The sequence below is a fragment of the Rhodomicrobium udaipurense JA643 genome (assembly GCF_000636015.1).
In the GTDB taxonomy this organism is placed as follows: Bacteria; Pseudomonadota; Alphaproteobacteria; order Rhizobiales; family Rhodomicrobiaceae; genus Rhodomicrobium; species Rhodomicrobium udaipurense.
The window spans coordinates 1-54,723 of the sequence record NZ_JFZJ01000009.1 but is presented as its reverse complement, the minus strand read 5'-3'; the positions used below and the strand labels follow the sequence as shown (position 1 = coordinate 54,723).

The window sequence follows — 54,723 nt, the reverse complement described above, 5'->3', positions numbered from 1 at the left end:
GTGCTGTTCGGGCCGGACAGCGCCGGCGTTTCGGAGTGGCGCGACATCCCGAAGGCGGGCTTCAACCTCGTGCTTTCGCCCTGGCTGAACCTTTCGACCGCGAAGCTGCTCAAAGAGAAGTACGATCAGCCACTCCTGCACATCCCGGTGCTGCCCATCGGGGCGCGGCAGAGCGCGGCCTTCCTGCGTGAAGTCGCGGCCTTCGCCAAGCTGCCGGAAAAGCACGTGGAAAGCTTCATCGAAGCCGAGGAGCAACGCTATTACACCTACATCGACGGCTTCACCGATTTCTATTCCGAATACTGGTGGGGCCTTCCCGCGAAATTCGCGGTTGCGGCCGACAGCGCCTATAATCTTGCGCTGACGAAATTCCTCGTGACGCAGCTTGGTCTGATCCCGGCGAAGCAGATCGTGACCGAAGACCCGCCGCTCGAATACCGAGATGCGATCCGCGACGAGTTCCGCCGCATCGATCACGATGTTTCGGTTGAGGTCGAGTTTCTGGAAGACAGCTACCGGATTCACGAGGCGATCCGCGGTGCCAACTTCGGGCAGAAGCCGCCCATCATTTTCGGCACGACGTGGGAGCGCGACCTTGTGAAGGAGATGAAGGGCTCGATCGTCGAGGTCGGCTTCCCGACGTCCTACGAGGTGGTGCTGTCGCGCAGCTATGTCGGCTATCGCGGGGCGCTCACACTGCTCGAACGCATCTATAGCACGGTGGTCAGCCACAGCGCTTAGAGCGATCCCAGAGCGGCGAATTTGAAATCAGCCTCATTTCTGTGCCGAGTGCGTCGCCGATTTCAGATCATATGCCGCTCTGAAAGCTTCACGCGCGATGGGTGACTTGCCACCCGAGGATCGAACCGATGTCCGAAGCTCCGTTTGTCCTGTGGCCGATAATGAAGGCGTCGTCACGCTGACAGAATCGTAACGCCAGAAGAGCTTTAGCAACGCTTTCGGGCGTATTCGATCGTGAGAAGGCTGGCATCGCGTTGTCGCGCTGATGGATCGCTGTTGGTTCGCCGCGTGAACAGCGCGCAATGGCTCGGCTATGCCACCCGCATCATAGCATCACGCCCCAATTAAAATTTCGGGCGAGCCCGGAAATTCGGGTTCTTAAACGTTCATTTCCGCGCCGTTTCAAGGGGAATGCGGCTTGAACGGGGGCAGCGCGGCTGGACGGGCGAATTGCGCAACCTCGCTACAACGCGTTGATTCTACAGTACTTGGCGCGAGGGCGGCGTGCAAATCTGCATGCAAGCGCGCAGTGGATCGCCAGACCCTTCACAACACACGGCGCCCCGAGACATGAGCGATTGACAGTTCGCAGGGCGCATGAAGACTCATGGCATCAGTATCCGCGCATCGCGATAGAAGCGCCCCGCCGAGGAAGAAGCCCATGCCGCCGCGTTTCAGTATCGACGACATCCTCGCGAAGCCCTCTGGAGCCTCGTTCTTCGACGGCTTCATCGCGCAAAGTCACGAGAAGGGCGGCCTCATCAGCGCGGGGCTGCCGGATCGCGACGGCGTCCTCGTGGTGATGAGCGGCAAGCTGCGCGTTTATCTGATCGGCGAGGACAGGGAAATGACGCTGTTCTACCTCGTCCCCGGCGACATGTTCTGCACGCACTCCGGCTGCCTGATCGAGGCGGTCGAAAGGACCGATATTCGTTACACCGACATCGGGACTTTCGCGAAGAAGCTGGAGGAAAACCCGTCGCTGGCCTTCGGCCTCATAGGTATCCTCGGCCGGGCAATGATGGGCTGCATGCGGACGATCGAGGATCTCGTCTTCCGGGATATCAAGCAGCGGCTCGCGCACTTCTTCCTCGACCGCGCGAGGGCGGCGCAGGGAGACGCCGGCGCCGAAGTTCGGCTTTTCATCGAGCTGACCGTGGAGGAGATCGCCAATCTCGTCGGCTCCTCGCGCCAGACCACGTCCGCCGCGCTGAACGCCCTCATGCGGGAGGGCCTCATCAGCCGGAAGGGCCGCTCGAACTATACGATAGCGGATGTCGGCCAGCTCGCCGCTGCGGCCGGGACCGCGTTTCCCCCGCCCGATGGGACGGTCCGTCCCGCCCGCGAGGCGGATGGCGGCAGATAGGCGCGGCGCCCGGCGTGGTGCCCGAAAACCGCCATCCACGCTCCCCGCTTTGGTCGAATGGCCTGCGTTTGGGCTTGCTGACGGTACCCGCTCGGCGTCATCATGGACGCGGGAGCAAACGTCAGCCCGAAATGGAGGCGACATGAATTTGGGCTACATGAGCCACATGGAACTGGGGCATTTCATCGGCGGAAGCCGCGTCGCGGGAACGTCCGGTCGTTTCTCGGACGTTTTCAATCCTGCAACAGGTCGGCCCGAGAAGACGGTGGCGCTCGCGAACCGGGCGGAAATCCGCGCGGCGGTCGAGAATGCGAAGGCAGCGCAACCCGCATGGGCCGCGACCAATCCGCAGAAGCGCGGCCGCGTCATGATGGCGCTGGTGCAACTCCTTCATCGCGATATGGACAAGCTCGCGGAGGCGCTTTCGCGCGAGCATGGCAAGACGCTGCCCGACGCGAAAGGCGATGTGATCCGCGGCCTCGAAGTGATCGAGTTCTGCATCGGCGCGCCAAACTTCATGAAGGGCGAGTTCTCCGAAGGCGCGGGCCCCGGCATCGACATTTATTCCATGCGCCAGCCGCTCGGCGTCGTCGCGGGCATCACGCCGTTCAACTTCCCGGCGATGATTCCGATGTGGAAGTTCGGCCCGGCGATCGCGGCGGGCAACGCGTTCATCCTGAAGCCGTCCGAGCGCGCGCCATCCGTGCCGTTGATGCTCGCCGAGCTGATGCAGGAGGCCGGGCTGCCGGACGGCGTTCTGAACGTCGTCAACGGCGACAAGGAAGCCGTGGATGCGATCCTCGACGATCCCGACATTCAGGCCATCGGCTTCGTCGGCTCCACACAAATCGCCGAATATATCTACACGCGCGGCTGCGCGGCGGGCAAACGCGTGCAGTGTTTCGGCGGCGCGAAGAATCACATGCTGATCGCGCCCGACGCCGACCTCGATCAGGCGGCGGATGCGCTCATAGGCGCGGGTTATGGCGCGGCGGGCGAGCGTTGCATGGCGATCTCGGTGGCGGTGCCGTTCGGCGAGGGGACGGCGGATCGCCTGATGGAGCGGCTCATCCCGCGTGTCGAGGCGCTGAAGGTCGGCCCCTACACCAGCGACGACGCCGATTTCGGGCCGCTCGTCACGGCGGAGGCGAAGCGCCGTGTGCTCGGGCTGATCGGCAAGGGCGTCGAGGAAGGCGCTGCGCTCGCGGTCGATGGGCGCGGCTTCTCGCTACAGGGCTACGAGGACGGGTTTTTCGTCGGCCCGTGCCTGTTCGACCGCGTAACGCCGGACATGACGATCTACAAGGAGGAGATCTTCGGTCCCGTGCTATCGGTCGTGCGCGCCGAAACCTACGGCGACGCGCTTCGCCTGCCGATGGAAAACCTATACGGCAACGGCGTCTCCATCTTCACCCGCGACGGCGACACCGCGCGCGACTTCGCGGCCCGCGTGAATGTCGGCATGGTCGGCATCAACGTGCCGATCCCGGTGCCGCTCGCCTATTACACATTCGGCGGCTGGAAGCGCTCGGGCTTCGGCGACCTGAACCAGTTCGGCGCGGACGGGTTCCGCTTCTACACAAAGACGAAGACCGTCACATCGCGCTGGCCGTCGGGCGTGAAGGAAGGCGCGAGCTTCGTAATTCCCACCATGTCGTGACATCCGCCTGCCTGAAAAATCGAAAACAAGAACAGGGGAAACGGCCATGAAACGGATCGCATTCATCGGGCTCGGCAATATGGGTTTGCCCATGGCGGTGAACCTCGCGAAGGCGGGGTTCGAGGTGAAGGGCTTCGACACGACGCTATGGGCGGCGGAGCGCGCGGCTGCTGCGGGCATCGCATTGGCGGCAAGTTGCGCGGATGCGGCAACGGACGCGGACGCGGTGGTGACGATGCTGCCGAATGGAGCGATTCTAGCCGCCGTCTACGACGAGGTGATCGCGGCGGCGCGGCCCGGCGCCCTTCTGATTGACTGCTCCACGGTGGACGTCGAGAACGCGCGCGCGGCGCATGAAGCGGCGGCGAATGCCGGGCTGAAGTCGCTCGACGCGCCGGTGTCCGGCGGTGTGGCGGGTGCGGCGGCGGGCACGCTCACTTTCATGGTCGGCGGCAGCGAAGTCGCGTTCGAGGCGGCGCGGCCGTTACTGTCGGCGATGGGCCGGACGCTCGTTCACTGCGGCGATTGGGGAGCGGGGCAGGCGGCGAAAATCTGCAACAACATGGTGCTGGCGGTGTCCATGATCGGCGTGTGCGAGGCATTCTCGCTGGCTGACAAGCTCGGTCTCGACCGAAAGGCCATGTTCGACGTGGTGTCCACATCGTCCGGGCGCTGCTGGTCCATCGACACCTATTGTCCTGTGCCGGGCATCGGGCTGCAATCGCCCGCTGACAATGATTACAAGCCGGGATTTTCCGCGCCGCTCATGCTGAAAGACCTGAAGCTGAGTCAGCGCGCGGCGGAAAGCGTGGGCGCGGAGACGCCGCTTGGACGGCACGCCGCCGACCTCTACGCGGCGTTCGTGGCGGAAGGCGGCGCGGACAAGGATTTCTCGGGCATCATGCCGTGGCTTGCCCAGAAGTCGCGCGAAGGCTGAGCCACGCGAAGACGCGCGATCTGGCGGGCGCGAATGGGTGGACGCCCGCCCTTGATTCGCGTAAAAGCAGCTCAAAGACCGAGGGCAAGCATGGGCTGGTTCAGCGATATTTTTACTTGGTGGAACGGCGCGACGTTGTCGACGAAGCTCTACACGAACGCGCGCGGCATCTTCGTCGGCGAAGACGAAGAGGGCAATCGTTACTATCAGGACGCGAGCGGAACCGGCACGGCAGGCAAGCCGCGCCGCTGGGTCATCTACAAGGGCTATGCGGAGCCGAGCAAGGTTCCGCCCGACTGGTTCGGCTGGCTGCACTACATCGTGGACACGCCGCCGACCGAGGAAACCTATCACGCGCGCCCGTGGCAGAAGCCGCATCAGCCGAACCTGACCGGCACCCCGGCGGCTTATCGCCCACAGGGTAGCCTCGTCGGCGAGATGCGTCGTCCGAAGGGCGATGGCGATTACCAGCCGTGGAATGCCGAGTAAGACACCAAGCCATGCGCGCGCGGCCTCAGGCGAGCAGAGCTGGAGCGCAGCGGGCTATGAAAAAAACGCGCGCTTTGTCTCCGACCTCGGTGCGGACATCCTGTCATGGCTCGACCCCAAGCCGGGCGAGCGCGTGCTCGACATCGGCTGCGGCGACGGCGCGCTGACAGCGAAAATTGCGGCACGCGGTGCATCGGTTCTCGGCATCGACACGAGCGCGGCGCTTCTTGCCGCCGCTACGGCGCGCGGCCTCGACGTCCGCGCCATGAGCGGCGAGGCTATCGATCTGCCGCGTGAATTCGACGCTGTGTTCTCGAACGCGGCGCTGCATTGGATGACGCGCGCCGAGGATGTTATCAAGGGCGTTACCCGCGTGTTGAAGCCGGGCGGGCGCTTCGTCGCCGAGTTCGGCGGCTTCGGCAATGTCGCCGCCATCGTTACCGCGCTTCGCTCGGCGGCCCGCCTGTATCAGGGCAACGCCGCGCTCGCGCACCCGTGGTATTTTCCAAGCCCGCGCGCCTATGAGGGACTTCTCTACAAGAACGGCCTCATGTGCGAGCGCATCGAACTCATGCCGCGCCCCACGCCGCTGCCGACCGGCATCGAGGGCTGGCTCGCCACCTTCCGCAAGCCGTTCTTCGACCAGTTCGAGGGCAAGGTTCGCGACGCCGCTCTCGCGCACGCGGTCGAACTGTTGCGGCCGAGCTTGTGCGATGAAGATGGGCGCTGGTGGGCGGATTATGTGCGCCTGCGCGTCGCCGCCAGACTTTTGCCGCGATAGGGCGCTTGTGTCGCTCAGCGATCTTCGGCGTCGGGGCTTCGCTTTCGCGCGTTTGCGCCGCCGGAGCGCTCGCCGTTGTGGGGATCGCTTCGAAAATCTTTCTTGATGGTGGTGCTCTTTCGCTTCTCCATGCTCGGAAGCGTGCTGCAATCGGACGCTGCCTCATGCGCAGGGCGCGATTACGATCGGTCTTCAAGCGTCAAATCGATTTCGATTTAACGCGGGCTGATCTATTGGTGAAAAGCGGCTGTATTTGCTCTGGCCGCGCGGAAGATCGACCGGCGCTCACAAAGCGGACGCGTCGGTCGGCAACAAGAACTTCGGGCGTCGGCGCGAGCGCGCGGCGCTTCAACGGTCCAGGCTTTCCGGTATGATCATGAATGCGCGGCAGATAGCTCTTTCGACGGTCCTCGCCGGTCTTGCGCTTGTGGCACCCGGCACCCCGGCATCTGCCGACAGGATCGCCAATTCAACGGCCGTGTTCGCCGCGCTCGACAAGGTGACGGGCCGCGTCCAACCGCTCGAAATACCGATGGGGCGCACGGTCACGTTCGGCGCGCTGACAATTACGCCGCGCGCCTGCTACACGCGGCCGTCGACCGAGACGCCGCTGACAAGCGCCTTCATCGAGGTGGACGAGGTCGTGCTCGACGGCTCGTCGCACCGCATCTTCACGGGCTGGACCTTCGCGGAAAGCCCGGGGCTTCACGCGGTGGAGCATCCCACCTTCGATGTGTGGCTGACGAGTTGCAAGACGCCCTCGGCGGACATATCGGCCGGGAGACGGTCGAACGCGCCGAAACCCTGAAGCGCCTGCTCCAGCCGCCGGTGGAACGCCGCGCGGCTTATCTCCTGAGCGCCGAATTGTCGCAGGTGCTCGGTGACGAATTGCGTGTCGAGCAGACAGAAATCGCCATAGCGGAGCCTCGCCGCGAGGTAGACGAGCGCCACCTTCGACGCGTCGGTTTCGTAGGAGAACATGCTCTCGCCGAAGAAGGACCGCCCGAGCGCCACGCCGTACAGTCCGCCGACAAGTTTGCCGTCACGCCACGTTTCGACGGTATGGCAGTAGCCCATGTCAAAGAGATCGGCGTAAAGCTCGCGGATGCGCCTGTTGATCCAAGTGGTGCGGCGGCCCGCGCGCGAGGACGCGCAGCCTTCGATCACGCCGTAATAGTCGCTGTCGACACGGACCTCGAACTTGCCCTGCTTGATGACGCGGGCAAGCCGGCGGGGCACGTGCAACCCTTCAAGGGCGAGGATACCGCGTCGTTCCGGTTCGATCCAGTAGAGCGTCGTGTCTTCGGCGCTTTCGGCCATCGGAAAGATGCCGCAGGCATATGCTTTGAGCAGAACCTGCGGCGTGATTTCAATGCTGAGATTGGAGGGCGATCCCATGGTCCGCGAACCTGCCTTTTTGTCGCGAAAGAACCCGTTCCTCTAATCTAATGCTTTTGGAGATAATTTTCGAGCCAGTGAATGTCGTAAACGCCGTCGACAATGTCCGATTGCTGAATCAACGTTGAAAACAGCGGGATCGTCGTCTCGATGCCGTCGATCACGAACTCCCCGAGAGCCCGGCGCAACCGCATGAGGCATTCATTGCGGTTCTTGCCGTGCACGATCAGCTTGCCGATGAGGCTGTCGTAATAGGCCGGGATGGTGTAGCCCGCATACACGCCGGAATCGACGCGCACGCCGAGGCCGCCCGGCGGGTGGAAGTAGGAGATCTTGCCGGGCGACGGCCGGAAGGTGGTCGGGTTTTCCGCATTGATGCGGCATTCGATGGCGTGGCCGTCGAAGCGGACTTCCTCCTGCGTGAAGGAAAGGCCAGCACCGGCCGCGATCTGGATCTGCTCGATCACCAGATCGATGCCCGTGACCATTTCCGTCACCGGATGCTCCACCTGAAGGCGGGTGTTCATCTCGATGAAGAAGAACTCTCCGTCTTCATAAAGGAACTCGACCGTACCGGCGTTCCGGTATTTCAGCTTGCGCATCGCGCGCGCAACCGTCTCGCCGATTTCCTTGCGCTGCGCCTCGTTGAGCGCGGGCGAAGGGGTTTCTTCGAGGATCTTCTGGTGGCGACGCTGGAGGGAGCAGTCGCGTTCGCCGAGATAGACCGCGTTGCCCTTGCCGTCGCCGATCACCTGGATTTCGATGTGACGCGGCTTCGATAGATAGCGTTCGAGATAAAGCGCGTCGTCGCCGAAAGCGGCCTTGGATTCCGCGCGCGCCGTCGAGAGGGCAATCGGCAGTTCGGCTTCTGTGCGCGCGACCTTCATGCCGCGTCCACCGCCGCCCGCAGCGGCCTTCACGAGCACCGGAAAGCCGATCTCGCGTGCGATGGCGATGGCTTCCTCGTTCGTCGTTACGGCGCCGCCGGAGCCGGGCACGACGGGAATGCCGAGCGCTTTCGCGGTTTCCTTCGCGCGGATCTTGTCGCCCATGAGCCGCATATGCTCGGGCGTGGGGCCGATGAACGTGACGCCGTGCTCTTCGAGGATCTCGGCGAAGCGCGCGTTCTCGGAAAGGAAGCCGTAGCCTGGATGAAGCGCGTCGGCACCGGTGATCTCACAGGCAGCGACAAGCCGGGGAATGTTGAGATAGCTTTCGCTCGCCGCCGGCGGGCCGATGCACACGCTTTCGTCGGCGAGGCGCACATGCATCGCATCGGCGTCGGCCGTGGAATGCACGGCGACCGTCTTGATGCCGAGTTCCTTGCAGGCGCGCTCGATGCGAAGTGCGATCTCTCCGCGATTGGCGATCAGGATCTTGTCGAACATGAGCCTGCCGCCTTATTCGATAATCATGAGCGGTTCGCCGTATTCGACGGGCTGCCCGTTCTCCACAAGGATGCGCTTGACGGTGCCGGACCGAGGGGCCGCGATCTGGTTCATCGTCTTCATGGCCTCGACGATGAGCAGCGTATCGCCCTCGCGCACCTGTGAGCCGACCTCGACGAAGGTCGATGCGCCCGGTTCCGGCGAGCGGTAGGCGGTGCCGACCATCGGGGACGTCACGACGCCCGGATGATTTTCGAGATTGGACGCTGGCGCGGATCCGCCCCCGGGGCCGACGCCGGCAGTGGCGGGAGGCGCGTAGCCGGTAGGGGCCAGATGCGTCTGGACGCTGAGCGTGCGCGCCACGCGAACACGAAGGTTGTTTTCCTCGATCTCGATTTCGGTCAGGCCCGTTTCGTTGAGAAGCAGGGCGAGATTACGGATCAGATCTTCATTCGGATATTTGTTGGCCGTCTCAGGCATGGGGACTCCGGTTGATTGGAGCGGAAGCCTTCAGGATTTCCGCCACCGCGTCGAGCGCGAGCCCGTACCCTTGCGCGCCAAGTCCGCAGATAACCCCGATTGCGGCCGGGGAAACATAGGAGTGATGGCGAAAGGCTTCGCGCTTGTAAATGTTGCTCAGGTGCACTTCGATAATCGGGAGCGAAAGCGCACGCAAAGCATCATGAATTGCGACCGATGTATGCGTGTATGCGCCCGCGTTCAGAATGAGGCCAGACGCCGCATGGCGTGCCTCCTGAATTTGGTCGACCAGCACGCCCTCGTGATTTGTCTGCCGAAAATCGATGGAAACGCCGAGAGCGGCGGCACGGTTACGCAAGGCGTCATCGATGGTCGCAAGCGTATTGCCACCATAAATCTCCGGCTCGCGTTCGCCGAGGAGATTGAGGTTCGGGCCGTTGAGGATGAAGATTGGCTTCAAGGCAACAGGTCCATGGCTTTCGGAAAAGACAAGCGACAGGGCCGGGCGAACCCGGCCGTGCTCTTGTTAACAGCTTTCGTATCTCAGCGCAAAAGCGTCAGGATTTTTTCTCGTCTTTTGCACCGGGCGCGGATGCGGCTTCGGCGCATGCCTTGCAGCCGTCCTTGCGCGTATCTTCGACGACCTTTTTCAACGCGTCGTAATCTGCGGCGCCGGGAGTGACCTTGTCGCCGACGACGAAGGTAGGCGTTCCGTCAACGAACATGCGCTTGCCGATCTCGCCGATTTTCGCCACGAGCGCTTCCGTCTCGGGTGAAGCGCTATCGGCCTTCACCTTCTCCATGTCGAGGCCGATCTGTTCGGCGACCTTGAGAGCGCTTTCCTTGTTAGCGCGGCCGGCGGCGAACATCGCCTTGTGGAACTCGAAATATTTGCCCTGTTTCGCGGCGGCGAGGGCGACCTTCGAGGCATCGGCCGAGCCTTGCGATAAGATCGGGTATTCCATGAACACCACCTTGACCTTCTTGTCGGCGTCGAGAAGCTTCACGACCTCCGGCAGAGCGTGGCGACAGTAGCCGCAATTATAGTCGAAGAACTCGACGAGCGTGACGTCGCCTTGACCAATCGTCAGCGGCGCGAGCTCGGCTTTCAGGCCCGAAAGGCTCTTGTAGAACTCAGGCATGCGCGAACGCGTGGCTTCGCCGCGCTTGGCTTCGGCCTTCTTCTCGAAGGCGTCCTGAACTTCCAGCAGGATTTCCGGGTGAGAGACGAGGTAATCCTTCACGATCTTCTCGATGGACCGCGTCTGTCCCTCGGTGAAAGTGTCCGACTGCGCGCGTGCCGCGATGGGGGCAGCGATGGAAAGGGACAGGGCCATCGCCGCCGGCACGGCAAGCGCGACGGCTCTCTTCATTATCGTTTTCATCAGTCTCTCCGGGATTTCCGTTTCTGGTGGCTAGCGCAACGCGGCTAACCACGCACTTTTTCCATCTTGAAGTTTACGATGTCGTCAGCCTTGACCCAGCCGGGCGAACCGGCGGCAAGACCGTTCTTTGCGCGCTCCGCCATCATCTTGGCCACCTTCACGTCGCCTTTGTGGAAGGCTGCCAGCGCCGAGGCGAGGTCGGCTTCGGGGAAGCGTCTCAGCTTGCCGTAAGCCTGTGCCTGGAGGCGATAGCCGAGATAGGACTGCTCTTCTTCCACCATTCCCACGCGCAGCAACTGAAGCGCCTCCTCCGCGCTGCCGCCGCCACTTTCGAGGATCGCCTGCGCCAGCTCGATGCGCATGAAACCCGACTTCGAAACGAGTGACACCGCCTTGCGGAATGGCGCGACTGCTTCCTTCGCCCTTCCGCTTTCGAGAAGAAATGTGCCTTTCAACTCGTGAAACCAAGGGTTCTGCGGCTGCTGCGCGATAAGTTCCTCAAGGGCGGGCGCGGCGGACGGATAGCCGCCCATGTGATACTTCATGATGGCGCGCGCGTAGCGGGCTGGCAGGCCGTTGTCATTATACCGGCGTGCGATCGCCTGCGGATTGTTTTTCCATGTGTAGGCCGCGATCTTGGCCCGCACGAGATCGTGGCGAAGCTGAAGTTGCGCCGAATCCTTCTGATCGAAATACGGGCTCTTTTTCGCGATTTCCTCAAGCTGCGCGATACGGTCAGCGGGCACCGGATGCGTCTGGATGTACGGATCGACCCTTGTATTGCCGAGCGACTGGTTCGCGAAATAGCGGAAGGTCTTCAGCATCCCCGCGGGCGACTGCTGCGACTTGTTCAGGTACTCGACCCCGGCCTGGTCGGCGGCGGACTCCTGCGCGCGTCGATAAGAGAGGATCGAGCGCATCAGCACCTGCGAGCCGCCCATCATCATCGCCGAGCCGCCCTGCATCGCTTCGCTGCTGCCGCTGGCCGCGCCGCCGACCATAGTGCCGATGCTCAGAACCTGGAGCATGAGCGCCGCCGTTTGCATCTTTGCGATCTGTTGGCGAAGGCCGGTGATATGGCCGCCCTTGATGTGCCCCGTCTCGTGGGCGATGACGCCGATGATCTGGTTTGGGGTCTCGGACTGGAGGATCGCGCCTGTGTTGATGAACATGTTGCGCCCGTCGACGACGAACGCGTTAAAGCTGCCATCGTTGACGAGATGGACCTTGATATTGTTGCCGGAAACGCCCGCCGCCCGGAAGATGGGCGCGGTGTAATCGGCGATGAGCGCCTCGGTCTCGGCGTCGCGGATAAGGCTGATTTCCTGCGCCGACGCCGGAGCAGTCGTTGCGGTGGCAAAAATTGCGACGCAAGCCGCCAATTTTCTCAAGCGCGAAATCGTTTGTGATAAAGCCATTGGAAACTTCCACCCCGGATGGCGCCGCTTGCCGAAAGTTCATACCGAGCCGACGGAGCATGCATCGAACGGAATTTTTTGAGGAATAATGGCGGTGGAATTCGGGCGTAAGGATGACGCGGGCGCGGCTCGCTGCCTGCGGATCTATGGACCGGACAGGCTCGCGAAAGGATGAATGCCATGGCGGACGAAACCGAGACACCCATCGATACCCCGGCTCGGCGTGAGCTTTCGCCATCGCTTCGCAGCGCGATCGGTGCCTTCGTCGTCATGGACGTGATGCGCGAGGCGAACCGGCTTCAAGCGGCGGGTGGCGACATCATTCACATGGAAGTTGGCCAACCGGGCACGCCCGCGCCGCGTCTCGTGCGCGAGGCGGTGAAGCGCGCGATCGATGACGGCCCGCTCGGCTATACGGATGCGCTCGGTCTTCCGGCGCTGCGCGAACGCATCGCGCGGCATTATGCCGACGCTTACGGCGTTAACGTGTCGCCGTCGCGCATCGTGGTGACGACGGGCTCGTCGGCGGGCTTCGTGCTGGCGTTTCTTGCGCTGCTCAACCCCGGCGAAGGGCTCGCGCTGCCGCGTCCGGGCTACCCATGCTATCGCCAGATCGCGCGCGTGCTCGACCTCGTGCCGGTGCCCGTCGCGGCAGGCGCTGCCACAGGTTACGCGCCGACGCCGGATGCGCTGGCCGCCGCTTTCCGCGACCGAGGCGCGCGCGCCGTGGTGCTGGCCAGCCCCTCGAACCCGACCGGCGCAATGCTATCGCCAGCCGCGCTCGGCCTCCTCGTCGAAACGGCGCGCGAGGCGGGCGCCTGGTTCATCTCGGACGAAATCTACCACGGGCTGACCTACGGCGCTCCGGCCGCGACCGCGCTCGCCTTTTCGGACGACGCCATCGTCATCAACAGCTTCTCGAAATATTACTCGATGACCGGCTGGCGGGTCGGCTGGATGGTCGTGCCCGAGCGCCTTGTGCGTGTGTTCGAGCGTGTCGCGCAGAACCTCTACATCTCGACGCCCGCCGCGTCGCAGGTTGGCGCGCTCGCGGCGTTCGAAGCTGTCGAGGAACTGGAGGCGTACAAGGCCGTGTATGCAAGGAACCGCGACCTGCTTCTGGAGGAACTCCCGCGCGCTGGCTTCGGTCGCCTCGCGCCCGCCGACGGCGCCTTCTACGTGTATGCAGACGCAGGCGGCATCACCGACGATTCCGCCGCTTTCGTGCGCCGCATGCTTGATGAGACGGGCGTCGCGGCGACCCCCGGCGTCGACTTTGACGAGGAAGACGGGCGCCGCTTCATTCGCTTCAGCTATGCAGGGCCGTTCGAACGCATGCGCGAGGCGACGGCGCGGCTGAAGGCGTGGCGCGGCTAAATTTCCACATTGAACGCAACTCGCGAAAGAGGCCGCGTGGGCGTCGGGCGTGACTTCGCGGCCCCTCTCGCTCTCACCGAGCCCAGGCGGGGCCGGTGTTTTCAAGCGCGACCACGCAGGGCTGCGCGAGTTCCGCTTTGTGCTGCATCAGGCAGCGGCGCACCTGTCCTTGCACATGCTCCACCTCCGGGCAGAACTTCGCGATCTCCGTCATGCAGAGGCTCGCCACCGGGCCGGTACCGGGGCCACGATCCACGGCCGTCGATTCGACCGCGGTCAGGCACGGTTCCGAAAGCTCCTTGATCTTGCCCGCGAGGCAATCGCGCTGCTCCGCAGCCGGAACAGTCGCGCAGTGCTTTTCGATATCGGCGGGACACAGCTTCGTGACGATACCCTGCCACATGCCTCTGCCGCCGCCCATTCCACCACCCATGCCACCTTGAGCCGCGGCCCCGGTCGCAAGCGCGAGTCCGAGCGTCGCCGCAAGTCCCATTCCTGCAAGTCTCATGCAATCCTCCTGTGGCTGTAACTCTGGTGGAACGAATTTGACATTCGCGATTGGCTTTCACCCAGATGTCAAAGGCCCGACATTCGCGAGGGTGCCGCACGCCGACGCATAAGCCGAAATCTGAACCGCCAGGAGCTTGCGCCCTGAAACGTGAGGCTTTGCTGATTGCGGATGTCAGCGAGTTGTCAGTTTCGAGCATGGAAGCCTCGCAAATCGGTTGCGTTTCGACCGACAAATTCGAATAAGCCTGCAAAAAATAGAACAAACGCATTTGAACACTGGGCATCACCGTAAGCTGCGGCGTTTCGAAGCGCGGCGAACGAAAGCCGCCGCTTTTCGCCGGAAAGCCCCGCGAGCCGTCCGATGGTCGCGACAGGCGCGCCGAAGCGACGCGCCCTTTCACCCTTTGGGCGCTTCGGCCTTGAACGGATGGGCTTTCCCGCCTTTATGGTGAGCGGCGAGGATCGGCCGACGGCCGTTGCAGCGGGCGCGTGAGCCCCATCGCGAAGCTACGGGTTTCTATTCTGACGCGTTTTCTTCACGCGAACCGGCATTCCTTCGCTCGAAAACGCTCTTTGGAGCACACACGTTGAATTTTCAGGATCGCTTTTCGCGGCAGGGCGCAACCGCCGCCCTGATCGAAAGGCTGAACGCAGACCTTCTTTCCCATCCGAGCGCAACCGACACGCTCGACCGCTGGTGCCGTGCGTCAGGCCGCCTTCCGGGCGCAGCGCTTTCGGCCGAAGTGCACCGCGACGGCACGCGGCGCGACCTGACCGCCGAGGAGTGCGCGCGCCTCGCCATCTCGCCGGACGACGCGCTGCGCTATCGCCTCGTGCGCATCTTCTTCGGCGACAAGTTCCTGTCTGAAGCGGAAAACTGGTATATCCCGGCGCGGCTTCCCGCTGAAATGAACCGCCTCCTTGAAAAGACGGAGACGCCTTTCGGGCGTGTTGTGGAGGATCTCGATTTCCGGCGCGAAACGCTTTCGTCGGACGTGCTCTGGACGCCCGAGGCGAACCCGCGCGCGCCGATCCTTCGCCACCGCGCCATCCTCTCGAACGGCGCGACGCCGATTTCGCTTGTGGTCGAGACGTATCAGCCGGACGTGCTGTTTTTTCACGCGGGGTGAGCCGAATAGCCCGTGCCGTCAGCGGCGCCGCCTGCGCCGTGGTGCCCGGCCGTTCGTCCCATACCAAGCCGTGGAACAGGTCGAGCCGCTCCTTCAGATAGTGGCGCTCGACCTAGGAGCGGTCGTTGCCGAAGACGAACGTCTGTTCATCGCGATCGCGGAAAGCGGGTCAACGTACTTCCCGCGCGCCGTTGGGATTGCCGGTCGTGCGAAATGAGAGCAGTTCGCGCCGCCATTGGCGCGCCCTTGCTTTAAGCTCTGCGATGGCCCGTCGCACGGCGGCGATCGTTAGTTGCGCAAGCCGCTTTCAAGGTGACGCGGGCGCGGGCTTGGCGTAAAAAGACGCCATGAGGATCCTCATCACGAACGACGACGGCATCGAAGCTCCCGGCCTCGACGCCCTTCAAAAAATCGCGAACGACCTTTCGGACGATGTCTGGATCGTCGCGCCGGAAACCGATCAGAGCGGAGCGGCGCATTCGCTCACGCTGCATGAGCCGTTACGCCTGCGCAAACTTTCGGAGCGGACCTTCGCGGTCAAGGGCACGCCGACCGACTGCGTGATCATGGGCGTCCGCCACGTGCTGACCGACAAGGCACCCGACCTCGTCCTGTCCGGCGTCAATCGCGGCTCGAACGTCGCCGACGACGTGACCTATTCCGGCACCATCGCGGGCGCTATCGAGGGGACGCTGCTCGGCATTCCGTCCATCGCGATGAGCCTCGCCGTCGACTGGGAAGACCTCGACCGGATCTATTGGCAGACCCCGATGCAACTCGGAGCCGACCTGGTGCGAAAGATGCTCGATGCGGGCTGGCCGAAGGATGTTTTTTTAAATGTAAATTTTCCCGACAGGGAACCAGAGCGTGTCGAATGTATTAAGATCACCGAGCAAGGTCGTCGTGACCCTGATTACCTCCGCATCGAAGACCGGATGGATACGCGCAACAACCCCTACTACTGGCTGGGGTTCAAGCCGATGTCCATGATAACGGGGGAGGGGACGGACCTTCACGCTGTGAAGTCCGGCGCAATTTCTGTCACGCCGCTTTGCCTCAACCTGACACACAGAGAAACCTGTCGGAAGCTGTCGGCCTTTATCGAATAATAGAGGCTGCCAGCCGCGTCCGGAGGGGAAACCTGATGATGGACGAGCGGCTGGAAAGTCTGATCCACCTTTTGCAGCGAAACGCCATCGCTGACCCGCGCGTGCTCGCGACAATGAAGGACATTCCCCGCAAAGCGTTCATCGAGTCGCCGGAACTGAAACCGCTGGCTTATGCCGACGAAGCGCTTCCCATCGAATGCGGGCAGACGATCTCCCAACCTTACATCGTCGCCTACATGACCGAGCGGCTGAACGTGCAGCGCAAACACGACGTGCTCGAAATCGGCACCGGGTCGGGATATCAGACGGCGATCCTCTCCCGGCTTGCGCGCCATGTCTACACGATCGAAATTCACGAGGAGCTTCACCGGCTCGCGGTCGCGCGGTTCAAGGCGCTTGGCCTCACTAACATCACGGCGCTCTGCGGCGACGGGTCGAGGGGCTGGCCAGTGCCTCGGCTTTTCGACCGGATTCTCGTCACGGCGGGTGTCATCGCCGCGCCGCCCGATCTCATCGGCCAGCTTGGCCCTTGCGGCGCCATGGTGATACCGCTCGGACGGACATCCTCGCAGCGGATCATGCTTGTCGTCCGCAACGGGAGCGGCGTGGAATTCCAAAGCCTGATCCCCGTCCGCTTCGTGCCGCTTCTCTAGTTTCCCGGTGATTGACCGCGCGTCGCCCGGTTCGTTCGATAATCGTCGATCCGTTTAAATCAATATTAAGCACTCGCACGCATAACCTTAGGAAAGTGAGGTGTGCTGCGATGAGTAAAGTAAATGCGGTGGGCAAGCGCGAGCCCTCATATGTACGCGCAGCGTTAAAGATCGGCATCGGTTGCGTCCTGTTGGGCGGGTGCAGCTCCGGTGGAACCGAGCGGTTCAGTTCGTTGTCGTTCGGAAGCGGCTATGAGACCGCGTCCGGTCCTTCCTCCCCTACAGCGCCGTCGCGTGTCGCCGACGCGCCCCAGGCCAGCGGCCCGGCGAGTTACAGCCAGAGCGCCTACAGGCCAAAGGCCAGCCAGTCACAGGCCGCTTATCAGACGCAGGCCAACTATCGCCAGCCGTCGCAGGCTGGCTACGCCCAGACTGCCGCGTATCAGCCTCAGCAGGGCGGCTTCCAGCTTGCGAGCGCAACGCCGGGCCAGCAGGGCGGTTACCTTCAGGCTTCGCGCGTCGATCTTCCGCCGCTTGCGGGGCAGCAGCAGTCGTCCACCTCGACTCGGGTGAAGACGGCGGACGGCTACGGCCGTTACAATCAGGCGCCGCTCCCCGATGGCAGCTATGCGGGGCCGCGCGTCTATACGCCCTACGATGACAGGCCTCGCGATTATGCGCCCCCGCCTCCGCCGCCTCCGGCGGTCTATGAGCCGCGTTACGAGCGCGACGCTCCGCCTCCTCCGCCACCCCCGGCCTATGACGACCGGCGGTCTGACGTCACGCCCCCCTACGATCAGCGCCCGCTGCCGCGTTATGCTGAACCTGCGCCGCGCGACTATACCCCCGCGCCACGGGACTACTCGTCTGCGCCCCCCGCCTATTCCGGCGAGCGCAATTTCTATGAGCGTCGCCGCGAAGGCGCCGTGACGCCGAAGCTCGCGCCGCGCAACGGCGCTGGCGTCGACGGCACCGGGATCATGTCGCCGAACGCGACGGTTGCGTCGGAACGCGGCATCGGCAAGACCGTCACCGTGAAGCCGGGCGACACGCTGTATTCGCTGGCGATCCGCCATGGCGTGACGGTCGACATGATCGCCCGCGCCAACGGCCTCGACCGCCACAACAGCGTGCGGCCGGGTATGGATCTCCTGATCCCCGGCTCCGATCCGGCGAAGATGACCAAGGATGACGCGCCGAAGGCTCAGCCGGTCGGCTGCCAGGGCGACGGTTGCCATGTGGTCAAGAAGGGCGAGACGGTTGCCGCCATCGCGCGCGGTTATGGGCTTAGCGAGAAGCAGATTCTCGAAGCGAACAACATCGCGAACGCTCGGCTCATCAAGGTGGGCCAGACGCTTGCGATCCCCGGCCGCGAAGCGCCGCGTCAGGAAATCGCGTCGAACGGCGTGAAGCCGGAGGCGCCGATTGCCGGGCCGCAGCAGCGGCAGGCCGACGCCCAGCCCGCGCCGGAGCCCGCTCAGCCGCAGATGGCTGACGCGAACAACCCGCTGAAGGCCGCGCCCGCGCCAGACGTCAAGATGACGTCTGGCAAGCAGGAACCGACCTGCGAGGCCGCGCTTGCAAATCCGCTGCCGCGCATGGGCAAGAGCTTCCGCAAGCCGGTGGAAGGCATGATCATCGGTCAGTTCGGTCCGCAGCATGACGGCAGCGTGAACGAGGGCCTCACGATCTCCGTGCCGAAGGGCACACCGATCAAGGCCGCCGAGAATGGCGTCGTGGCCTATGTAGGCGACGAACTGCCTGGCTTCGGCAATCTGATCCTGATCCGCCACGCCGACGAGTTCGTCACGGCTTACGCCCACACGGACGAGATCATGGTCAGGAAGTGCGATGTGGTGAAGCGCGGGCAGGTGGTTGCCAAGGCCGGTTCGACCGGCGACGCGAGCCAGCCGCAGCTCCACTTCGAGATCCGCAAGAACGCGAAGCCCGTCGATCCGGCTCCGCTCCTCGGCTCGTAACTCCCAAATCGCGGGTACCGGCGCAACCGGTATCCGCTCCCCGCCCGCTCTTTGCGTCCCGTCTCCCGATTTCCGATCCGAAATATTTCGCCGCCGTTTTCCCGTGGCAGGGAGATGGCGCGAACGCGAAGGGGCAAGCCCTTCGCCCTGAATCCCGTGACGCGCCCTGTCCCCTTCCAGTACGGCGCGCACGGGATTTTTCTTTTTGCGGGTGCCGCGCGGAGCGGGCGCCGTCAGCGCACAAAAAGATCCTTGTGCGTGTCGCGCAGCACGTTCTTCTGCACCTTCGCCATGGTGTTGCGCGGCAGGTCGTCCACGAAGAACACGCGCTTCGGCAGCTTGTAGTTCGCGAGCCTCACCTTCAGTGCGTCGTGGATCGCCTTCTCGTCGATGGCGGCATCCTTCGTCTTGACGACGACCGCGACCACGCCTTCGCCGAAATCCGGGTGCGGCACGCCGATGACGGCGCTTTCGAACACGCCGGGCAACGCATCGATCTCGCTTTCCACTTCCTTCGGGTAGACGTTGTAGCCGCCCGTAATCACGAGATCCTTGCCGCGCCCGACGATGTGCACATAGCCCGACGCGTCGATCTTGCCGAGATCGCCGGTGATGAACCAGCCGTCGCGGAACTCGGACGCCGTCTTCTCCGGCATGCGCCAATAGCCGATGAACACATTCGGCCCCTGCACCTCGATCATGCCGATTTCGTCCGCGCCGAGAAGCTCGCCCGTCTCCGGGTTCGCGATGCGCACCGCCACGCCCGGTAGCGGGAAGCCGACCGCGCCCGGCACGCGCTCGCCGTCATACGGGTTCGACGTAATCATGTTCGTCTCGGTCATGCCGTAGCGTTCGAGGATGCGGTGGCCGGTCTTTTCCTCGAAGGCGCGATGCGTGTCGGCAAGCAACGGCGCCGAGCCGGAGATGAACAGCCGCATGTCCCTTGTTGTGTCGCGGGACAGGCGCGCGTCGTCGATGAGGCGCGTGTAGAACGTCGGCACGCCCATCATCGTGGTCGCGCGGGGCAGCAGGCGGAACACCTCGTTCGGGTCGAATTTCGGCAGGAACAGCATCGACGCGCCGGAGCGGAAGATGACGTTCGAGGCGACGAACAGGCCATGCGTGTGGAAGATCGGCAGCGCGTGCAGCAGCACGTCCCGGTCGGTGAAGCGCCAGTATTCGGCGAGCGCACGCGCGTTGGAGGCGAGGTTCTCGTGCGTCGTCATCGCGCCCTTGGAGCGGCCCGTGGTGCCCGAGGTGTACAGGATCGCGGCGAGGTCATCCGGGCCGCGCGCGACGTTCTCGAAGGTTTCGGCCCGGCCGGCGGCAAGCTCGATCAGCGTGCCGTCGCCGTCGGCACCGAGCGTATAGCAGCCTGCCACGCCCGTTTTCGTGCACAGCGCGGGCGCGCTGGCGTGCGTCGGGCGGGCGACGAACACGGTCGGCTCAGCATCGCCGAGAAAATACTCAAGCTCGGCATCCGTGTAGGCCGTGTTCAGCGGCAGATAGGCGGCACCGGCTCGGACGCAGGCGAGATAAAGGAACAGCGCCTCGGGTGACTTCTCCACCTGCACGGCCACGCGGTCGCCCGGCTTTACGCCCGCCGCCACGAGGGCGTTCGCGAAACGCGCCGTCAACGCAAGGATCTCGCGATAGCGGAACTGACGACCGTCATTCGTCTCCAGCGCGACCTTGTCGAGATCGGTCCAGTTCGCGCGCAACTCGGAAAAAAGGTGGTTGGTTCCTGACATGGTGTCACGTCCTGCTGCTGGTCTTTTTCATTAGCAACCACGCGGGAGACGCTGAAGACAACCGTCTCGTGAAAAAGCGAGTGAGGCTAATGTGTTAACAACGTCTCTGGAGAATGTATGCAATGATTAATTTAATAGGCAGTGATTGCATGCGATGTGGACAGGTTGTGTAGTCATTGCATGCAATTGGTAGCGCGTCAAAAGCAGCCCACGAGCCAAGTTGCCAGCGCAGGCTGACGTCCCGGCCTGGTTGTGACACTCCTGCGATCGGCGGGGGAAAAAAGTGCGGCCGCGTTTGGGCGGAAGCTCGCCTTCGAGCTTCGTTCCGAACGACAATCCAGGGCTTGCGTCTTCTCGCGAACCGGCATTCACGGTCCAAACGCCGCGCGCCCCAGGCAGACGCGGCACGACGCTAAGGTGTGCGCTCACGTCTGCGCCGGAGCGTCAGGCGCGCGTCATGACCAGCGCCGCGCCGACGAAGATCAGGCCGACGCCGATCCAGCGGGTCCGCGTGACTTCTTCGCGAAGGATGAACCGCGAGAGGATGGTGATGGCGATGAGGTTCAGACTGCATATCGTGAAGGCGACGCTCACATCGAGCAGTTTCAGCGCCTCGGTGTAGATCAGCGCCTCGGCGGCGAGCGCGATCACGCCGGCCGAGATCCACATGAACCAGCGCACTTTCGTCATGGTGGACTTCTTGAGGAACACCTGTCCGATGCCTTCGAGAAGGGCGCAGAGGACGACGAGCAGGATGCCGAGTGTGGTGCCGTTCATGATGCTTCGGGCCGGGATTTGAGTTTCGTCGCGCTTGTGAGCGGCTTTGTCTGGCTGATGAAGAAGACGCCCGCGATGACGCAGATGACGCCCGCCACTTCCACCGCATCGAAGTTTTCATGCAGGAGCAGAACGGACATGATCGGCACCGAAGCGAAACTCAGCGAGGCGATGGGCTTCGCGTATGAGAGATCGGCCTCACCCAGCACCATGAGCCAATTGAAGAATTGCAGCGTCATGATGGCGATGACGCCGAGAAACAGCGGATTTGCAACAAAAGCCGCGAACGACGACGACACGGAGAGGTTCACTTCGGGCGTGTCGACGACCGCGGTCTTCCACACGATCTGAAGCATCGTGTCGAAGGCGATTGCGGCGATGAGCCCGATGAGGAGCTTCCACCTAAGCCTGCCGTTTATGACCATGACGTTCCTCGGATAATGGACGCTTGCCGTCCATTATCTTCGGGGCTTTTTGAGGACGACTCGTTAATTTGTGGACGCCTTGGCTTTTCTCAGGCGGACGAGTTCGAGTTCGTGCACCGCTTCGCCCACGAGATGGTCGAGGCGCGCGTTCGCCGCATCGTCGGTGACGCGGCCGCCTTCGATGGTCTTGTCCGACAAAAAGATGCCGGTGGGCAGCGTTTTGGCGCCGAAGAACCCGAACAGCGGGCGAAGTTCATGCTCGATCACGAGCGCGTGCCGGTCGCTACCACCGACCGCGATGAGGCCGACGGGGGTCTTGAACAGGGCAGGGTAATTGAGAAGGTCGAAGAGATGCTTCAGCATCCCCGTATATGAGCCCTTGTAGACGGGTGTGCCGACGATGAGCAGGTCAGCGCTCTCGATGGCGTCGAGCGCGTGGAGGATCGGCGGTGACGCCTCGTCGCGGCAGCGAATGGCGAGCCAGGGCAGAAGCTCCGCGATATCGATGAGGGTTCGCTCGACGTCGGGCGCATCGCCGATGCGGGCGAGCGTCGCCTCGACGACGGCGCGCGTCCGTGAGGGTGAGGACACGCTTCCCGTTACACCGACGATTCTAAGCACGTCTCATATCTCCGGAGCTGGAAAGGTGTTCGCCGCCAATGGTCTGCGGGCGCATCATCGCGCCTGCATTGTACGCGGTTTTCTGATAACGCGATGCGCGCCAATTTCGCCTCGCCGCCTAGGCCTAGAGGCGCGAGCATGTCACGCGAAGGGCCGCACTCCAACCCCGCGCACGCGGTTCATAAAAAAGTCTCAGAGTCGTGTCCCATAAACTTTAGTCAAAGGAGCATTGATATTGGTCAAGTCTGCACTGCCCGCCCTTGAAGAAAACGCTTCGGGCCGTCGCCTTCTCAAGAGCCGGACCGACCGGCGCAGGGAGGACACGCGTCGCAAACTCATGCGGGCCACATACGAAATCGTCGCGGAGCGCGGCCTCGAAGGCCTTGTCATTCAGGACATCACCGCGCGGGCAGACGTCGGCTACGGCTCCTTTTACAATCATTTTCCCTCCAAGGAAGCCATCGTCAGCGCGGCCATCGAGGCGTTTCGCCTGCATACCAAGGGTATGTATGAAAGCCTCGACGGCCTCACAAGCAATCGCGTCGAAGCGTTCGCCAACGATGTGCGCGTCTGGCTTCGCGTGGCGAGGACCGACCGCATGTGGGGCTGGTTCATGATCCGCGCGGTGCTTGCGGGCAACGACTTCCGGTTCGGTATCGCGGATCTCATCCGGCGGGCCGTGGCGGCGGGCGTCGAAGAGGGCGTGTTCAAGCATGCCGATGTCGATATGGCGCGCGAAACCGTAGCGGGCCTCCTGCTGCTGGCGACGCTGAAGCTCGTTTCGGGTGAGGTGGACGACGATTACGCCGACCGGATCATCAGCACGGCGCTTTCCGTTCTGGGCGTGCCCGAGGCGACCATCCTTGAGGTGATGGCGAAGCCGCTGCCGGATGTGGAATTGCCCTCGTTCCTCGAAGCAGCCTGACGCTAGTGCAGTGAATTTTGCATTTGATTCACGCCCGCTGGTGGCACCGTCATCAAATGTAAAATTTGAAACTGCACTAAAATCAATTGGTTCGCTGTGCTCGTTGAGGCGCATATTTTTGCTGGAGAGCGAGCAACAACGTGGACCAAAAATATGCGCCAGAGCACTAGCGCGACGCATAGAGGAAGTCGGCGGGCAGGCCGAGGCGCTGGCACGATTGCACGGCCGGGCTCGAATGAAGCACGATTCGATCCGCGAGCGCGCCGCCCTGCCGAAGGAGCGCGCGTTCAAAGGGCCGCAGTCCGTATGATGCGCCGAGGCCAAGGCGTTCGCGGATCTCGGGCGGCGTAAGGCTCACCGCCGCGCGCACGAACATCGGCTGCGCCAGATATGCGGCTGGCGTGAGCATGCGTGACACCGGCGGCACGATGCGGGTTGTGCGCATGATATCGAGAAACTCGAAGATGATCGGCGACGGTTCGAGGCGCGGCAGCATGGCCGCGAACGCCGCGTCGAGGTCGGCCTCGGAACGTGGGGACTGTGTCGCTCCGTAGAGGCTCGCGGCGGTTTCGCCCTCGCGGTAATAGCGGTCGCGGTCGGCCTGCGAGAGGGGCGCGGCATAAGCGTGATAGGCTTGCAGGAAGCCATATGCGGCTGTCGCCTGCACCCAGTTCAGAAGCTCCGGGTCGTCGGCGCTGTACGGCTCGCCGTCGGGCGTCGTGCCTTGCACGCGGGCGTGCATGCGGCGAACGCCCGCGATCATCGCCTGCGCGACGCCTGCCGGCCCGTAGACCGTCATCATCGCGGCGAGCCCGGTACGGCGCAGGCGTCGCAGCGGCTGTTTGCGGAAGGATGTGTGCTCCCACACGCCGGTGCGCACGCGCGGTTCCGCGAGTTCGAGGATCACCGCCGCCATGCCGCCGATGAAGACGGTGAGCGGGTTCTTGAAGATGCGCCACGAGACTTGCGTCGGCTGGCCCAGCGCCGCCTCGCCCGCCGGTCGCCGGAAATCCACTGCGCGCCCGTCTTCGGGTTCGAGGAGCGCACGGCTCGCCCGGTCGAGGCGTCTTGCGAGCGCACCGTGGAAAAATGTCTGCGCCGTTGCGGCTTCTGGTCCCGACAAGGATGCTCCCGGCTCTTGAGTTTCAGCTCGAAATCGCCGCCAGACAACACCTTCAGGTCGAAAGAGGTCCGAGCAAGGATGCCTTCGGGCATGTTCAAGTGTGACCGAACGTTGTGGTTTTTTCCACGGGTGATTGATGCAGCCCTTGTGGATTGGGCTGCGATATGCAATTTCACACGTCTAGATGCGGGGCGAATGCGCCCGCGGCAACGATTCCCGTTGCTTCGAAAAACTTCGCCGAACAACGGCCAACGAGATTCCGGACAATGCAAGTTACAGAGACTGTTTCAGACGGGCTGAAACGCCAATTGAAGGTCGTCGTACCCGCCGCCGATCTGAAGGTGAAGGTCGAATCGAAGCTCGCAGACCTGACGACGAAGGTGAAGCTCAACGGCTTCCGCCCCGGCAAGGTACCGATGGCGCATGTGCGTCAGCTTTACGGCAGGTCGGTCCTGGCCGAAGTGCTGGAGGAGACCGTGGGCGAATCGAGCATGAAGGTGCTTGAGGAGCGCAAGGAGCGGCCCGCCTTCCAACCGGACATCAAGCTGCCGGAAGACAAGGACGTCATTGAGCGCATGCTCGATGGCACGGGCGACCTCGAATATACGATGGCGTTCGAGGTGCTGCCGAAGATCGAACTGACGGACCTCAAGGCGATTACGCTGACGAAGGACGTCGCCGATCCCAAGGAAGAGGACGTCAAGGGCGCGATCGATCGCCTTCTCAAGGCAAACGTGGCCTATGAGACGAAGGAAGGCGCGGCCGAAGCTGGCGACCGACTCACCATCGACTTCAAGGGCAGCATCGACGGCGAACCCTTCGAGGGCGGCGCTGCCGAGGATGCATTCCTCGTGCTCGGTTCCGGCCGGTTCATTCCGGGCTTCGAGGATGGCCTGATCGGCGCGAAGAAGGACGATCAGCGCGACGTCAAGGTGACGTTCCCCGAGGACTATCAGGCGCCGCATCTCGCGGGCAAGGACGCGGTCTTCGATGTGACCGTGAAAGACGTCTCGAAGCCTGTTGACGCGAAGGCGGACGACGAATTCGCCAAAACGCTGGGGCTTGAGTCCTTCGCGAAGCTCGAAGACGCGGTGCGTGGCCAGCTTCGCAAGGAGCTTGATGACGCCTCGCGCGCGAAGCTCAAGAAGGCGCTGCTCGACGCGCTTGATGAGCGTCATGCGGTCGAGTTGCCGCCCTCGCTCGTGACGAGCGAGTTCGACGGCATCTGGCGCGGCATCACCCGTCAGCTCGAACAGGCGAAGAAGACCTTCGAGGACGAAGGCTCGACCGAAGAAAAGGCGCGCGCCGAATATCAGAAGCTCGCCGAGCGCCGCGTGCGTCTCGGTCTCGTGCTCTCCGAGATCGGCAATCAGAACGAGATCAAGATTCTCGATGACGAACTTCGCCGCGCCATGATCGACCGCGCGCGCCAGTTCCCCGGACAGGAGCGCGAGGTCATCGAGTTCTATCGCAAGAACCCGCAGGCGCTCAACGAACTGCGTGCGCCGGTCTACGAGGACAAGGTGATCACCTTCGTGCTCGAACTCGTGAAGACGGAAGAGAACAAGGTTTCTCCAGAAGATTTGATGAAGTCGCTGGCGGAGCTTGAGCGCGAGCAATCGCTGTTCGACGGCGGTATCGAAGAGGAACACGAGCACGTGCACGGTCCCGATTGCGATCACGACCATGACCACGATCACGCCGGGCACAAGCACGGCTGAGCAGGGCCGCGCAAGTTTACGCGCGGATGATGCGAGATGGATCGCGTTCGTGTTCACACGGGATCGGCTTCGAATGGACGCTAGCGCTACCGACCGGTTGCGCTAGCGCTCAAATCATCCCATCTATGACGGCGGCGCCTCGTGTGCCGCCTCAAATTCACAAGCCACCGGCTTCGGTCGCGCCCGCGCCACACGTGCTGCGGGCTTTCCTCAGAACGAAGCCTTCCTCGGCTCCTCACGGCCTGGAGTAAGCCCATGCGCGATCCCGTTGAATTCTATACCAGCCAGCTCGTTCCCATGGTCGTAGAGCAGACCAATCGCGGCGAGCGCGCTTTCGACATCTATTCGCGCCTCCTGAAAGAGCGCATCATCTTCCTGACCGGCGTCGTCGAGGACAACATGGCCTCGCTGGTGATCGCGCAGCTTCTGTTTCTCGAATCCGAGAATCCGAAGAAGGAGATCAACATCTACATCAACTCGCCCGGCGGCCACGTGACCTCCGGCCTCGCGATGTACGACACGATGCAATTCATCCGCCCGCCGGTCTCCACGCTTTGCGTCGGTCAGGCGGCTTCGATGGGTTCTCTGCTTCTCGCGGCGGGCGAGCCGGGCATGCGCTGGGCGCTGCCGAACGCTCGCGTGATGGTGCACCAGCCGTCGGCCGGTTTCCAGGGGCAGGCGAGCGACATCGAGCGGCACGCCGAGGACATCCTGAAAACGAAGCGGCGGCTTAATGAAATCTATGTCAAGCACACAGGGCAGCCATACGAAGTTATTGAACGCACCCTGGACCGTGACCACTTCATGTCTCCGGAGCAGGCGAAAGCGTTCGGCATTATCGATGACGTTCTGACGAAGCGGGCGGTTGCCGAAGAGGCAGGAAATCCGGGACGTTCGTGACCGACCTAGAGCTTCACGGGCACGTCAGATCCGGGCAGGATCTTTAACGGACTGGAAAGCATAAGCAGTCCAACGTGCCAGACGGCCTTCGGGCGAGTTGCGAATCGAAGCTATGGACAATCTCCCCAGAAGCCGTAAGACTGTGGGGAAGCATGCAAGGAGGGCGGCGGATTTGGGGGCTTTGCGGGTGCGGAATAAATCGGGAACTCCGGTTGTTCACGTCATCAGTCAGGCACAATCCATCGCCACATTCGGGCATGTGGGTGCTAAGGTAGGTCAATGACGAAAGAAAGCAGGGGTCACGACTCCAAGAATACGCTCTACTGCTCGTTCTGCGGCAAGAGCCAGCACGAAGTCCGCAAGCTTATTGCAGGGCCTACGGTGTTCATTTGCGACGAGTGCGTCGAACTCTGCATGGATATTATTCGCGAGGAGAACAAGAACTCCTACGTGAAGTCCCGTGACGGCGTGCCGACACCTCAGGAAATTTGCACGGTCCTCGACGACTACGTGATTGGGCAGGACTATGCGAAGCGCGTTCTTTCGGTCGCTGTCCATAACCATTACAAGCGCATCAACCACTCCGCGAAGAACAACGACGTGGAGCTGGCGAAGTCGAACATTCTGCTGATCGGTCCGACCGGTTGCGGCAAGACTTTGCTCGCGCAAACGCTCGCGCGCATCCTCGACGTGCCCTTCACGATGGCCGATGCCACGACTCTGACCGAGGCGGGCTATGTCGGCGAGGATGTCGAAAACATCATTTTGAAACTGCTTCAGGCGGCGGATTACAATGTCGACCGGGCGCAGCGCGGCATCGTCTATATCGACGAAGTCGACAAGATCAGTCGCAAGTCGGACAACCCGTCCATCACGCGCGACGTGTCGGGCGAGGGCGTTCAGCAGGCGCTGCTCAAGATCATGGAAGGCACGGTTGCAAGCGTTCCCCCGCAAGGCGGTCGCAAGCACCCGCAGCAGGAGTTCCTGCAAGTCGATACGACGAACATCCTGTTCATCTGCGGCGGCGCGTTCTCCGGCCTCGAAAAGATCATCGCCCAGCGTGGCAAATCGAGTTCGATCGGTTTCGGCGCGAAGGTGACTTCCGAGGACGACCGGCGCACCGGCGAGATTTTGCGCGGCGTGGAGCCGGAAGACCTGCTGAGGTTCGGCCTCATACCGGAATTCATCGGCCGTCTGCCCGTTCTCGCAACGCTCGAAGATCTCGACGAAGTGGCGCTCGTGAAAATCCTTTCCGAGCCCAAGAACGCGCTCGTGAAGCAGTATCAGCGGCTCTTCGACATGGAAGGCGTGCAGCTCACGCTGTCCAACGAAGCGCTCAAATCCGTCGCCCGCAAGGCCATCGAGCGCAAGACTGGCGCCCGCGGCCTCCGGTCGATCATGGAAGCGATCCTGCTCGACAGCATGTTCGAGCTTCCGAGCCTGAAGGGTGTCGAGGAAGTCGTGATCAGCCCGGAAGTGATCGAAGGGAACGCCAAGCCCTTGCGGATCTACGCCGAGCGACTAGATGAATCGACGAGTGCCGGATGACACGGTTTGTTAATCGCAAACCTGTCCCAAAGAATTTTTCATCGGACCCCACCAAGCACAGGCAGCGCCGTCTGCGGCGCTGCCTCAATTGCGGCGATTAACGTCTTGATAACTGCGCTCTGGACTGACGGCTTATGCGGCATGTACTGTCGGATGAGCGGCGGTAAGACGCGGGTGGCGGTCACAAGGCCGGGATACCCGGCTGCTACAGGATGATGACAGCGGGCCTTTGCGCTGTCGGATTGAGGAGAGCGACATGACGAATCCAACTTCGGACCATCCCACGGCGCCGGGCCAGGGCGAGATCTTTCCCGTGCTTCCGCTTCGGGATATCGTCGTTTTCCCATACATGATCGTGCCGTTGTTCGTAGGGCGTGAGAAATCCATCAACGCCCTCGACGAGGTGATGCGGACGGACCGGCAGATCCTGCTTGCCGCGCAGAAGAACGCGGGCGACGACGATCCAGAGCCCGACGCCATCTACACGATGGGCATGCTCGCCACCGTGTTGCAGCTGCTGAAGCTGCCGGATGGAACCGTGAAGGTTCTGGTCGAAGGGACGACGCGCGCCCGCATCAAGGGTTTTGTTCCGAACGACAACTATTTCGAGGCGGAAGTCGAACGCATCGAAGAGACGCTCGGCAACCAGGACGAGATCGAGGCGTTTGCGCGTTCCGCTATCAGCCAGTTCGAGAATTACGTCAAACTCAACAAGAAGATCTCGCCAGAGGTCTTGAGCACGCTCAGCCAGATCGAAGACTATTCGAAGCTCGCCGACACGATTGCCTCGCACCTCGCCATCAAGATTGGCGACAAGCAGGAAATCCTTGAGCTTCTGTCCGTTTCGGAAAGGCTGGAACGCGTCTTCACGCTCATGGAGAGCGAAATCTCCGTGCTTCAGGTCGAGCGCAAGATTCGCAGCCGCGTGAAGCGCCAGATGGAGAAGACCCAGCGCGAGTATTATCTGAATGAGCAGATGAAGGCCATTCAGAAGGAACTCGGCGATTCCGACGAGCGTGACGATATATCCGAGTTCGAGGAGAAGATCGAGAACACCAAGCTGTCGAAGGAAGCCAAGGACAAGGCCATCGCCGAGCTTAAGAAGCTCAAGCAGATGAGCCCGATGTCGGCCGAAGCGACGGTGGTGCGCAACTACCTCGACTGGCTGCTGTCGATCCCGTGGGGCGTGAAGGGCAAGGTCAAGAAAGATCTCGACGAGGCACAAGCCGTGCTAGATGAGGATCATTACGGCCTTGAGCGCGTGAAGGAACGCATCGTCGAATATCTCGCGGTTCAGAAGCGCACGAACATGCTGAAAGGCCCGATCCTGTGCCTCGTCGGCCCTCCGGGCGTCGGCAAGACCTCGCTCGGCAAGTCCATCGCGAAGGCGACTGGCCGCGAATTCGTGCGCATGTCGCTTGGCGGCGTTCGCGATGAGGCGGAGATCCGCGGCCATCGGCGCACCTATATCGGCTCGATGCCCGGCAAGGTCATCCAGTCGATGCGCAAGGCGAAGAAGACCAACCCGCTCTTCCTTCTCGACGAAATCGACAAGATGGGCATGGACTTCCGCGGCGATCCGGCGTCGGCGCTGCTGGAGGTGCTCGACCCGGAGCAGAACCACGAGTTCAACGATCATTACCTCGAAGTCGATTACGACCTGTCGAACGTGATGTTCGTGACGACGGCGAATACGCTCGATATTCCGCCGGCGCTGCGCGACCGTATGGAGATCATCCGGCTCGCGGGCTACACGGAAAGCGAAAAGCTTGAAATCACGAAGCGCCATCTTCTGCGTGGGCAGATGGAGGCTCACGGCCTTCAGCCGGGCGAGTGGTCGGTTGACGACGAAGCCATTGTGGAGATCATCCGCCGCTACACCCGCGAAGCTGGCGTGCGCAGTCTCGAACGCGAGATCGCCAAGCTTGCGCGTAAGGCCGTGAAGCAGATCGAAAGCGGCAAGCAGGTCAAGGTGAATGTCACCCTCGAAAACTTGCGCGACTTTCTTGGTGTGCAGAAATACCGCTATGGCGAGGCCGAGCTGGAGGATCAGGTCGGCGTCGTTACGGGCCTTGCCTGGACGGAAGTCGGCGGCGAATTGCTCACGGTCGAAGGCGTCATGATGCCCGGCAAGGGCCGCATGACCGTCACCGGCAACCTGCGCGACGTGATGAAGGAGTCGATCCAGGCCGCGAACGCGTATGTCCGCAGCCGTTGCATCGCCTTCGGCATCGAGCCGCCGCTTTTCGACAAGCGCGATATCCACGTGCACGTACCGGAAGGCGCAACGCCAAAGGACGGCCCCTCGGCGGGCGTTGCGATGGTCACGGCCATCGTGTCCATCCTGACGAGCGTCCCGGTTCGCCGCGACGTTGCCATGACGGGCGAGATCACGTTGCGCGGTCGCGTGCTGCCCATCGGCGGCCTCAAGGAGAAGCTGCTCGCGGCACTTCGCGGCGGCATCAAGCGCGTCATCATACCGGAGGAAAACGCGAAAGACCTCGCGGAAATCCCCGACAATGTGAAGAACGGGCTTGAAATTATTCCGGTCGCGCGGATGGACGAAGTGCTGGCGATTGCGCTCACCCGCAAGCTCGATCCCATCGAATGGGACGAGGCGGCGGCGCTCGCTGCGGCGAAGATGAAGGAGATCGGCCAGCCGTCGGTGGCGGATGGCAGCGGCCTCCCGCATTAAGCCGGGGCTGGCTAAATAGTTAAAGTGCGAAGGACGAGGCCGCCGCCTCGTCCTTTTCTTTCGTCGAGTCGTCGGTTCATGCCGCGTCCGGCGACCATCCCGGCGATGCGAGTTCGAAGCCTGCGAAGCGGAACGCCGGCGCCACGATGCAACTCACGAGCGTCCACGCGCCGAGGCTGACAGCCTCCTGCCATGCGAATGCCGGCACGACACCCTGAAACGCTTCGCCGCCGCCCGCGTTCGGGCCGAGAGTGAGCGTCTCGCGCCTGCCATCCGCATGAGCAATGCCGAGCGCCAGCGGCGCGCCCGCCTGCCAGATCCAGATCTCCGCCGCATCGACGCGATGCCAGTGCGAGCGCTCGCCCGCCGCCAGCAAAAACAGGATCGCGCTCGCAGCCCCGCGCTCACCATCCAGCGGCGCATCCCGCCACAACTCGCGATAGTGGCCGCCCTCGGGGTGCGGCTTCAGATCCAGCGCCGCGCGAGCTTGATCGGCCGTAAGCGTCGGATCGCGAAAATCGGCTTGAACAGTCTTCATCGGACCCCTCTATCGGAAGCATCTCGACGCCCGGTCACTTTCGCCGCGTGTGCAATCGGGCGCTCAAAGCGCGATTTCGGGCTGCTCCAGCCGTCGCGGCAGCAGCGTCGAGCCCGGAACATAGGCGTCGAACGCGGCCCAGAACTGGTCGCGGAGCTGGTCGCGCTCCATGAGGATCTCGTGGCGCGCGCCGGAAACGACGATGAGGCGGCAGTTCTTCACGCGGCTCGCGAAACGCTCCATTGCAGCGTTGGACACGATTTGATCGTTGCTCGCCGCGACAATCAGGGTCGGCACGCGGATGCTATCCATGAATGCCGTCGAGGCGAGCGTCGCGATGGAGGCGCAGGCTGCCTGTACCCAGCCGATAGTCGGCGCGCCGATGCCGAGACCCGGCGACGCGCGAAGCACGTCCTGCGCGCGCTCGTATCGCAGCCGATCCGAAGTCAGAGGATTGCCGTCGAACGGCGCGCGCTCCCAAAGCTGAGCCTTGCCGCCCGGAATGAAACTGTCGCCAAAGCCAAGCAGCGTCAGCACTTCGGCACCCAGGCCGATGACCCCCTTACGCTTCTCGGTCTGCGCGAAATCGATCATCGGCGCGGTGAGCACGATGCGATCCCACCAGCAAACCTTCGTTTGCGCGAGACGTAGCACGAGATGACCGCCCATCGAGTGCGCGAGGCAGTAATAGGGCGGCGGACAGTCCGGCAACACGATGCCCGACATGAAGCGGCGAACGTCGTCGTCGAATTGCGCGAAGTTCTCGGCGTGGCCCTTGGAGCGATTTTTCAGCATGCGCGAGGAGCCGCCCTGCCCGCGCCAGTCCATGGTCGCGACGGCGAAGCCCCTGCGACGCAGATCGCCGATGGTCTCGAAATATTTCTCGATGAACTCAGTGCGCCCGTGGAAAAGGCAGACCGTCCCGATGCGCCGGGCGGCGGTCGTGTCCCATCGGGCATAGCGAATTTGCAAGCCGTCGCGCGAGGCGAAGGTGCCGCATATGGCGCCGCCCGGCACGGGATTGCGGGTGATGCCGATCAATTCGGCCGCCGGTGAAGCCCCCTGAAAGGCCATATCGAGCTGTCCTCGCTGTCTGTGAAAAACTCTATCGCATACGCATAGCGCTGCTCAAGCACCCCTTGACAGCGAAGATGTCCGAAATAAATTTATGGGTGCAGGCCAGTCGGCTGCAAACATACGCTCCGGCCTTTAAGGCGGAGGAAACTTCTCGCTTGATAAGGAGAACACACATGCGTCGTCTTGATCTCTCTCCCCTGTATAAGTCCGCGATCGGCTTCGATCACCTCGCCAATGTGCTTGACCAGCTCTCTGGCCTCGAAAGCGAAAGCGGCTTCCCGCCCTACAACATCGAACGCCTGGGCGAGAATGTCTATCGCGTTACCATGGCCGTCGCCGGTTTTGGCGAGAATGATCTCTCCATCGACGTGAAGGAGGGCACTCTTACCATACGCGGCGAAAAGAAGGGTGAACCCGCCGCTCGCGCCTACATTCATCAGGGCATCGCCGCGCGTAATTTCGAGCGCCGTTTCCGGCTCGCCGATTACGTAGAGGTGTCCGCCGCCGCGCTTGAGAACGGGCTTCTGCACGTCGATCTGAAGCGCGAACTGCCCGAGGCCATGAAGCCGCGCACGATCCAGATCACGAAGGGCGCTCCCCAGCCGCGCGTGATCGAAGGTGACGCGGCCTCGAAGGTCGAGGCGGCTGCGTAACGCAGCCCCCAGCCTGACACGGCCTCAGCAAAGGGCGGGCGAAAGCCTGCCCTTTTTCGTGCGCGGCCGGCGGAAAAGCGCCGCCACCTCCACATGCGCCGAGTAGCGGAACTGGTCGAAGGCGGCGAGGCGTGTCAGTTCGAACCCCCCCTCCGCAAGAATGGCGGCGTCGCGCGCGAACGTGGCGGGGTTGCACGACAGCATCACGGCGGCGGGAATTTTCGATTGGGCGAGCGCGCGCGCCTGCGCTTCCGCACCCTCGCGCGGCGGATCGACCACGGCGGCGGCGAAGGCGTTCAGTTCCTGAAACCCGAGCGGACTGCGAAACAGGTCGCGGCGGATCGCCTTCACGGGCTTGAGGCCCTTCGTTTCCTTCGCGGCGGCGGACAGTGCTGCGACGGCGGCTGCATTGTCTTCATAGGCCGTCACGGAGGCGCGGGCGGCCACCGGAAAAGTGAACGCGCCGAGCCCCGCGAACAGGTCGCATACCGGCCCCTTGCCCGCGCCTGCCGCGTCGAGCGCCTCGACCGTGAACGCCGCCATGTCGCGCTCGCACGCCTCGACCGCCTGCAGAAATGCGCCTCCGGGCAGCGATACACGCGCGCCGCCGAAGCCGACCCGCGGCACGCCGTTGATGAAGAGCGCCTCGCCGTTCCATGACGCGCGAATCGCATCGGCCGCCTGAAGCTCCGACTCGAGGGCGTGGCGGGCGCTGCTCGCGAGGCGCGGCCCGGCGATGGCGACGTCGAGCCCGTTGTCGGCGGCTGTGACCTGGATTTTCGCTTCGCCGCGATCCGCCATCGCGCCCTTGAGGCCCGCACGAAGGTGCGGGAGCGCGGCGGCGAGCCGTGGCAACAGGATGGGGCACTCCTCGATGTCCACGAGATCGTGGCTGCGCGCGGCGTTGAAGCCGAGACGTAGCGCGCCTTCGTCTTTCCGCGCGGTGAACGCGGCGCGGCGGCGACTCGCAACGGGATATGTCTTCAGCGTCTCGACCGCCGGCGCGCGGACGCGGGCCTGAGCGAGCGCGGCCTCTACGAGACCCGCCTTCCACGCGTCGTAGGGCGTAGCTGCCCAGTGCTGGAGCGCGCAGCCGCCGCATACGCCGAAATGGCGGCATACGGGTTCGACGCGCTCCGGGCTTGACGCATCGACCGCGATGAGACGGCCTTTGGCGCCCGCCACGTCCGCCTGCACGATCTCGCCCGCCAGCGTGAAAGGAATGTGCACCGCGGCATCGCCGACACGCGCGACACCGTCGCCTTGCGCGCCCATGGCATTGATGCCGAGCGTCAGCGTTTCCAGACCTTCCGGCGGGCTATCGCTCGCGCGAGGCTGCGACGAGTGTTTCTTCATTGCCGTCCTGTCCCTTGATCGGCGAGGCGACGGCGCCAATCACGCGCCAACCCTCCGCCTCGATGCATGCCATGACGCGCTCCACCGCCGCGCAACGCAAATTTTCGTCCTTCACGATCCCGCCCTTGCCGACGCCATCGCGCCCGACCTCGAATTGCGGCTTCACCAGCGCCACGAGCCATGCGCCCGGCGCGGCGAGCGGCAGCACGGTGGGCAGCACCTTTTCGAGCGAGATGAAGCTCACGTCGCAGGTCACGGCCTCGATCGGTGCATCGAAGAGCGTCGGGGTCAGCGCGCGCGCGTCCTGCGCTTCCAGCGACACGACTCGGACATTTTGTCGCAGCGACGCGTGAAGCTGATCGCGGCCTACATCCACCGCATAGACGCGGGTTGCACCGCGCTCAAGCAGCACTTCGGTGAAGCCGCCGGTGGAGGCGCCGACATCGAGGCAGGTGCGCGCGTTCGAAGCGAGGCCGAAAGCATCGAGCGCCGCCGCGAGCTTGAGGGCGCTCCGCGCGACATACGGCATCTTTTCAAGCACTTCCACCGGCTCGTCGTCCGAGACTTCGAATCCCGGCTTCACATCGGTGCGCCCGCGCACGCGGATAACGCCGCGGCGGATCATATCCTGCGCCTTCGAGCGCGTTTCGGCCAGCTCACGCTGAACCAGAAGATGGTCGAGTCGGATTTTCACACGCGGTCCCAAGGCCTCGTAAATATCGACATTAAGCTTGTTGCAAATGACAATGTTTGGCGCAATCATCGGCTCCCTGTGTTGTCTTCGGCAACCGGATCAAGCGCTATTTCCAATCCTCTGAAGGATGTTGAAAAAGCACATGTGAGAGAAGACTGCCTCCTTCGCGGCCGAGGTCGCCAGAAGGCCGTGAAGCGCGAAGCATTCAGCGCATAGCCGTTCAGGCTCGATAAGCAACCAACCTCACAAAAATCTTGGGAAATCAAATCATGATGCTTGTCCGCACCTATCTCTCGAACAGTGCGATCGAGGGAGTAGGCATTTATGCTGCCGAACCGATCAAGAAAGGAGACGTGATCTGGCGGCTAGAGCCGAAGTTCGACGTTTTCTTCACCGAGGCCGACATCGAAGAACTGCCGTCGCACATGCAGGACTTCATCCAGCGCTATTCCTACCCGCATATGCAGAAAAAGGGCATCTGGGTTCTTGAATCGGACAATGGCCGTTTCATGAACCACAGCGAAGCGCCCAACACCGATTTCACGGACGCGGAACTGGGCTACGCCATCTGTGACATCGCTGCGGGCGAGGAGATCACCTGCAACTACCACGAATTCGATTCCTCTTTCCAGGGTTGGTTCCCCACCCTGACGAAGGTCAATGGGGACGCTCACTCCCACCCTTGATTGTGCACAGAAGCCCTCCGGACGCGGCGTCGTCAGGAGGGCGGTGCTCAACGTTCTGTTGCGGCGCGGCCATAGGAACGAAATTATCGATTTCCGGCACGTGATATTTACCCAAACCGTGTCTATAGATTCCTGTTGAAATTTAACGCGGGGGCGAAACATGCGGTCGGCTGCAATGAAAAACTGGACGCGGGGTTTTTGCTTCGGGCTCGCCGGTCTGTCGGTGCTGACGGTCGTCGCACCGAACGACGCGGGGGCCGAATGCTATGTGCAGGCGCCTCTGCGGCCCGTGCATCGAACCTTCATCCGCCGGGACGTCGTCGAGCCGGGTGTCTATGAGGTGAGCCGCCGAGCGAGCCAGCACGGGGTGATCCGGCAGCAGGTGGCGGTGGCGGGCAATGTCGTGTGGCGCGAAACGCCGCCCGTTTACAAGACTGTGACGGTGCGTGTTCGCAAACGCGGCGGTTCGATCTGGAGCGAGCGATGCGTGGGCGGGCAGGCCGCCGTCTGCCGCGTGCGTGTCCCGCCGCAGGATATTCTGGTCGAAAAGCAGGTGCTCGTGCGTCCGGGCCGCCGCTGGGCCGAGCAAGTGGCGCCCGACGCGGTTGCGCTGACCGAGCGGCGCGTGCTGTTGCGGCCTTACAAGAACTACGCACATTTCCAGCGGCCCTACATTGCGTTCTCGCGTGAGCGCGTGGCCGTCCAGCCCGAAGGCGCCCGCTGGGTTCCCGCTCCGTCGCAGCCGCAGTGCTGCGAGCCGAAGTGCTGATTGCCTGGCCGCGCCCGGTCGAGATCCCAACGGCGCGGGACTGTTCGCGGAAACTGTGGCAGCGGCGTATGACCGTTACCGCGTTTCGGCTGGGGCTTCAGGCTGCCGATAGTGCGCGCTCGCGGTGACTTCCGCGCGGAGTGTGCGGCGGTATTTCTTTTCGTCGGGTGCGCTTGCTTGGCGCCCGTAGAGCGTGCCTTCGCAGCCGGCGCGCAGATCGCGGGCGTGATGGCAGTCCCTGCTTGGCTGTCCCTCAACGTAGGCTGGGCCTCGCGGCACGATCGAGGGGATGTACGAAAAGCGCAGGACACTCTATGGCGCGCGGACGTTCATGCACTCGATGCCGGACCGCTTGAGCTTCTGGCAGACCGACTTCGCCTGCGCCTCGTTGTCGAAGCGCGCGAACCGGGCGCGGAACATCGTCGCGCCGCTCGACAGCGAGACCGGCATGATGAAATCGGGATGGGATTTGCAGAAGGCCGGGCCGAGCGCCTGACGCACGCTTTCGAGCCGCAGTTGCGCCTGTGAATGGTCGGGGAACGCCCCCACCTGCACATGATATGGGCCGGGCTGATCGACCACCTCGCGTGAAGCGGCGGCTTCAGCCGTGGCGATGGTCCGGGGCTCCGGCGCGTCGGTCGACGCAAGCGTGACGTGAGCACCGGTGAGCCGGGGCGATCCTTCGGTGGCGACCGCTTCGACCGTCTCTCCGTCTGCCTGAACGGCAGCGGCGGCAAGCGGCGCAACCTCGAGAAGCCGGACAGTCTTGTTGTGGACCGACATGTTCTTCGGCTGCGCTTCGCCGGGGCCGGGGACCGTCATGGTGACGGACGATGCGTCGGGCTCGCGGGTCGCGCGCACGGCGAGGCCGTTTTCCAGCGACGAGAACAGGATCGCATTCGACGTTGCGTCGGGTTTGCGCTTGAGATGCAACCCACCGGTGGGCAGGCGCGACACGCGGCGCAGATGAGCCGTGCCGCCCGCCTGCGCTGCCGCTGCCGAAGCGGGCTCCTTTGCGGTGGGTTCGGCGGACGCGACACGCTGCGGTTCTGGGGCGCGGCTCTCGTTCTTGCGATCCGCCGCCGATGGCTTTTCAGGCGCGGCCTGGGCGAATTGCTTTGGCGCGAAAGATGACACGAGCGCGCCCGCTTTCTTCGCGGCGGTGAGCGTCATGGCTTTCGACCATGAGGCGTCGAGTATGTTGCGCATGGCGGCGTTGCGCACACCAGCCGACGATCCGCCAAGCACCACGGCGATCAGCCGCTTCTCGCCGCGCCGCGCCGTGGCGAGCAGGTTGAACCCCGACGCCGAGGTGAAGCCGGTCTTCATGCCCTCCATGCCCTCGTAGGAGAACAGCATGGTGTTGTGGTTGCGGTAGATCTCGCCGTCGTACTGGAAATATTTCGTCGAGAAGACGCGGGAGCGCTCGGGGTGGTCTGTTATCACCGAGCGGGCAAGGATGACGAGATCCTGCGCCGTGGTGCGCTGCTCGGAATTCGGCAGCCCGGACGCGTTTCGGAACGTCGTGTTGAGCATGCCGATGGTGCGCGCCTTCTGCGTCATGCGGCGGGCGAATTCTTCCTCGGAGCCCGCCAGCGCCTCCGCAACCACCACGGCCATGTCGTTCGCCGACTTCGTCACGATGGCGCCGATGGCGTCGGAAACCGTGATCGTGTCGCCAGCATCGAGGCCGAGCTTCGTTGGCGACTGCGCCGCAGCATAGGCCGAAACGCGAAGTTTGGTGTTCATGTTGAGCTTGCCGTCGCGAAGCGCGTCGAAAAGCAGGTAAAGCGTCATTACCTTGGTGACGGATGCGGGAAAGCGCGGATCGGTGGCGTTCCTCGAAATGAGGATGCGGCCGGTGTGGAAGTCGACCACCATGGCGGAATTGGCGGGGGAATAGGACTTCGCATGCGAGGCTCTGCGGCGTGCCTCGGCGGGACTGGAGATGGCGAGCAGGAAGAGCGCGGCCATTGCGCAGAAAAACAACGCCACCGTCGCCGCCGATGCGCGCCGAGCGATGCTTTCCGGAGCGCATGCATTTTCGGCGCTGCCGTTCGCAGCCACGCCTTTCGGTACCCGGCTTTTCGGTGCCAAGTCCCTATTTTGCCACGGAAATTGAAAACGCAAATGTCGGATCACGGCGGTGTAAAACCTCAGAAACGTGTCGTCAGCAAGGCGCCGCGTCAAGGCGTCGCGTGGGCGATCAATCTCAATGCAAGGTTGTCCGCTCAAGCTGCTATACCTGTGCGGGTATTAATTCGGTCTTACCCGTGACCGAGGTAGGACGTAGCATTTCGATCTGGCCGAGTGCATTCTTGGGAGTTTGGAAACACCGCTGCGTGATGGACGTGGCGCAACCCTTTCAATGTGTAAAAGCGCACATATATTCGATGAAGCGCGGCGCTTCGGAGGCCTTGACAGGGGAAACCGATAAACGGGATGATGCAAGGTGATGGCCTCGTTTCCGCGTACGATATGGAGGCGTCAGGCAGAATGGCAGACGCTTGAAACGTTCAGGCTTCCGATAGGGTCTCGAATGGTTGCTGCGATGGCGGGCAATAACGGTTTCAAGGACGATAACGGCCTGAAAACAGGTGCCGTAACAAAAACTCGTCCCAAGACGAAACGTCCCAGCCTCTACAAGGTTCTCCTCCTGAACGACGACTACACGCCGATGGAATTCGTCGTTTACGTGCTTGAGCGGTTTTTCAACAAACCGCATGAGGAGGCAACGCTCATCATGATGCATGTACACCAGAAGGGCGTCGGTATCTGCGGTGTGTACACCTATGAAGTTGCTGAGACGAAAGTCACTCAGGTGATGAATTTCGCGCGCCAGCATCAGCATCCCCTTCAGTGCACTATGGAAAAGGAGTAGGTGCGGCAGTGCCATCATTCTCAAACAGCCTGGAAGAGTCGCTCCATCGCGCTATCGAATACGCCAACGAGCGGCATCACGAATACGCAACGCTGGAACACCTGCTCCTTTCGCTGCTGGATGACCGCGACGCGTCTTCTGTCCTTAGAGCCTGCAACGTCGATGTGGAGCGGCTTCGTGCCAAACTCACGGAATTTCTCGACAAGGAGCTGAACAACCTCGTCCTTGACCAGGATGGCGAGGCGCAGCCAACCGCTAGTTTTCAGCGCGTGATTCACCGCGCTGTGGTGCATGTCCAGTCCTCGGGCCGCGAGGAAGTGACGGGCGCGAACGTGCTCGTCGCGGTCTTCGCCGAGCGCGAGAGCAACGCCGCGTACTTCCTGCAGGAGCAGGACATGACGCGGTTCGACGCCGTGAACTTTATCAGCCACGGCATCTCGAAGCGTGCCGGCATGTCCGAGCCGCGCGGCGTGCGGGGCGTTGAGGACGACGCGACCACGGTCGACGGCGCGGAGGAGAAGAAGCGTTCGACGGATGCGCTCGAAGCTTACTGCGTCAACCTCAACCAGAAGGCGAAGGACGGCCGCATCGATCCGCTGATCGGCCGCGACAAGGAGATCGAGCGCACGATTCAGGTGCTCTGCCGCCGGTCGAAGAACAACCCGCTCTATGTGGGCGATCCGGGCGTCGGCAAGACGGCGATTGCGGAAGGCCTGGCGCGCAAGATCGTGCGCGGCGAGGTGCCGCAGGTGCTCGCCAACGCGACGGTGTTCTCGCTCGACATGGGCACGCTGCTCGCTGGCACGCGCTACCGTGGCGACTTCGAGGAGCGGCTGAAGGCGGTGATGAAGGAGATCGAGGCCTATCCCGGCGCGATCCTGTTCATCGACGAGATCCACACCGTGATCGGTGCGGGCGCGACTTCGGGCGGCGCAATGGACGCGTCGAACCTCTTGAAACCAGCGCTGCAATCCGGCGTGCTGCGCTGCATCGGTTCGACCACCTACAAGGAATACCGCCAGCACTTCGAGAAGGACCGCGCGCTCGTGCGGCGCTTCCAGAAGATCGACGTCGCCGAGCCGACGGTTGAGGATGCGATCGAAATCATGAAGGGGCTGAAGCCCTATTTCGAGGACTTCCACAACATCAAATACACGAACCAGGCGATCAAGGCGGCGGTGGAGCTTTCCGCGAAGTACATCCACGACCGCAAGCTGCCCGACAAGGCGATCGACGTGATCGACGAAACCGGCGCATCGCAGATGTTGCTGCCGCCCTCGAAGCGGAAGCGCACCATCGGCGTGAAGGAAGTCGAGGCGACCGTCGCCACCATGGCGCGCATCCCGCCGAAGACGGTGTCGAAGACCGATACGGAGCTGCTGCGCAACCTCGAAGGCGATCTGAGACGCGTCGTGTTCGGTCAGGATCAGGCGATCCACGCGCTTGCCGCCGCGATCAAGCTCGCCCGCGCGGGCCTTCGCGATGCGGAGAAGCCGATCGGTTCGTACCTGTTCTCCGGCCCGACCGGCGTCGGCAAGACGGAAGTCGCCCGCCAGCTTGCGAGCTTGCTCGGCGTGCAGATCCTGCGCTTCGACATGTCGGAGTATATGGAGCGGCACACCGTCTCGCGGCTCATCGGCGCGCCTCCGGGCTATGTCGGCTTCGATCAGGGCGGCCTGTTGACCGACGGCGTGGACCAGAACCCGCATTGCGTGCTTCTCCTCGACGAGATCGAGAAGGCGCATCCGGACCTGTTCAACGTGCTGCTTCAGGTCATGGACCACGGCAAGCTCACCGACCATAACGGCAAGCAGGTCGATTTCCGCAACGTGGTGCTCATCATGACCACGAACGCGGGCGCGGCCGACATGGCGAAGCCCGCCATCGGCTTCGGTAGCCAGCAGCGCGTCGGCGAAGACGAGGAGGCGATCAAACGCATGTTCTCGCCGGAGTTTCGCAACCGCCTCGACGCCGTGATCCCGTTCGCTCGCCTCTCGCGCGAGATGATCGGCAGGGTGGTCGAGAAGTTCATCTTCCAGCTCGAAGCGCAGCTCGCTGACCGCAATGTGGTCATCGAACTGACGCCGGAAGCGATGGAATGGCTCGCCGATCACGGCTACGACGAAATGTACGGCGCACGGCCGCTCGCCCGCGTCATTCAGGAGAGCATCAAGAAGCCGCTGGCCGAGGAACTGCTGTTCGGCAAGCTCGAAGGCGGCGGAACGGTGCGCGTGGTGGTCGAGGAGAAGGACGGGCAGAAGCAGCTCGCCTTCGAGGTCATTGAGGCGAAGCCGCCGGTGGTCAAGGCGGAAGACGCCGAGGCAGGCGAGGGCGATGGCCCGGCGCTGCTGCCGAAGGGCGCCGCCTGAGTCGCGCGGTAAATTAAAAGGTCGCCGCGGTTTCGCGGCGACCGTAACTCAACGCCGGTGCGCTTGTTCAGCGCCCGGCGTCTTAGTTTGGGCACGATGGCGGGCGTGCGCGCTCGCGGGCCACGGGAGCCGCGCGATGGCAGGACGCCGCCGCGCCCTTCGATCAGCCATCCGCTTAAAATTATTTAATGCGATTGCGTCGAGCATTTGCGATTCAACGAAACACAAGACTCTGCTCCTGATCTGACGCGTATTCTTTGTCGCCCCGGATGTCGAAAACGCATGCCATCGAAGCGATAAAGCTCCACAGTTCGGTTGGCCGCTTACCGGCCGTTTTCTTCGAGGCCATCTTGCTTTTTCTTTCTGAACCCGTCGCGCTCCCCATAGCCGCGACCGCCAGTTTTCCCTCTCATGACACGCACTGAAGCCGGCTTCCGCATGGCTTTTCGCGATGCGGCCCGCGCGCCCGCCGCCGTGCTTTGCCTGTCATTCGTCGGTTTCGGCGTCTTGTGCCACGGCAACGGCGTCAGCCTCGCATTCGCGCTCTACACCACGATCTTCATGTACGCGCTGCCGGGACAGGTGACGCTCGTCGACCAGATCGGGCGCGACATGCCGCTGTGGACGGCTGCGCTGGCGGTTTCACTCACCGGCGTGCGCCTGCTGCCGATGACTATCGCGCTCGTTCCCTATCTGCGCGGCGGACGCGAGACGCGGCCCGTCGATTACCTCGCCTCGCATTTCGTATCGGTGACGCTGTGGATCGAAAGCATGCGGCGGGTGCCGTTCCTCCCGCGCGGGCTGCGGCTGCCGTTCTACTTCGGCCTCACCGCGATGCTCGTAGGCGTGAGCACGCTGGGCACCGTCGCGGGCTATCTCATCGCGGACCGGCTGCCGCCCATCGTGGCTGCGTCGCTGATCTTCCTCACGCCGGTCTATTTCTTCATGGGCCTGTCCGCCAACGCCCGCGCCGCCGCCGACTTCGCGCCGATCCTAATCGGCTTCGGAATGGCGCCGTTTTTCATGTGGCTCACGCCGAGCCTCGACCTCGTGCTGAGCGGTCTTGTCGGCGGAACCGTCTCGTTCCTGCTGTTCCGGCGCAAATCGGCGTCGCGCGCCGAGAAAGCCTGAGGCCGCCGCGATGCACGACAGCGTATGGATATGGCTTTCATTTGCCATCATGGGGACGGCGGCGAGCGACATCTGGCGTTTCGCGGGTGTGCTCCTGTCTCGCGGCGTCGACCCGGAAAGCGCGGTCATCCTGTGGGTGAAGGACGTGTCGACGGCGCTGGTCGCGGCGCTGATCGCGCGCATGCTGCTGTCGCCGACGGGGGCGCTCGCGGGCGTCGGCGATGCCGTGCGTTTTGTCGCGTTCGGCGCCGGGCTCGTCGCCTTCTGGCTGTCCGGGAGCAGGCTCGCGGTCGGGCTTCTCGCCGCCGAGGCCGCCTTTTTCGCCGCGCACGCGCTTATTGAACCGTAGCATGACATGATCCGCAAAAGTGGACGCCGGTTTTGCGATATGATCATGCTCAAACAAAACCATGAAGCGCCTTCTAGCCCGTAAAAGGCGATAACGGTTCATGGAACGCGGGCTCCGCTCAGCCATTGGAAAGGGCCGTGTCGCCGCCGATGTAAGGTGAGCGCGGCGCAGGCAATCGCATCGCCGTCAAGAAATTTGCGAAAAATCAAACTGCGGTCGGCTTCCTGCAAGCCCCGCGCGGTCTGATTTCATGCATGGAGACTTCGATGGCTCAAGAGGCAGACCGGACGGGCGCAGGTTCTTCGGTCCTCGCACGCCCCTATCCAAACGCAACGGCCGATCTGGCCTCCCGCTTCGCCGCGCAGCTTGTGGCTGAATCCGGATGCTCGGATTTCGCGTCGGATCGGGCTGCCGCGTTCACGACACTCGCGGCCGAGGCCTTCGCAAACCTGTGTCGCCGCCATTCGCCCGCGCCGGAGATTTCGATCCATTCCCATACCTCGCATGAGGGAGAGCACATCGTCATCGACATCGCGAACGACGACATGCCGTTCCTGCTCGATTCGGTGCTGGGCGAGTTGCGCGAGCTTGGCCTTATCCCCTTCGTGGTCGCGCATCCGATCTTCGAGGTCGAGCGGGACGGCAACGGCGTGTTGACCGCGCTCGCGCCCGCCGCGCCCGAGCCGAACGGCCACGCCCGCGAAAGCGTCATACACCTGGAGATCCCGAGGCCCGGCATCGCGCCGTCGTTCGAAACCATCGACCGAGCGCTCCGCCGCGTGATCGGCGATACGGCCCTCGTGGTCGGCGACTTCCACGCCATGACGGACCGACTCCACGCCGCGATCGCCGATATCGAGCAGAACCCGCCGCCCGCGTCGCCGCAGACGAACGCCGAGGGGATCGATTTCCTGCGCTGGATCGCCGTGGACAATTTCATCTTTCTCGGCGTCCGCGAGTTCACCTATGACGCGCAGGGCGGCGAACTGATCCCGCAGACGAAGCGAAGCCTCGGCCTCCTGCGAAATCCCGAGCGCATCGTGCTGCGCGTCGAGCCGACCCGCGTGCTGACGCCCGAAAGCCGCACCTATTATCTTAACGCGCCGCCAGTGGTGGTCATCAAGGCGAACGCGCAATCCACCGTGCATCGCCGCGTTCACATGGACGCCATCGCGGTGAAGCTGCATGACGCCGAGCGCCGCGTGACCGGACAGATCGTCTTCGCGGGGCTTTTCACCGCCAGCGCCTACAACCTTCCCGTCAACAACGTCCCCATCCTCCGCCGCACGGTGCGCAAGGTGCTTCAGCGCTCGCGCCATCCGGCCGAGAGCCACTCCGGCCGAGCGCTCATGAACGTCCTTGAGACTTTCCCCCGCGAAGAGCTTTTCCAGATTTCGCCGGAGCGGCTCTCCACCATCTCCGAGGAAATCCTCAAGACCGAGCTTGCGCCGCGCCCGCGCGTGCTGGTGCGCCGCGACGAGTTCCGCCGCTTCGTTACGGTGCTCGTCTACGTGCCGCGCGAGAAGCACAATACGAGCGTCCGCGAGCGCATCGAAGATATGCTCGCTGAAGCCTTCGACGGGCGCTTCGAGCAGACGACGCCGTATTATCCCGAAAGCGCGATGGTGCGACTTCAGGTCGAAATCTGGAAAGCGGGCGGCGACCTTCTCGATCCCGACGAACGCGAACTGGAAGCGAAGGTCGAGGACATCATCACCACCTGGGCGGATCGGTTTTCCGCGCGTGTGCTCGCCGAGCGCGGCGGCGACGGGCAGGCGCTGATCGAGAAATATCGCGACGCGTTTCCGGCGGGCTATCAGGAGCGAAACGACGCCGAGCGCGCCCTGAAGGACATCGAGCGCTTCGAAAAGCTGACCGAAGGGCATCGGACCGGCATCGACCTTTATCGCGCGGGCGACGCTGAACCCGGCGCCGTGCGGGCGACGCTGCAACAGCTCGACGAGCCGCTGACGCTGTCACGGCGCGTGCCGATCCTCGAAAATCTCGGCTTCGACGTGATTTCGGAGCGCACCTATCTGCTCACGCCGAAGGCCAACGGCGGCGCGCGGCGGTTCTATCTGCACGACATCGACCTCCGCCTGCGCGAGGGCAACGCGGCGACGTTTTGCGAGCGGCGCGAGGCGCTGGAGGACGGCTTTCTCGCCGTGTGGGCGGATGCCGTGCCGAACGACCGCTTCAACGGGCTGATTCTTACGGCGGGTCTCGACTGGCGGCAGGCGGCGCTGATCCGAGCCTATGCGGCCTATTACCGCCAGACGGGGACGACCTACAGCGCCGCCTATGTTGCGGAGACGCTTGACAAGCATGGCGCAATCGCCGCCGACCTGTTCCGTCTGTTCGAGACGATGTTCGATCCGGCGAAAGGCGGCGAAGCGGAGCGCGAGGCCGCGCGGCAGGCCATTGCAGAGCGCATCTTCGCCGCGCTCGACGCGATCCCGTCGATGGACGATGACCGCATCCTGAGGCAACTCGCCTCGCTCATCGGCGCCACGCTGCGTACGAATTTCTATCAGCGGAGCGCGGACGGCATGCCGCCCGAGACCATCGCGTTCAAACTCCGAAGCCGCGACATCGAGTGGTTGCCCGCGCCTAAGCCCCATGCCGAGATCTTCGTTTCGTCGCCACGCTTCGAGGGCGTGCATCTTCGCGGCGGACCCATCGCGCGCGGCGGGCTTCGCTGGTCGAACCGCCCGCAGGATTTCCGCACCGAAATTCTCGGCCTCGCCAAGGCGCAGCAGGTCAAGAACGCCGTGATCGTGCCGCAGGGCGCAAAGGGCGGCTTTGTGCCGCGCGCGTCGGCTGGGCTGAACCGCGACGCGACCTATGACGAGGGCGTGGCGGCCTATGAGGGCTTCGTGTCGAGCCTCCTCTCGCTCACCGACAATCTCGTGAAGGGCGAGATCGTGCCGCCCGCCGACACCGTGCGCCGCGATGGCGACGACCCGTATCTTGTGGTCGCGGCCGACAAGGGCACCGCCACGTTTTCAGACTTCGCGAACGAGATCGCGACGAAGCGCGGCTTCTGGCTCGGCGATGCGTTCGCGAGCGGCGGCTCGGCGGGCTACGACCACAAGAAGATGGGCATCACGGCGCGTGGCGCGTGGGAGGCGGTGAAGCGCCATTTCCGCGAGTTGAACGTCGATATCCAGACGACGACGTTCACGGTGGCGGGCGTCGGCGACATGTCGGGCGACGTGTTCGGCAACGGCATGCTGCTATCGCGGAAGATCCGGCTCGTGGCTGCCTTCGATCACCGCGACATCTTCATCGATCCCGACCCGGACACCGAGACGAGCTTCGATGAGCGAAAGCGCCTGTTCGAGCGCCCGCGTTCGAGCTGGCAGGATTACGACAGGGCGAAGATTTCGGCGGGCGGCGGCATATACAGCCGCAAGGAGAAGTCCATCGCGCTTTCAGAGGCCGCGCGGAAGCTGCTTGGCGTCGGCGCGCAGGCGACCCCGCAAGACGTGATGGCTGCGATCCTTCGCGCGGATGTTGATCTGCTCTGGTTCGGCGGCATCGGCACCTATGTGCGCGCCAGCACCGAAACAGACGCGCAAGCCGGCGATAAGGCGAACGACGCGATCCGCGCGGCGGCGAACGAGCTTCGCGCGAGGGTAATAGGCGAGGGCGCGAACCTCGGTGTTACGCAGCGTGGGCGCATCGAATTTGCGCTCGCAGGTGGTCGCATCAACACCGACGCCATCGACAACTCGGCGGGCGTGAACACCTCCGACGTGGAGGTGAACATCAAGATCGCGCTCGGCCGCGCGGTGGCGGAAGGCAAGATCAACACGCCGGAACGCAACGCGATCCTCGCCGCGATGACCGACGATGTCGCCGCAGCCGTGTTGCGCAACAACTATCTGCAAACGCTGGCGCTCAGTGTGGCCGAAAGCGACGGACTGGCCGAACTCGGCTTCCAGCAGCGGCTCATCCAGCGCCTCGTGAAGGAAGGTCGCCTCAACCGCGCCGTGGAAGCCCTGCCGACCGACGCCCACCTTGCCGAGCGCGCGACGCAGGGGAAGCCGCTGACGCGGCCCGAACTCGCCGTGCTGCTCGCCTACGCGAAGATCGTGCTCGAAGACGACCTCGTGAAGACGAAGGCGCTGGACGATCCGTGGCTTGCCCGCGAACTCCCGGCCTATTTCCCGCCCGCCATGCGCGAGCGTTTCGCCGCCGAAATCGACGCGCATCCGCTGCGCCGCGCCATCATCGCGACGAGCCTCGCGAACGACATCGTCAATCGCGGCGGCCCGACCTTCGTCGTGCGGCTGATGGACGAAACCGGACAGCCGCCGGAGGCCGTCGCCTGCGCCTTCGCGGCGGTGAGCGCGATTTACGATCTCCCCGCGATCCACGCCGGGCTCGATGCACTCGACGGCCGGATCGACAGCGCGGAGCAATTGCGGCTGTATCGCTTCGTGCGCGATCTGCTACGGCGGCAGAGTGGCTTTTTCCTCCGCCAACACCGCTTCAGGGACGGGCTGGAGCAGGGCATCGCGCCCTATGCGCAAGGCATCGCAGCCCTTTCAGCCGCGATGGCGACGCTGTTGCCGGAAAAGGCGGTGGCGCGGCTCGGCGAGGCTGAGGAGCGTCTGCGTGAGACCGGCCTATCGCCCGATTTCGCCCGGCGGGTCGCGGCGCTCGAACCGCTGGCGCAGGCGCTCGACATCGTGCGCGTCGCTGGCGACATGGAAACGTCGGTCGAGGACGCTGCACGCGTCGTGTTCGCCATCCGCGACGCGTTCCATCTGGACGACATCGCGGCGGCGTCTGAGGCGCTCGCGGGCGGCGACCATTTCAACCGTCTCGCCGTGGACGCGAGCCTCGCGGGCATCGCTTCGGCGCAGCGGCGGCTCGCCCGCAGCATCCTCGCGCAATCGACGCGACGCCCGGATTTCGCGACATGGCGCGCCCGAAACGAAGCGGCGGTGAGCCGCGTCGCCGAAGGGCTCGCCGAGGTGCTCTCGGGGCGCGGCCTGACGCTCGCAAAGCTCACCGTGGCCGTGGCGCAATTCCGCGATCTTTCGGCGCCGTAAGGCCCCAAATGGCGGCGCGAACGCGCTTCCCCGACGCCGCTGGCTCGTGTATCCCTTGGCCCGAACAGGCGATTTCGGAGGATACCATGACACGTCGCGCCATCATTGATGCACCGGGCCTTGGAAAGGCGCTCGGGCCTTATTCCCGCGCCGTCTGGGCGGGTAACACGCTTTTCCTGTCGGGCCAGCTCGGCACCGACGCGGCGACGAACAAGCTCGTCGAGGGCGGCGCGGGCCCCGAGACGGACCAGATCCTGAAGGGCATCGCCGCCGTGCTGAAAGAGGCGGGCCTGACCCTCGACAATGTCGTGAAGTCGAACGTCTACCTCACCGACATGACCGACTTCGCGGCCATGAACGCCGTCTATGAGACGCACTTCACGGCACCATACCCGTCGCGCACGACCATCGGCATCACGGCGCTTCCGGGTGGCGCGCATGTCGAGATCGAAGTCGTCGCGGTGAAAGACTAATCTTCCGAATACGGTCGCAGTGACCGCGATGCGGCTCCTGTGACCGTTCCGGCCATACGGGAAAGCTAAAGCGCGCCGCGTCTCAAGGTTGTGCTATCGTTAACTTGCCACGTCTGTTTTTACCGCTTAACGTGTGCGAAACATGGGTAGGCGACTGGAGCGCGTTCGCGAAAACGCGCATTCGGCTGCCCCTTTTTCTGTGAGTATGGCGGTCTGTACCAGGGCGTCGCGCGTCGGGCAAGCGGCGGGCCTGAGGGCCTTGGGGCTGGAGAGGGTTGTTATGAAGGTGAGTTTTACGTCGCGGCTGGCGCTGATCGCCTGTCTCTCGGCCGTTGTCCCGCAGGCGATGGCGCAGGATGCGGATAGCCGCCCGCCGCTCGCCGATCTGGATGCGCTGGCGACGGAGCCCCAGACCGAAGCGGCGCCCGAAAACGCCGCACCGGCGCCCGGTTCTCTGGACGATATCAAGGCGGAAGTTTCGCCGCATGCACCCGGCACCGCTGCCACACATGAGGGCAATCCCTCCGTCAGAAATGCCGCCGCGAAGCACGAGACCCCGCCCGCCGCACCGATCGAGTCTACGGTCGAAAATGCAACTCCCGATCCCCTCGCTCCGAAGGACGACGAGGACGGCCCAGCCCTGCTCGCGCCCGGTGCGCCCGCGCATCCGGCGGTTGCCGCTGAAGCGCCCGCTGGCGATCCCGTTGCGCCGCTCGTTGTGGAGCGCGCCGCCAACGCAGGCAGCAAGGCGGATGCGCGCGACGATGTCAGCGCCGTGAAGACCTTCTACACCGCGACCAAGGGCAAGCCCATCTGGACCTCGGCCGAGGGCTTCACGCCCGCCGCAACGAAGGCCATCCGCGAGATCCGCGCCGCCGACAGCTATGGCCTCGAAGCCTCGGCGTTCGAGCTTCCCGCCAGCGCGGGCGAGACGCCAGAAGCGCGCGCCGAAGCCGAGGTGAAGCTTAGCCTCGCAATCCTCAAATATGCGCGCCATGCACGCGGCGGCCGTGTCGATCCTCCTTCCATCAGTCCTGCGATGGACCGCAAGCCGCATGTTTATGAGCCGAAATCCGTGCTTGAAGCCGTCACCGCCGCTGACGATGCCGATGCCTATCTGCGAGGCCTCCATCCGAAATCGGAGCAGTTCAAGCGGCTCCGCCAGGCTCTCATCGCGCTCGACAAGACGACAGACAGCGGCACATCATCCATCCGCATCCCGGCCGGGAAAACATTCAAGCCCGGCGATGACGACGCGCAGATCGCGCTTATCAGGAAGCGCCTCAACGCCGGTCTCGACGCGCCGCGCGACACGATTTACGACGAGGCGCTGCTCGTGGCGGTGAACCGCTTCCAGAAGGAACGTGGCCTCAATGTAAACGGCATCATCGACAAGAAGCTTCGCGCGGCGCTGAACGAGGGCGCGGGCGGCTCGGTCGAAGAAAAGAAGATGCGCCTCATCGTGAACATGGAGCGCTGGCGCTGGATGCCGGACGATCTCGGCGAGTTCAATGTGTGGAATTCGATCCCGGAACAGATCACGCGCGTTTTCGATCGCGGCCGGGTCGCGTTTCAGGAGCGCATCGTCGTCGGCAAGCCCACATCGCAGACGCCATCGTTCTCGGCAAAAATGCAGTTCGTCATCTTCAATCCCGAATGGGGCGTTCCGGACGGCATAAAGGCGAATGAGATTGCACCGAAGCTGAGGCGAGCGGCGCCGAGCGGCCCCTCGGAAGACCTCTTCTCGTTCTTCGGCGGCCGCCCGAGCGGCGGCGGAGGTGGCGGCGCGTCGAGCGTTCTTCAGCGCATGGGCGGCCTTCGCGTGACCTATAACGGGCACGATGTCGATCCCGATTCCGTCGACTGGTCGCGCGTGGACGCGCGTCGCTACAGTTTCATTCAGCCTGCAGGTCCGCGAAATGCGCTCGGCGTGGTGAAATTCCGCTTCCCCAACAAGCACGACGTCTACATGCACGACACGCCGGAAAAGAGCTTGTTCGGCTCGGCGACGCGCGCTTTCAGCCATGGCTGCATGCGCACGCAAAATCCGGTTCGTTTCGCTGAAGTCATTCTCGCGTACGACAACGGGACGACGCCAGAGCAGATCCGCCGCCAGATCGAGAGCGGTCAGACGACCGAGAACAAGCTCACCAAGGCGATCCCGGTTCACATGGTGTATTTCACGGCGGCGCCGGACGAGAAGGGCGAGATTCGCTATTTTTCGGATCTCTACGGCCTCGACGCCCGTGTGGCGAGTGCCCTGAAGGGTGAGAACTACCGGTTTGAGGGCGACCCCGTCGTTGCGGTTGCGCAGGAGTCGGCACCTCCGCAGCGGGAGGCGCAGGATAGCACCCAGCGGCTCGATCAATATGGACGCCCGGTTCGCGGTGCCGACCCCTATGGCCGCGAGCCTCAACGGGGGTCGCGCGGTCGCGAAGGCTGGAGCCCGTTCGACTGGTAGCCACGCGACGAAAGATGTCGTCGCGAACCGCCACCTCGACTGAGTTCGGGGTGGGGTCTCGCCGCCGTCAAATCCCTGTGCGCAAGATCGGGTGACGCGCTGGACATCTTGACGCTTCCGGTCATGCCCTCCTACCTTTCGTGGGACTGAATCAGCGGCGGTTTGGGCCGCGCAACACCAAGAGGCTTTCCATGGCAACCACTGCCGTGTCCGATGCATCTTTCGAACAGGACGTGAAAAATGCCGAGCTTCCCGTGCTCGTCGACTTCTGGGCGGAATGGTGCGGACCGTGCCGCACGGTCGGCCCGATCCTTGAGGAACTTTCCGAAGAGTTCGCTGGCCAGCTCAAGGTCGTGAAGCTCGACGTCGAGAGCAATCCGGGGATCGCGCAGGCCTACAACATTCGCGGCATCCCGGCGCTTCTTCTGTTCAAGAACGGCGAGGTTGCGGGCCAGCAGATCGGCGCGCTGCCGAAGCAGCAGCTTCGCGCATGGATCTCGGGCGCGATTGCGTCCGTCTGATTGAGCTGTTCGCGGCCGTCTCCACAGCGCGCCGCACGCATGAACGAAAAACCGCCTCTCGCAGGCGGTTTTTTTATGCCCATTTCAAAAGGATAACACACGATGAACATCAGCAGCGGTGCCGTATTATTTCTCGGTGTAGCGACTTTTTTTGTCGCTTATTCTCAAATGAAAATCGCGAGTGCGAAAGCGAGACTAGATCTATATAATAGAAGGTTTGCGATTTATATTTGTGCGCTTGAATACTACTTAATTCTGAGCAATGATGCGAGTGAGGCTGAAATAAAAGAAAAATCAATTTCGTTCACAAAGGCATCCAGGGAGTCTATATTTCTATTTGATCCAATAGATGGCATTGGTCAGACAATGCATGATATCATGCAAGACGGCTCTATTATAAGGTCATATATGCGGGCTGATAAAGATTACGATAGTGGGAAGCGACGCGATGACACGTCAGTATTGCACCAAGCTAGCATAAAGGCGCGGGAAGATTTTGAGAAAAAACTTGGTTTGTTAGAACGACAAATTGATAAATACATCGAATTTAGGAACATTGAGGGATGGACGTTCTTGTCCTTTGGCGAGGGGACGCGGCTTCAAACCCGCAGGTCCGCCGGGTGCGCCCGATCCATATGACGTTAAGCTTTCAGATATTTAATCGCAGACGCGACTTCACATTGCGAAGCTTCTTCCCAAATTCGCATCAGTGCAAAGGCGGCCGGTTGGCGAATAACCAAGGTATAGGCCGCGTTCATGCGATCTCGGAGGCATTGATGACGGACTCTTCTCCCGAAGGCCGGACGAACACGGCAAAAAAGCAATCTCAAATTTCTGTAATTCTTTCCCGGTTCGGCAAGAAGGGCACGATTTACGTCTCGGCGGCTGCGCTCGCGCTCGGCGCGTTCGTTGGTGCGGCTTCCTTCGAGCCGAACCCGGCGCGTGCGTTCGCGCAGGGCGAAAACGTTTCTCAGGGCGAGGGCATGCGGCAAAAACTGCCGAGCTTCGCGCCCCTCGTGAAGCAGGTAAAACCCGCCGTGGTTTCGATCCGCGTAAAGTCGGACGCGGCGGCCAAGGCGGCGTTCGGCGATGACGAGGGCGGCCCGAGGGGCAATCCCTTCGAAGGCTCGCCGCTTGAGCGCTACTTCGGCGGCCCAGGCGGCCCGCGCGGCGGCTTCGGTCCGTGGGGCGGCGCGCCGGGTGGCAAGGGCGGCCCGCGTCAGCTCGTGACGGCGCAAGGCTCCGGCTTCTTCATCTCGCCCGATGGCTACCTCGTGACGAACAACCACGTCGCGCAGGACGCGGTGAGCCTCGAAGTCGTGATGGACGACGGCAAGATCTACACCGCGAAGGTGGTCGGCACCGATCCGCGCACGGACCTCGCGCTGCTCAAGGTGGATGGCCGCACCGACTTTCCCTATACGAAGTTTTCGCATTCCGGCGCTGAAATCGGCGATTGGGTCGTCGCCATGGGCAACCCCTTCGGCCTTGGCGGCACTGTGACGGCGGGCATCGTCTCGGCGCGCGGCCGCGACATCGGCGAAGGCCCGTATGACGACTTCATCCAGATCGACGCCTCCGTCAACAAGGGCAACTCCGGCGGGCCCACCTTCAACGAAAGCGGCGAGGTCATCGGCGTCAACACCGCGATCTATTCGCCGTCGGGCGGCTCGGTCGGCATCGCGTTCGCAATCCCCGCGCCGACTGTCGAGCGCGTCGTGGCGGCGCTGAAGGACAAGGGCCACGTCACGCGCGGCTGGCTCGGCGTGCAGATCCAGGGGCTGACGCCCGAACTTGCCGACAGCCTAGGCCTCAAGACCACAGCGGGCGCGCTGGTCGCAGCGCCGCAGAGCGGAAGTCCCGCCGAGCAGGCCGGCATCAAGACGGGCGATGTGATCACCGAAGTCGACGGCACGCAGGTTAAGGATGGGCGCGACCTCGCGAAGAAGATCGCCGACATCGCGCCGGGTGCCAACGCGAAGCTCACCGTGCTTCGGGACGGCGAAACGAAGACCGTCGATCTCAAGATCGGCCAGTTGCCCGAGAAGCCGACGCAGCGCGCGAGCCTCTCGGATGACGGGCGGACCGGGCTTAACGATCTCGGCATCGCGGTCGCTCCGGCGGCCGATGTGAGCCCGAACGACCGTCAGGGCCTCGCGGTTGTCGGCGTCGAGCCGGGCGGCAAGGCTGCTGAGGCCGGGCTCGCCGAGGGCGACATCATCCTGCGCGTCGGCGATCAGACGGTGAATCGGCCGGGCGATCTGAAGCGGGCGCTGACCGAAGCCGGCAAGTCGGGCAAGAAGAACGCGCTCGCCTTGGTCAAGCGAAACGGCGACCAGCGGTTTGTCGCGCTGCCTGCCGTGAGCTAGTGGAGCGAATTTGACATTTGAATCCCGGTTGCAGCGAGCTCTCGTT

General features: G+C 63.3%; 47 protein-coding genes. 30 read left to right on the top strand and 17 right to left on the bottom strand.

Going from position 1 to position 54,723, the window contains the following annotated elements:
* From T281_RS02935 to T281_RS18105, 7 genes are all read left to right on the top strand, one after another.
* A partial coding sequence (locus T281_RS02935; protein WP_037233849.1) for a nitrogenase component 1 occupies nucleotides 1–741 on the top strand: 741 nt, incomplete at its 5' end.
* Nucleotides 742–1,402: 661 nt separating this feature from the next.
* Nucleotides 1,403–2,107, top strand: coding sequence for a Crp/Fnr family transcriptional regulator (locus T281_RS02930; protein ID WP_037233846.1), 705 nt, complete (start codon nucleotides 1,403–1,405; stop codon nucleotides 2,105–2,107).
* Nucleotides 2,108–2,249: 142 nt separating this feature from the next.
* Nucleotides 2,250–3,767 carry a CoA-acylating methylmalonate-semialdehyde dehydrogenase gene (locus T281_RS02925; RefSeq protein ID WP_420834871.1) on the top strand — a complete coding sequence of 506 codons (1,518 nt, stop codon included), beginning with the start codon at nucleotides 2,250–2,252 and terminating at the stop codon, nucleotides 3,765–3,767.
* Between the two features lie 7 nt (nucleotides 3,768–3,774).
* Nucleotides 3,775–4,704: a 3-hydroxyisobutyrate dehydrogenase gene (gene mmsB, locus T281_RS02920; RefSeq protein ID WP_276324611.1), complete on the top strand. Its 930-nt coding sequence runs from the start codon at nucleotides 3,775–3,777 to the stop codon at nucleotides 4,702–4,704.
* Nucleotides 4,705–4,794: 90 nt separating this feature from the next.
* Nucleotides 4,795–5,193, top strand: coding sequence for an NADH:ubiquinone oxidoreductase subunit NDUFA12 (locus T281_RS02915; protein ID WP_037233838.1), 399 nt, complete (start codon nucleotides 4,795–4,797; stop codon nucleotides 5,191–5,193).
* Nucleotides 5,183–5,974, top strand: a complete 792-nt coding sequence (locus T281_RS02910; protein ID WP_037233835.1) for a class I SAM-dependent methyltransferase — start codon at nucleotides 5,183–5,185, stop codon at nucleotides 5,972–5,974. Before T281_RS02915 ends, T281_RS02910 begins: the two co-directional genes overlap by 11 nt.
* A 253-nt stretch (nucleotides 5,975–6,227) precedes the next feature.
* Entirely contained in the window at nucleotides 6,228–6,782 is a 555-nt protein-coding gene (locus T281_RS18105) for a DUF2155 domain-containing protein (RefSeq protein WP_245269137.1), read from the top strand.
* Here the strand turns inward: T281_RS18105 and aat are convergent.
* From aat to T281_RS02880, 6 genes are all read right to left on the bottom strand, one after another.
* Complete coding sequence (gene aat, locus T281_RS02905; protein ID WP_037233831.1) at nucleotides 6,680–7,372, bottom strand: leucyl/phenylalanyl-tRNA--protein transferase; 693 nt, start codon at nucleotides 7,370–7,372, stop codon at nucleotides 6,680–6,682. The two genes, T281_RS18105 and aat, sit on opposite strands and share 103 nt — an antisense overlap.
* 47 nt (nucleotides 7,373–7,419) lie before the next feature.
* On the bottom strand, nucleotides 7,420–8,760 hold the full coding sequence (accC, locus tag T281_RS02900; RefSeq protein WP_037233827.1) for an acetyl-CoA carboxylase biotin carboxylase subunit: 1,341 nt from the start codon (nucleotides 8,758–8,760) through the stop codon (nucleotides 7,420–7,422).
* Between the two features lie 12 nt (nucleotides 8,761–8,772).
* Nucleotides 8,773–9,240 carry an acetyl-CoA carboxylase biotin carboxyl carrier protein gene (accB, locus tag T281_RS02895; protein WP_037233824.1) on the bottom strand — a complete coding sequence of 156 codons (468 nt, stop codon included), beginning with the start codon at nucleotides 9,238–9,240 and terminating at the stop codon, nucleotides 8,773–8,775.
* On the bottom strand, nucleotides 9,233–9,700 hold the full coding sequence (gene aroQ, locus T281_RS02890; RefSeq protein ID WP_037233821.1) for a type II 3-dehydroquinate dehydratase: 468 nt from the start codon (nucleotides 9,698–9,700) through the stop codon (nucleotides 9,233–9,235). The genes accB and aroQ overlap by 8 nt, the downstream gene beginning before the upstream one ends.
* 97 nt (nucleotides 9,701–9,797) lie before the next feature.
* A complete protein-coding gene (locus T281_RS02885; RefSeq protein ID WP_162173097.1) occupies nucleotides 9,798–10,613 on the bottom strand; it encodes a DsbA family protein in 816 nt (271 codons plus the stop codon).
* Between the two features lie 56 nt (nucleotides 10,614–10,669).
* Nucleotides 10,670–12,043: a M48 family metalloprotease gene (locus tag T281_RS02880; protein WP_037233818.1), complete on the bottom strand. Its 1,374-nt coding sequence runs from the start codon at nucleotides 12,041–12,043 to the stop codon at nucleotides 10,670–10,672.
* 180 nt (nucleotides 12,044–12,223) lie between these two features.
* On the opposite strand from T281_RS02880, the gene T281_RS02875 reads away from it, so the two are divergent.
* A complete protein-coding gene (locus T281_RS02875) occupies nucleotides 12,224–13,420 on the top strand; it encodes a pyridoxal phosphate-dependent aminotransferase (protein WP_052036955.1) in 1,197 nt (398 codons plus the stop codon).
* 73 nt (nucleotides 13,421–13,493) lie between these two features.
* Here the strand turns inward: T281_RS02875 and T281_RS02870 are convergent, their stop codons facing one another.
* Complete coding sequence (locus T281_RS02870; protein WP_037233814.1) at nucleotides 13,494–13,928, bottom strand: cysteine rich repeat-containing protein; 435 nt, start codon at nucleotides 13,926–13,928, stop codon at nucleotides 13,494–13,496.
* Between the two features lie 589 nt (nucleotides 13,929–14,517).
* On the opposite strand from T281_RS02870, the gene T281_RS02865 reads away from it, so the two are divergent.
* The 4 genes from T281_RS02865 to T281_RS17355 all read left to right on the top strand — a co-directional run bounded on the left by T281_RS02865 (nucleotide 14,518) and on the right by T281_RS17355 (nucleotide 18,801).
* Entirely contained in the window at nucleotides 14,518–15,060 is a 543-nt protein-coding gene (locus T281_RS02865; RefSeq protein ID WP_052036951.1) for a hypothetical protein, read from the top strand.
* A gap of 347 nt (nucleotides 15,061–15,407) precedes the next feature.
* Nucleotides 15,408–16,169 (top strand): 5'/3'-nucleotidase SurE, encoded by a 762-nt coding sequence (gene surE / locus T281_RS02860; RefSeq protein ID WP_037233811.1) that lies wholly within the window; start codon nucleotides 15,408–15,410, stop codon nucleotides 16,167–16,169.
* A gap of 35 nt (nucleotides 16,170–16,204) precedes the next feature.
* The gene (locus T281_RS02855; RefSeq protein WP_037233809.1) at nucleotides 16,205–16,822 is read left to right on the top strand and encodes a protein-L-isoaspartate(D-aspartate) O-methyltransferase; all 618 of its coding nucleotides are present in this window, start codon (nucleotides 16,205–16,207) and stop codon (nucleotides 16,820–16,822) included.
* A 233-nt stretch (nucleotides 16,823–17,055) separates the two neighbouring features.
* Nucleotides 17,056–18,801, top strand: coding sequence for a peptidoglycan DD-metalloendopeptidase family protein (locus tag T281_RS17355; protein WP_052036950.1), 1,746 nt, complete (start codon nucleotides 17,056–17,058; stop codon nucleotides 18,799–18,801).
* A 233-nt stretch (nucleotides 18,802–19,034) separates the two neighbouring features.
* Here the strand turns inward: T281_RS17355 and T281_RS02845 are convergent, their stop codons facing one another.
* The 4 genes from T281_RS02845 to T281_RS02830 form a co-directional block, all read right to left on the bottom strand.
* Nucleotides 19,035–20,552, bottom strand: coding sequence for a malonate--CoA ligase (locus tag T281_RS02845; protein WP_037233806.1), 1,518 nt, complete (start codon nucleotides 20,550–20,552; stop codon nucleotides 19,035–19,037).
* Between the two features lie 444 nt (nucleotides 20,553–20,996).
* The gene (locus tag T281_RS02840; protein ID WP_037233803.1) at nucleotides 20,997–21,329 is read right to left on the bottom strand and encodes an EamA family transporter; all 333 of its coding nucleotides are present in this window, start codon (nucleotides 21,327–21,329) and stop codon (nucleotides 20,997–20,999) included.
* Nucleotides 21,326–21,754: a DMT family transporter gene (locus T281_RS02835; protein WP_037233792.1), complete on the bottom strand. Its 429-nt coding sequence runs from the start codon at nucleotides 21,752–21,754 to the stop codon at nucleotides 21,326–21,328. The genes T281_RS02840 and T281_RS02835 overlap by 4 nt, the downstream gene beginning before the upstream one ends.
* A gap of 63 nt (nucleotides 21,755–21,817) precedes the next feature.
* Nucleotides 21,818–22,375 (bottom strand): NAD(P)H-dependent oxidoreductase, encoded by a 558-nt coding sequence (locus T281_RS02830; RefSeq protein WP_037233791.1) that lies wholly within the window; start codon nucleotides 22,373–22,375, stop codon nucleotides 21,818–21,820.
* Between the two features lie 235 nt (nucleotides 22,376–22,610).
* Here T281_RS02830 and T281_RS17350 point away from each other — a divergent pair, with 235 nt between their 5' ends.
* The gene (locus T281_RS17350; protein ID WP_052036949.1) at nucleotides 22,611–23,300 is read left to right on the top strand and encodes a TetR/AcrR family transcriptional regulator; all 690 of its coding nucleotides are present in this window, start codon (nucleotides 22,611–22,613) and stop codon (nucleotides 23,298–23,300) included.
* A gap of 166 nt (nucleotides 23,301–23,466) precedes the next feature.
* Here T281_RS17350 and T281_RS02820 read toward each other — a convergent pair whose 3' ends face one another.
* The gene (locus tag T281_RS02820) at nucleotides 23,467–24,423 is read right to left on the bottom strand and encodes an oxygenase MpaB family protein (protein ID WP_081796548.1); all 957 of its coding nucleotides are present in this window, start codon (nucleotides 24,421–24,423) and stop codon (nucleotides 23,467–23,469) included.
* Between the two features lie 266 nt (nucleotides 24,424–24,689).
* On the opposite strand from T281_RS02820, the gene tig reads away from it, so the two are divergent.
* From tig to lon, 4 genes are all read left to right on the top strand, one after another.
* Nucleotides 24,690–26,144, top strand: a complete 1,455-nt coding sequence (gene tig / locus T281_RS02815) for a trigger factor (protein ID WP_037233789.1) — start codon at nucleotides 24,690–24,692, stop codon at nucleotides 26,142–26,144.
* Between the two features lie 255 nt (nucleotides 26,145–26,399).
* Nucleotides 26,400–27,044 (top strand): ATP-dependent Clp protease proteolytic subunit, encoded by a 645-nt coding sequence (locus tag T281_RS02810; RefSeq protein ID WP_037233787.1) that lies wholly within the window; start codon nucleotides 26,400–26,402, stop codon nucleotides 27,042–27,044.
* A gap of 279 nt (nucleotides 27,045–27,323) precedes the next feature.
* Nucleotides 27,324–28,592 (top strand): ATP-dependent Clp protease ATP-binding subunit ClpX, encoded by a 1,269-nt coding sequence (gene clpX, locus T281_RS02805; protein ID WP_013418028.1) that lies wholly within the window; start codon nucleotides 27,324–27,326, stop codon nucleotides 28,590–28,592.
* A 256-nt stretch (nucleotides 28,593–28,848) separates the two neighbouring features.
* A complete protein-coding gene (gene lon, locus T281_RS02800; RefSeq protein WP_037233785.1) occupies nucleotides 28,849–31,287 on the top strand; it encodes an endopeptidase La in 2,439 nt (812 codons plus the stop codon).
* A 76-nt stretch (nucleotides 31,288–31,363) separates the two neighbouring features.
* Here the strand turns inward: lon and T281_RS02795 are convergent, their stop codons facing one another.
* Nucleotides 31,364–31,825 (bottom strand): cupin domain-containing protein, encoded by a 462-nt coding sequence (locus tag T281_RS02795; protein ID WP_037233783.1) that lies wholly within the window; start codon nucleotides 31,823–31,825, stop codon nucleotides 31,364–31,366.
* Between the two features lie 63 nt (nucleotides 31,826–31,888).
* Nucleotides 31,889–32,899: an alpha/beta fold hydrolase gene (locus T281_RS02790; RefSeq protein ID WP_037233780.1), complete on the bottom strand. Its 1,011-nt coding sequence runs from the start codon at nucleotides 32,897–32,899 to the stop codon at nucleotides 31,889–31,891.
* Nucleotides 32,900–33,075: 176 nt separating this feature from the next.
* Here T281_RS02790 and T281_RS02785 point away from each other — a divergent pair, with 176 nt between their 5' ends.
* Nucleotides 33,076–33,555, top strand: a complete 480-nt coding sequence (locus T281_RS02785) for an Hsp20 family protein (protein ID WP_013418033.1) — start codon at nucleotides 33,076–33,078, stop codon at nucleotides 33,553–33,555.
* A gap of 24 nt (nucleotides 33,556–33,579) precedes the next feature.
* Here the strand turns inward: T281_RS02785 and T281_RS02780 are convergent, their stop codons facing one another.
* On the bottom strand, nucleotides 33,580–34,911 hold the full coding sequence (locus T281_RS02780) for a class I SAM-dependent RNA methyltransferase (RefSeq protein ID WP_052036948.1): 1,332 nt from the start codon (nucleotides 34,909–34,911) through the stop codon (nucleotides 33,580–33,582).
* Nucleotides 34,874–35,605: a TlyA family rRNA (cytidine-2'-O)-methyltransferase gene (locus T281_RS02775; RefSeq protein WP_037233865.1), complete on the bottom strand. Its 732-nt coding sequence runs from the start codon at nucleotides 35,603–35,605 to the stop codon at nucleotides 34,874–34,876. The genes T281_RS02780 and T281_RS02775 overlap by 38 nt, the downstream gene beginning before the upstream one ends.
* A 269-nt stretch (nucleotides 35,606–35,874) precedes the next feature.
* Between T281_RS02775 and T281_RS02770 the strand changes: the two genes are divergently transcribed.
* Together T281_RS02770 and T281_RS02765 are read left to right on the top strand one after the other, a co-directional pair.
* Nucleotides 35,875–36,291 carry an SET domain-containing protein gene (locus tag T281_RS02770; RefSeq protein ID WP_037233777.1) on the top strand — a complete coding sequence of 139 codons (417 nt, stop codon included), beginning with the start codon at nucleotides 35,875–35,877 and terminating at the stop codon, nucleotides 36,289–36,291.
* Between the two features lie 160 nt (nucleotides 36,292–36,451).
* Nucleotides 36,452–37,060: a hypothetical protein gene (locus T281_RS02765; protein WP_155955036.1), complete on the top strand. Its 609-nt coding sequence runs from the start codon at nucleotides 36,452–36,454 to the stop codon at nucleotides 37,058–37,060.
* A gap of 312 nt (nucleotides 37,061–37,372) precedes the next feature.
* On the opposite strand, the gene T281_RS02760 is transcribed toward T281_RS02765, so the two are convergent.
* Complete coding sequence (locus T281_RS02760; RefSeq protein ID WP_155955034.1) at nucleotides 37,373–39,055, bottom strand: D-alanyl-D-alanine carboxypeptidase; 1,683 nt, start codon at nucleotides 39,053–39,055, stop codon at nucleotides 37,373–37,375.
* A gap of 544 nt (nucleotides 39,056–39,599) precedes the next feature.
* On the opposite strand from T281_RS02760, the gene clpS reads away from it, so the two are divergent.
* The 10 genes from clpS (at nucleotide 39,600) to T281_RS02710 (ending at nucleotide 54,677) form a co-directional block, all read left to right on the top strand.
* Complete coding sequence (gene clpS, locus T281_RS02755) at nucleotides 39,600–39,941, top strand: ATP-dependent Clp protease adapter ClpS (protein WP_420834870.1); 342 nt, start codon at nucleotides 39,600–39,602, stop codon at nucleotides 39,939–39,941.
* Nucleotides 39,942–39,949: 8 nt separating this feature from the next.
* Nucleotides 39,950–42,310, top strand: a complete 2,361-nt coding sequence (gene clpA, locus T281_RS02750; RefSeq protein WP_037233769.1) for an ATP-dependent Clp protease ATP-binding subunit ClpA — start codon at nucleotides 39,950–39,952, stop codon at nucleotides 42,308–42,310.
* Between the two features lie 438 nt (nucleotides 42,311–42,748).
* Complete coding sequence (locus T281_RS02745; RefSeq protein WP_052036947.1) at nucleotides 42,749–43,441, top strand: AzlC family ABC transporter permease; 693 nt, start codon at nucleotides 42,749–42,751, stop codon at nucleotides 43,439–43,441.
* 10 nt (nucleotides 43,442–43,451) lie between these two features.
* Nucleotides 43,452–43,790, top strand: a complete 339-nt coding sequence (locus tag T281_RS02740; RefSeq protein ID WP_081796545.1) for an AzlD domain-containing protein — start codon at nucleotides 43,452–43,454, stop codon at nucleotides 43,788–43,790.
* Nucleotides 43,791–44,056: 266 nt separating this feature from the next.
* Nucleotides 44,057–48,853, top strand: coding sequence for an NAD-glutamate dehydrogenase (locus tag T281_RS02735; RefSeq protein ID WP_162173096.1), 4,797 nt, complete (start codon nucleotides 44,057–44,059; stop codon nucleotides 48,851–48,853).
* A gap of 86 nt (nucleotides 48,854–48,939) precedes the next feature.
* A complete protein-coding gene (locus T281_RS02730; protein ID WP_052036953.1) occupies nucleotides 48,940–49,326 on the top strand; it encodes a Rid family detoxifying hydrolase in 387 nt (128 codons plus the stop codon).
* Between the two features lie 280 nt (nucleotides 49,327–49,606).
* On the top strand, nucleotides 49,607–51,787 hold the full coding sequence (locus tag T281_RS02725; RefSeq protein WP_052036945.1) for a L,D-transpeptidase scaffold domain-containing protein: 2,181 nt from the start codon (nucleotides 49,607–49,609) through the stop codon (nucleotides 51,785–51,787).
* Nucleotides 51,788–51,978: 191 nt separating this feature from the next.
* Entirely contained in the window at nucleotides 51,979–52,308 is a 330-nt protein-coding gene (trxA, locus tag T281_RS02720) for a thioredoxin (protein ID WP_013418049.1), read from the top strand.
* Between the two features lie 102 nt (nucleotides 52,309–52,410).
* A complete protein-coding gene (locus tag T281_RS02715; RefSeq protein WP_037233762.1) occupies nucleotides 52,411–52,947 on the top strand; it encodes a hypothetical protein in 537 nt (178 codons plus the stop codon).
* A gap of 137 nt (nucleotides 52,948–53,084) precedes the next feature.
* Complete coding sequence (locus T281_RS02710) at nucleotides 53,085–54,677, top strand: Do family serine endopeptidase (protein WP_037233760.1); 1,593 nt, start codon at nucleotides 53,085–53,087, stop codon at nucleotides 54,675–54,677.
* Nucleotides 54,678–54,723 lie beyond the last annotated feature (46 nt).

Excerpts from the sequence above, each read along its gene's own strand:
- T281_RS02870 (WP_037233814.1), bottom strand. The coding sequence starts at position 13,928 with ATGAGACTTGCAGGAATGGGACTTGCGGCGACGCTCGGACTCGCGCTT.
- T281_RS02880 (WP_037233818.1), bottom strand. The coding sequence starts at position 12,043 with ATGGCTTTATCACAAACGATTTCGCGCTTGAGAAAATTGGCGGCTTGC.
- T281_RS02785 (WP_013418033.1), top strand. The coding sequence starts at position 33,076 with ATGCGTCGTCTTGATCTCTCTCCCCTGTATAAGTCCGCGATCGGCTTC.
- aat (WP_037233831.1), bottom strand. The coding sequence starts at position 7,372 with ATGGGATCGCCCTCCAATCTCAGCATTGAAATCACGCCGCAGGTTCTG.
- accC (WP_037233827.1), bottom strand. The coding sequence starts at position 8,760 with ATGTTCGACAAGATCCTGATCGCCAATCGCGGAGAGATCGCACTTCGC.
- T281_RS02745 (WP_052036947.1), top strand. The coding sequence starts at position 42,749 with ATGGCTTTTCGCGATGCGGCCCGCGCGCCCGCCGCCGTGCTTTGCCTG.
- T281_RS02715 (WP_037233762.1), top strand. The coding sequence starts at position 52,411 with ATGAACATCAGCAGCGGTGCCGTATTATTTCTCGGTGTAGCGACTTTT.
- T281_RS02810 (WP_037233787.1), top strand. The coding sequence starts at position 26,400 with ATGCGCGATCCCGTTGAATTCTATACCAGCCAGCTCGTTCCCATGGTC.
- T281_RS02910 (WP_037233835.1), top strand. The coding sequence starts at position 5,183 with ATGCCGAGTAAGACACCAAGCCATGCGCGCGCGGCCTCAGGCGAGCAG.
- lon (WP_037233785.1), top strand. The coding sequence starts at position 28,849 with ATGACGAATCCAACTTCGGACCATCCCACGGCGCCGGGCCAGGGCGAG.
- trxA (WP_013418049.1), top strand. The coding sequence starts at position 51,979 with ATGGCAACCACTGCCGTGTCCGATGCATCTTTCGAACAGGACGTGAAA.
- T281_RS02770 (WP_037233777.1), top strand. The coding sequence starts at position 35,875 with ATGATGCTTGTCCGCACCTATCTCTCGAACAGTGCGATCGAGGGAGTA.
- accB (WP_037233824.1), bottom strand. The coding sequence starts at position 9,240 with ATGCCTGAGACGGCCAACAAATATCCGAATGAAGATCTGATCCGTAAT.
- T281_RS02725 (WP_052036945.1), top strand. The coding sequence starts at position 49,607 with ATGAAGGTGAGTTTTACGTCGCGGCTGGCGCTGATCGCCTGTCTCTCG.
- T281_RS02735 (WP_162173096.1), top strand. The coding sequence starts at position 44,057 with ATGGCTCAAGAGGCAGACCGGACGGGCGCAGGTTCTTCGGTCCTCGCA.
- T281_RS02730 (WP_052036953.1), top strand. The coding sequence starts at position 48,940 with ATGACACGTCGCGCCATCATTGATGCACCGGGCCTTGGAAAGGCGCTC.
- clpS (WP_420834870.1), top strand. The coding sequence starts at position 39,600 with ATGGTTGCTGCGATGGCGGGCAATAACGGTTTCAAGGACGATAACGGC.
- T281_RS02855 (WP_037233809.1), top strand. The coding sequence starts at position 16,205 with ATGATGGACGAGCGGCTGGAAAGTCTGATCCACCTTTTGCAGCGAAAC.
- T281_RS02930 (WP_037233846.1), top strand. The coding sequence starts at position 1,403 with ATGCCGCCGCGTTTCAGTATCGACGACATCCTCGCGAAGCCCTCTGGA.
- T281_RS02925 (WP_420834871.1), top strand. The coding sequence starts at position 2,250 with ATGAATTTGGGCTACATGAGCCACATGGAACTGGGGCATTTCATCGGC.
- clpX (WP_013418028.1), top strand. The coding sequence starts at position 27,324 with ATGACGAAAGAAAGCAGGGGTCACGACTCCAAGAATACGCTCTACTGC.
- T281_RS02790 (WP_037233780.1), bottom strand. The coding sequence starts at position 32,899 with ATGGCCTTTCAGGGGGCTTCACCGGCGGCCGAATTGATCGGCATCACC.
- T281_RS02780 (WP_052036948.1), bottom strand. The coding sequence starts at position 34,911 with ATGAAGAAACACTCGTCGCAGCCTCGCGCGAGCGATAGCCCGCCGGAA.
- T281_RS02795 (WP_037233783.1), bottom strand. The coding sequence starts at position 31,825 with ATGAAGACTGTTCAAGCCGATTTTCGCGATCCGACGCTTACGGCCGAT.
- tig (WP_037233789.1), top strand. The coding sequence starts at position 24,690 with ATGCAAGTTACAGAGACTGTTTCAGACGGGCTGAAACGCCAATTGAAG.
- T281_RS02835 (WP_037233792.1), bottom strand. The coding sequence starts at position 21,754 with ATGGTCATAAACGGCAGGCTTAGGTGGAAGCTCCTCATCGGGCTCATC.
- T281_RS02840 (WP_037233803.1), bottom strand. The coding sequence starts at position 21,329 with ATGAACGGCACCACACTCGGCATCCTGCTCGTCGTCCTCTGCGCCCTT.
- T281_RS02915 (WP_037233838.1), top strand. The coding sequence starts at position 4,795 with ATGGGCTGGTTCAGCGATATTTTTACTTGGTGGAACGGCGCGACGTTG.
- T281_RS02740 (WP_081796545.1), top strand. The coding sequence starts at position 43,452 with ATGCACGACAGCGTATGGATATGGCTTTCATTTGCCATCATGGGGACG.
- T281_RS02845 (WP_037233806.1), bottom strand. The coding sequence starts at position 20,552 with ATGTCAGGAACCAACCACCTTTTTTCCGAGTTGCGCGCGAACTGGACC.
- T281_RS02710 (WP_037233760.1), top strand. The coding sequence starts at position 53,085 with ATGACGGACTCTTCTCCCGAAGGCCGGACGAACACGGCAAAAAAGCAA.
- surE (WP_037233811.1), top strand. The coding sequence starts at position 15,408 with ATGAGGATCCTCATCACGAACGACGACGGCATCGAAGCTCCCGGCCTC.
- T281_RS02885 (WP_162173097.1), bottom strand. The coding sequence starts at position 10,613 with ATGAAGAGAGCCGTCGCGCTTGCCGTGCCGGCGGCGATGGCCCTGTCC.
- T281_RS02875 (WP_052036955.1), top strand. The coding sequence starts at position 12,224 with ATGGCGGACGAAACCGAGACACCCATCGATACCCCGGCTCGGCGTGAG.
- T281_RS02765 (WP_155955036.1), top strand. The coding sequence starts at position 36,452 with ATGCGGTCGGCTGCAATGAAAAACTGGACGCGGGGTTTTTGCTTCGGG.